The organism is Maribacter sp. BPC-D8, assembly GCF_035207705.1.
Classification (GTDB): domain Bacteria; phylum Bacteroidota; class Bacteroidia; order Flavobacteriales; family Flavobacteriaceae; genus Maribacter.
Genome location: NZ_CP128187.1, coordinates 4,325,114 through 4,382,784, shown reverse-complemented (window position 1 = coordinate 4,382,784; position 57,671 = coordinate 4,325,114). Strand labels below are relative to the sequence as shown.

Sequence of the window (57,671 nt, the reverse complement as noted above, 5' to 3'; positions counted from 1 at the left end):
AAACGGACTCAAAAATCTTACCCAAGCTATCAATGAAATAGCCGAAGGCAATACCTTTTTATCTCCTGAGGTGGCTAATGCCTTTAGCAGTGAAAATGAACTAGAGATAGATGATTACGATATTTCTCTTCTAGATCATTTAAGTAAAGGATTATCCCAAGATGAAATTAGTGCTTTATATAGAAAAGAAAATATAGCACCTGCCAGCTTAAGTTCTATTGAAAAACGTTTAAATAAATTGCGTATTCAATTCAATGCCAATAATGCCATACACCTAGTGGCTATTGTGAAAGATCTTGGTTTAATTTAAAAACTGAAAATTACATCACATTACGGAAAACCGTAAAGCTCTTTAATAGAATGGTATTAATTTTGCCGTACTTAAAAATAAGAATAAACACTAGTCAATATCTATAACATTAATGCTATGGCCATCCTACCGAAAAGGTATTTCGGGGGAACTAACCGATTTGGTGGGTATGGCCTATTTTTTTATTCAACCACTTATTAATAACTATGCGCAAATTAATTCTGCTTTTATTCATCCTTACTATTTTAATTCCTAATAAAAATCAAGCTCAAGATAATGGTGCAGCAGTTGCTGGTGCTGTTGGCGCATTGGCAGCAATAGGTGCAGGCGTAGCTGCTGTAGAGCAAATGAAAGAGCGTGCTGAATTAACTGCAACAGAATGGTTACTAGCGAATAACCCTAACATTACGAGCTTTTCATTAAAAACAATAGATTTTGATGGCAAAAAACTTAAGGATATGTCTTCTGCATCTGTCATCACCTTTAAAATTCAGGAATTTGTACCAACAGACAAACCAGAATTAGATGGAAAAAAGCAAGTTTTACTTGGTTTTACAAGTCATGGATGGATCAATGAATACGGTATTGATTTTAATAAAATAAAATGGTTCTTGATTGATCAATCGGAATGGACAAACATGATGGTCTCTTATGTAAAAGTAGCATCTGGCGAAACAAATAACTCAGAGGTTGAGTCAACTATCAAAAATGGAAGAATTGTCAATAAAGGTGTTAGACTTAAAAACAAGCTGACAATCCCCTTTTATCAGCTTTCTGGCGACATGTATGTTGTTACCGATTACTCGAATGAAATGAAATTTATTTATAACGAAAAATCATTAGGAATTTTTCTAAAAGATACCGGAGATTTAGTTCAAATTAAAAGAGGTAGTTTAATTGAACTACATGAATTCTTTTTTGAAGAATAATTAATCTACAGCAGCAATATCAACCGATACATGCAATTTACTCTGTCCACTACCATACACCACTCCTTTTAAAGGTGGTACATCATAATAATCTCTACCCCAACCTACTACAATATGCTGGTCTTTGGGTATTTGATTATTCGTAGGGTCAAAATCTACCCAACCAAAACCTGGTATAAAAATAGCAAACCATGCATGCGATGCATCGGCACCTACCAACTTCTTTTTACCTGGTGCAGGTAATGTTTCTATATACCCACTTATATATCTTGCTGGTAAACCAATAGAACGTATACAAGCAATAGCAATTTGAGCAAAATCTTGACAGACACCCTTCTTCTCTTTCATTACCTCTTCTATAGGAGTTGATATGGTCGAGAATTCTGAATCAAAATCAAAATCTGTATAAATACGTTGCATCAATTCGTAAGCGGCTTCAAATACAGACCTATCCCCTTTAAAAGAAACCTCGGCATAATCTCGTATCGCCTTGTCTGTTCTTCTTATAAATATAGATTCTAGTATATATTGCTTTGCCTCTAGAATTTCTGGGTGCATGCCATTTAATGCCGCAAGCGCATCGTTCATTGTTATGCTCTTACAGGCATCACTCTTGAACGATTCGTGAAACTTGGCATAAGCTCTTTTAATTTTACTTCGAGTAGTAACCTTTAAGGTTCTATGTTCTGTCTGTATAGAAAAACGGGTAATATAATTACCGAAAAAATCTATTCGCTCACTTATTTCTGCCGGTTCTGGCGAAATATCAATACTGTATTCTAATAACTCTTGCCCTTTAGATTCTCTCGGGCGCAGCGTGGCTATATTATGACAGTAGCTTACTGGAGCATTATAATCGTACTTAGTAATATGTGTAACGTTGAATATCATAATCAAATAGGAAAAGACTGTGTAAACAATTGGGTCTGCTTGTCTGTATGATTGAAATAGGTATTAGAGATGGACTGCGATGCCTTGTACAACAAATCTGAAAGCTCCTCTAAAAGCGTATCTAAATCTTCTCTTTTAAAATCTGTTTCTGACTTGGTCATTGCCAACTTTGTAGACTCTGCCAACCTCAACTTAGAGAATGCCTCGAAAATATACTTTTGATAATTATTTAATTGATGGTCATGCTTAGAATGTGGCAAACGTGCAATATCCTTTTGAATTCTATTGATCATAAAGGTCAAGGAACGTGCATAGTCTAAATCTAATACAACCAAATCTAGTACATGTGCCAACTCTATATGAGAACGGTAACTGTATCGGTATATATTTAAACTTTCATGACTGGTCAATAAATATTCCAACAGGTCATACTCTACTTGCTCATCATATTTTATGGTCAATAAGGCTCTGCATTTAGTAATATTCAAGGTGCTTTGCTCTAATTGCAAACCGATAAAGTATAACAACAAACCTTGTTGCACCATAATGCTTTCTTCAATCAATCCCATAAATGCAATTAAGCGGGTAATTAATTGATTCAACACTTTTAATATTTTATTGATTGAATGGTCTTTGCCATCTACCAAGCCATTCCATAGTTTCTGAATATTTTCAAATACACGCCACATATCTGATGACCACAGATTACGAATGGAATAATAAGAATTACTGAACATACTTATGGTATGAGCCAAACTACCTATTCTGTTTTTATCTAGAATGACGGACAACATCTCTTCATACGGATTGTCCATCGCCAGCTTACCGTTCTTATCCTTTTCTACAAAACCAGGATAAGTACCCGTTAACTGCGTAACTGCTTTAAACAATACTTTAAGCTTCTCAGAATCTGGCTTTTCATCTCTATTCTGAACTATTGCCATTTGGCGCATTACAGTACGTAAAAATCGTGCATTTACCAATGTACGACCAACATAACGACCTGCCCAATATAAATTCTCGGCTGTTAAACTTGGCAAATCATCAAGACCAGAAATGGCTATCGATGATTTCTTCTGCCAATGCCTGTTCTTATCTTCTTTTATTTCTGCATCATCTAATATCCAAAAATCTTTACTAGTACCACCTCTTTGGTTTGAAACCCTAACAGTTTCGCCATCGGGTGCAACTCGTACCAAACCACCAGGCATAACTGAATATTCACCTTTTGATGCTATACAAAATGATCTAGCGACCACATTTCTAGGTTCTAATTTATCTTTAGAAAGATTAGGTGCGGTTGAAAAATTTATACGCTCTTGGGCTACAAAACGATACGGTCGCTCTAGAATAACTTTTTTAAGCTCTTCTAATTCTTTAGCGCTCATTTGCTCGCAAAAGTATATACTCTCTCTATTGGTGCGATCTATTCTCTTTATTACCAATTCAGATATATGCTCTAGCACATAGTTTCTTTCTTTCTCTTGCCCACACCACCACGACGCTATTTGAGGTAGTTTTAATTCTTCCTTCAAAAAATATTTTGCAATTGCAGGCATAAACGGAATCAATCCCGGATTTTCAATTACTCCGCTACCAATAGGATTAATGACAGATACATTTTTTCTTCGTACTACATCTAGCAATCCGGCAACGCCCAAATGGGAATCTTCCCGCAATTCTAAAGGATCCGTAAAAGCATCGTCTACTCTACGTAAAACGACATCTATCTGCTTTAAACCTTGCAATGATTTCATCCAAAGAAAACCATCTCGCACTACTAAATCATTACCCTGAACTAACGGGTAGCCTAAGAACGAAGCCATATAGGCATGTTCAAAATAGGTTTCGTTGTGTGAACCGGGAGTTAGTATTACAATTGTCGGATTTTCTTTTTTACCTGGTGCCGCATCAATAAGCATTTGATTGAATTCTTGAAAGAAGCCAGACAATCGCTTTACCTTCATTTCAGCGTACATATCTGACAGAACTCTGCTTGTGGTAGATCTATTCTCTAACGCATACCCCATACCTGAAGGTGCTTCTGTGCGATCATTTACGACCCACAAACGCCCATCTGTACCACGACAAAGATCTGCTGCATAAATTGATAGATACTGTTCTAGTTTCAGTTCCATACCAGAACATTGCCTTAGAAAACCACGGTGACCATAAATAACTTCATAGGGCACAATGCCATTTTTAATCAGCTTTCGTTCGCCATAGACATCTTTAAGTACCAAATTAAGTAGTTCTGCTCTTTGCTTTAAGCCTGCCTCTACTTTTGTCCATTCATCTTGGTGCAACATAAAAGGAACCACGTTCAGGTTCCAAGGTCTGTGCAACCCTTTTGGGTCATTATATACATTATAAGTGACACCGTTTTCTGATAACAACCAGTCAATATCTTTTTGGCGGGCGGTTAATCCTGTTATTCCTAAAGTGTCAAATTCGGTTAATAATTTATTCCAATAGGGTTTCATACCATTGTTCAATGAATACATTTCATCATTGCCCTTTTGGGTATCATAATTATTAAACCATCGCGTTTCTGTTGTTGGCATTACCTCTTCAATTACTTCTTACGTAAATCTGTTACATGCGGATACTCGGGGTTAATCGGCATCTCTTTGTATACAAATGTATTTGAACCTGCCTTAGGTTCTACCATTCTACCCGTAAAATTTGTTGAAGCGACCAATTCTGTAGGTGTTACCTCATCTTGTGTTACCCCAATATCCCAAAATCTATTGATTCTGCGCGATTCTGCCTCTAAACTATTTACAGGGTATGTATCATAAGAACGCCCACCTGGGTGTGCTACAAAATAGGTACAACCACCAATTGACTTTTGGTTCCAATCATCAACGATATCAAATACTAGCGGAGTATCTACACCGATAGTCGGGTGTAATGCCGACCATGGTTCCCAAGCTTTAAAACGAACTCCCGCAACATATTCTCCTTTTGTGCCCGTCGAGCTGAGTTCTATTTTCACCCCATTACAGGTTAATATATATCGTTTGCTATTAAAATTATTCACTTTTACCTGTACACGCTCTAGTGACGAATCTACATAACGCGATGTGCCACCACCGGTCATTTCTTCACCAAGAACATTCCATGGTTCTATAGCCATTCGCAATTCCATTTGAATCGAATTTATTTCTACCATGCCGTATAGCGGAAAACGGAATTCAAAAAATGGATCGAACCAATCTAACTTAAACGGATAGCCCGCATCGTTCAATTGCTCCACAATATCTTTTATATCTTCTTTTACATAATGCTCTAGTAAAAACTTGTCATGCAACTCTGTACCCCAACGTACCAAATCGTGCTTGTACGGCTTTTTCCAAAACCAAGACACTAATGTACGCACCAGTAACATTTGCATTAAACTCATTTGTGCATGTGGCGGCATATCAAAAGCACGTAGCTCTAATATACCTAAGCGACCAGAAGAAGAATCTGGCGAGTATAATTTATCGATACAGAATTCTGCCCTGTGGGTATTCCCCGTAATATCTGTTAAAAGGTGACGGAATAATCGGTCGGTAATCCAAAAAGGGACTTCCTTATCATCAGGAATTTGAGAAAAAGCAATTTCAAGTTCATATAAATTCTCTAACCTAGCCTCATCTACACGTGGTGCCTGACTCGTAGGACCAATAAACGCTCCTGAAAACAGGTAAGATAAGCCTGGGTGATGTTGCCAAAAGGTCAATAAGCTTCGTAATAATTGAGGATTACGTAATAGCGGACTATCAGCCGGCGTTACTCCGCCCAAGGTTACATGGTTACCACCACCTGTACCAGTGTGCTTGCCATCTAACATAAATTTTTCTGTGCCTAAACGAGCTTGTTTTGCTTCGGCATATAGTGTTAGCGTATTATCGGTTAATTCTTGCCAGTTTTTCGCCGGATGTACATTTACTTCGATTACCCCAGGATCTGGGGTCACCTTCAACACCTCTAACCTATTATCTCTTGGCGGTTCGTAACCTTCTAAAATGACAGGTACTTTCAATTCTTTTGTCGTAGCTTCTATACATGCTACCAAATCTAAAAAGTCTTCTGCACTGTCTAATGGCGGCAGGTATAGAAATAACTTTTTCTCACGAACCTCGGCGCAAATAGCCGTGCGTACATAGGGGTGCTTTCGTGGATGCGAAGTAGATTTTAACTTCATTCGCTTTTGTAAAGCATCGCAAGTCGTTGGTAAATCTGGTGTATTTTCAAACAGCTCTACCTCTGCCGTTGGTTCTGACGGAATTGGTGGATCCTTTGGTAATGCCGCTAAAGGTAAACGCAAGCCAATTGCCGAATTACCGGGAGTAAGCAGTAAATTCTTATTTCTGAATTCCCATTTATTGGTAATCCATTTATCCTCTTTTTTAATTAACGGATATACATGACCTACCGTTTTGCCTAAACCTTGTTCTAAAATCTCGCCAAGCTTTCTACGTAAGTGGGTATCGTCTTTATTATATTTTTTCGGGTTTACATCTACAGGTAATTTTCCCTCTTCCCATAAAAAGTAAAAAGCATCTTCATAGGCAGGCATTATACTATTGGTTTTACAACCTAAATAGCCGCCCAAAGTCTTTAAAAATCGCTTGGTAATATTCCTGGGCATTTTATATTCCTCAGAAAATGATGCCAACAAACTCGGATCTTTCCAAATTGGTTTTCCATCTTTTCTCCAATGTATACCAATTAACCAACGAGGTAGCGCTTCACCCGGGTACCACTTACCTTGCGCATGATGCAACAACCCACCTTTACCAAAAACCTCTAATAATCGAATAGACAATTTACTTGCCAGTTCTCTTTTGTGTTCACCATCTGCAGCAGTATTCCACTCTTCAGATTCCATATCATCTATAGAAACGAACGTAGGTTCACCACCCATGGTCAAACGAACATCATTTGCCTGTAATTCTTCTTCTACCTTAAAACCAAGATTGTATATAGCATTCCATTGCTCATCGGTATATGGTTTTGTAACCCTCGGAGATTCGAATATTCTAGTAACCGAATTTTCAAATTCGAACGTTGTTTCTGCAAAATCGCTAAATCCGCTTACGGGAGCTGCACTCTCATAAGATGGTGTACAAGCCAAAGGTATATGACCTTCACCGGTAAAGAGTCCAGATGTGGCATCTAAACCGACCCACCCGGCGCCTGGTAAATATACTTCTGCCCATGCATGTAAATCTGTAAAATCTTCTTCAGGACCTGACGGACCATCCAATGATTTTTCATCTGATTTTAATTGTACTAAATACCCAGATACAAAACGTGCAGCCAGACCTAAATGGCGAAGTATCTGCACCAATAACCACGCAAAATCTCTACAAGAACCTAATTTAGCTTCTAGCGTTTCTTCGCATGTTTGCACACCAGGCTCCATACGCAAGGTATAGTTCAGGTAATTATACAAGTTGCTATTAAGGTTAATTAAGAAATCGATACTTCGTACCGGCGTTAAATCTATTTTAGAGAGGTATTCCTTTAAAAATGGACCACTTTCCACTTTTTCTAAATAAGGCAAAAGCTCCTTTTTAGCTTCTTCAGAATACTTGAAAGGAAATTCTTCACTCGCTTCTTCTACGAAAAAATCGAACGGATTAATGGTCTTTAAATCTGCTATGATTTCTACATCAACAGAAAGCTCTGTGGTCTTATCTGGGAAAACAATTCTCGCCATATAATTACCAAATGGATCTTGCTGCCAATTGAAAAAATGGTTCTCTGGTTTTATTTTTATTGAATACGCCTCTATAGGTGTTCTACTGTGTGGGGCAGGTCGTAATCTAAATATGTGTGGAGATAGATTTATACTTCTATCGTAGATATATTTCGTCTTGTGTTTAATTGCAACTTTTAATGCCATAATGTGGTGGGATTTCAGTACTACCTAATATAAGCACTAATATCAGCAATTATCGAACACAATGCCTTAATCGCCAAATTTTTATACATATTAGAGTTGCAGCGATTTTTATTGATAGATTCTTAATGTGATGATAGAATTGTTGTTTTTTCTTTGGATGGGATAATTGAGTAAGACCGATGATTTAAGATAGGCGCCTAAGAAACCTTTAAAATTTTGTACATTAATATTCTCAACCAAACTCAAAAAAAATGGACAAGGCACTACAAACCATGATTGATAATATGCCCGAGAAAACTGGCAAATCTCTAAGCGAATGGAAATCTGTCTTAAAGTCTAAATCGTTTGCCAAACATTCTGAAGGTGTCAATTTTCTAAAAAAAGAATACGGAGTTACCCACGGTTTTGCGAATACCATTGTCACTTTATCTAAAGAAGAAAACAACTCCCCAACCGATTTGGTTTTGCAACAGTATAAGGGAAAAGAAAGCTTAACCCCTATTTACGAAGCTCTTTTAAAAGTGGTAAAAACATTTGGTAACGATATTACTATTACCCCTAAAAAAACTACCGTAAGTATTATTCGAAAAAAGCAATTTGCACTAATAAAACCTGCAACCAAAACAAGAATTGACCTCGGACTCAAAATAAAAGACAAGCCTACCACTGACCGTCTAGAATCTTCAGGACCATTTGGTAGTATGTGTACACACCGAGTTCAACTTACTGAAGCTAATCAGGTGGATGATGAATTAATTACTTGGATGAAGGAAGCATATGAAAAGGCGGAATAATAGTTTCTAATCTTAAATTTGATTTCAAAAAGCGCACTTGATAATTTGAGTGTTTTACCTTTGCATTATGAGTATCGAACAGACGGCAATTAAGACCACGTATTTCAGCATTATAGGGAACATATGCCTCGCTTTGATTAAAGGTATTGCCGGTTTTTTTGGCAATTCTTATGCCCTTATCGCCGATGCTATTGAATCTACCACAGATATTTTTTCTTCTATCCTGGTTCTTTTAGGTTTTAAATATGCCGAAAGACCCGCAGATGAAAACCACCCATACGGACACGGAAAAATAGAACCTATCATCACTTTTCTTGTCGTTGCCTTTTTAGTCGTTTCTGCTACCGTTATCGCTTATGAAAGTATTGAGAACATACAGACTCCGCATAAGGTTCCGAAAGCATGGACATTGATTGTTCTGGGATTAATAATTGTATGGAAAGAAATATCGTACCGCGTTGTTATCAAAAAAAGTGAAGAGACACAAAGCACCTCTTTAAAAGCAGATGCTTGGCACCATAGAAGTGATGCTATTACCTCGATAATGGCATTTATTGGTATTTCTATTGCCGTAGTACTTGGCAAAGGTTATGAAACGGCTGATGATTGGGCTGCCCTTATGGCATCGGGCTTTATTCTTTATAACAGTTACTTAATTCTAAGACCTGCTTTAGGAGAAATAATGGACGAGCAACGTTATGACGACCTCTTGGAAGACATACGTATTAAATCATTAGAAGTACCGGGCATTACTGGTACCGAAAAATGTTTTATTCGTAAAGCGGGAATGAAGTTTCATGTAGACTTACATGCCATGGTAAATGGTGATATTTCTGTTACCGAAGGGCATGACATAGCACATCTCTTAAAAGACTACCTACACGAAAATATCCCTAATTTAGAGCATGTTTTAATTCATATTGAACCCGATAATCTTTAACCTATAGATGCAACAACGCTAAAGCATCTTCATTTTTACCCTCTGCTAACCACTGTTGCGCTAATTTGTGTATTTCTGAAACATCTTCAGCTCCATTTAAAATAGATTTCACCTCAGGGTGTTCTGTTATTTTAGCGATTGCTTCTTTCGTTGGCAATTCTTCTAAGTTCCCTAATCTGCCTAAATTATTACCTGTCAATACCGCACTATTCTGCACAGCTTCAGGTAGCATATCTACGCCTATACCTTGGGTACGTATTGGCTTAGGGATTTCGAATAGAGCATCGCCACTGGCTCTGCAATACCAATTTCCTCCCATACGTGCTACTAAATCTAATTTGGGAGTATCTAATTTTCCCTCGGCATCTAAAAAGGCTTTTTTTACATGAATCTGAACGACTTTAGCTAGCACCAAATTACCAGCTCCTGGTCCGTCACCCAATGCGATTACTTGATCTACCACACACTCAAATGCTACAGGTGCCTCGCCTACTCTTGGCGGTTTCACTTTATCACTTGCTACTTGTGTGAAACCTGCTTTTACAAATTCATTTACTCCATCACCATATTCGGTGCTTGACAATGACATTTGCTCTACCATGTCATAATTCACAATATTGATAACCGTTTCTTTTACCTCCAATACATTCTCTAACGTATGCTTCGTGGTATTATCTCGACCTCTTCTAGAAGGTGAAAATATCATCATTGGCGGATTTACACTGAATAGATTAAAATAGCTAAACGGACTCAAATTAACATTACCATCTTTATCAATCGTACTGGCAAAACATATAGGTCTTGGTGCTACGGCAGATAATAAATACCCATGTAATTCTTGTTGAGAAATACTGTTTGGATCTATAGAATTAATTTCTTCGTTATTTGACATGCTATAAACTTCTAATGTGAATTGTGTTGTTTTATTTACTTGGTAAAATGGTTCCGGTTACTTCACCGAACCCTACTCTTTTACCTTCTTTTTCTGCGAACCCTCGCATAGTTACTGTATCATTATCTTCTATAAAAGTACGTTCGCTTCCGTCTTTTAATTCGAATGGTTTTTTACCGCCCCACGAGATTTCTAACAATGAGCCGTACGAACTTTCATCTTTGCCTGATATCGTTCCAGACGCCATAACATCCCCAACATTCAAATTACAGCCGTTTACCGTATGATGCGCCAACTGCTGCATCATATTCCAATACATGAATTTGAAATTAGATTTGCTAATAGTGGTTTCTTCTGAAGTTGACGAAGACATGCCGACCTCTAACTGTATGTCATAATTCTTTTCTCCTTCGTACGCTAAATACGAAAGGACTTCTGGTGTTTGCTCCGGACCTTGAACTTTGAATGGTTCTAAGGCTTCTAACGTAACAATCCACGGTGACATAGATGATGCAAAGCTTTTTCCTAAAAACGGACCTAAAGGCACGTATTCCCACTTCTGAATATCTCTGGCAGACCAGTCATTGAATAGCACTAATCCGAAAATATGTTCAGCGGCATTTTTTGTAGAAACGCGTTCGCCCAATTCGGTACTTTTACCAACTACAAAGCCCATTTCCAATTCAAAATCTAGATTTCCTGAGGCTTTAAAAACCGGAACTTTCATGTCATTGGTTTTCACTTGACCCATTGGTCTGTGAATATTTGTACCACTCACGACTATCGACGAAGCACGACCATGATACCCTACTGGAATATGTTTCCAATTTGGCAACAGCGCATTCTCTGGATCACGGAACATTTTACCCACATTAGTAGCGTGTTCTATACTTGAATAGAAATCTGTATAATCACCTACATGAACAGGCAAATGCATTTTGGCATCTAGCTGCGATAAAAAAACTTCTGAATGATTTTTCAGCGGAGAATTCTCAGAAATCAATAAACTCTGAATATCTAAACGGACCTTATTTGTGATTTTCTTTCCTAATGCGATGAACTCATTTAAGGTTTTCTGTCGAAAATAAGAAGCGCTGACCTCTAATAAACCTAATTCTGATACTGCTGCCAAATCAACTATCTGCTCACCAATAGCAATACCTGCTTTTGGAGCTTCACCGTTTACAGCGAAGATTCCGAAAGGGAGATTATAGATAGAAAAATCTGAATTTTCGGGTACTGAAGCCCATGTATTTAGTGTTGTCAAGTGTGTATTTGTTTATTTATCCAACCACGATTTATAATAATCTCCGTCGTCTAATTTTAAGGCATTCTCAGTAACCATTAATGGCTTGAACGTATCTATCATAACCGCTAGTTCTTCTGAACCTTTTTGACCTATGCTGCGTTCTGCTGCCCCTGGGTGTGGACCATGAGGTATTCCTGCGGGATGCAGAGATATGTTACCTGGCTGCACTCCGTTTCTGCTCATAAAATCTCCGTCAACATAATACAGCATTTCATCAGAATCTATGTTAGAGTGATTGTATGGTGCTGGTATAGACAGTGGATGATAATCGTACAACCTCGGCACAAAAGAGCAAATTACAAAAGCATTCGTCTCAAATGTTTGGTGTACTGGTGGCGGTTGATGAACTCTACCTGTGATAGGTTCAAAATTGTGAATTGAGAATCCGTAAGGGAAATTATAACCATCCCAACCTACAACATCAAAAGGATGCCCAATGTAGACCATTTCATGCATGACCCCTTGCTTCTTCACTTTTATCAAGTGCTCATCGGTATCGGTATCGGTAAAGGTTTCTAAATTCTGTGGCAATTTATAATCGCGCTCACAAAACGGAGAATGCTCTAATAACTGTCCGAACCAATTGCGATATCTCTTTGGAGTGTAAATAGGAGAAAATGATTCTGCGTACAAAATGCGATTGTCTTCAGTATCAAAATCTATCTGATAAATCGTTCCTCTAGGAATTATTAAATAATCGCCATACTCAAACGGGATCTGTCCGAAAATGGTTCTCAAAATACCTGTCCCTTTATGAATGAACAACATTTCATCGGCATCGGTATTCTTATAAAAATATTCTCGTAACGATTTTCGTGGTGCTGCTACACCGATAATAATATCGCTATTCACCAAAAGTGGCTCTCTAGCTTCTAAAAAATCATCTTTTGCCGGAGCATTAAAACTGACCAACTTCAACGATCGTATATTTTTCTCTAAAGCAATTTTCGGAGAAACATCGGTACTCTTCAATATCTCCTTAACCATTGTTGGTCTATTGTGGTGATATAATAAAGAGGACATACCGTCAAACCCTATAGTACCGAACAATTGCTCAGAATATAATTCACCATTTGGTTTTCTAAACTGCGTGTGCCTTTTAGGTGGCACCGCTCCTTGTTTATGATATATAGGCATATGAGTTCGTTTTAGTTGATGATTGAGATTACATACTTTGAGATTTGCCTCGAAATATTAAAAATACTTAGTGAACTCATCTTGACTTTTTCTTTTACCTACGAATTATACATTTTGCACCCTAATTTTGTCAATTTTAAGTTCCGTAGCTATGGCTATGTAAATAAAAAATGACTTCATTACGGCACAAAAGCCATAATTCTCGGTTCCAAACAAAAAGTCAAGATGAGTTCAGTAATAAATACCTCGATAACTAGCCTCGAGGTATTTATGAATACTTCCTTTAAAAATAATCTATTTTAAGATTCTCAAGAAATTTGTTGAACCTATAAAGTTCCTCTTAATTCTTGCTCACGCTCAATAGCTTCAAATAAAGCTTTGAAATTTCCTTTTCCGAATGAAGTTGCTCCTTTACGTTGAATAATTTCAAAGAACATTGTTGGTCTTGCTTGTACCGTCTTCGTAAAAATCTGTAACAAATACCCTTCATCATCACGATCAACTAAAATACCTAGTTTTCTTAGCGATTCGATATCTTCATCAATTTCACCAACTCTTTCGGTCAATACATCATAATAGGTAGTTGGTATTGTCAAAAACTCAACACCTCTATTCTTTAAATCGGTTACTGTTTTTACAATATCATCTGTTGCAACGGCAATATGCTGAACACCTTCACCTTCGTAGAACTCCAAATACTCATCTACTTGAGATTTTTTCATACCTGGTGCCGGTTCGTTAATCGGGAACTTAATACGACCGTTACCATTACTCATTACCTTACTCATTAATGCCGTAAAATCTGTAGAGATATCTTTATCATCGAAAGACATAATTTGCTTGAAGCCCATAACATTAGCATAGAAATCTACCCAATAGTTCATTTGACCTTCATGTACATTACCTACCATATGATCAACAAATTTTAAACCTGTAGCTGTTGGCTGGTAATCACATTCCCATTTTTGGTAGCCTGGTAAAAATGTACCGTTGTAGTCTTTACGTTCTACAAAAACATGAACTACCTCACCATAAGAATAGATACCAGAAGTAACCACCTTACCATCGTCATCTTTTTCAGTTTTAGGTTCCATATAACTTTTGGCACCTCTTTTCATCGCTTCATTATACGCATAAGTAGCATCATCTACCCAAAGAGCAGTAACTTTTACGCCGTCACCATGCTTATCAATATGTCTACCTACATCAGTACCACTTCTTAATGGTGAAGTCAAAACCAATCTTATCTTATCTTGCTCTAATACATAAGACTCATATTCTCTACTACCAGTCTCTAAACCTTTATAGGCTAAAGATTTAAAGCCAAATGCAGTTTTGTAATAATGTGCTGCTTGTTTAGAATTACTTACGTACAGCTCTAAATAATCTGTACCGTTAATAGGCATAAAATCTTGTGCCTCTTTGTGTTTATTTTCTGCTTTTGTTGCTGTTGACATATTGTTGAGTTTTATATTTTTATTTCGTTTATTGTTGCTAATGCAACATATATGTTAAAAATTTTTATGCTGTTGTTGTTTGGGTTTTCATAAGTACTTCTAAAGCTGCTAAAAGTGCTTTGTTCGCCTCTCTTACGCCAAATGAAATTCTTACTTTCCCTGGTGCTCCAAAATTGCCGACCGGGCGTACCATAATACCACGTTGTTCTAAAAACGAAGTGAATTCCATATCATTGATTGGCGGATCTATTAGTACAAAATTACCCTGTGCAGGCCAGTATTTTATCTGCAAAGCATCAAGTCCGTTCAAAATAAACCTTCTTTCTTCTTTCACCAATGCTACCGTTTTGTTTACAAAATCTACATCTTCTAATGCTGCAATAGCACCTTCTAAAGCTAAAGAAGACAGTAAAAAAGGCTTACAAATTCTACGCATGTAATTACTGATTTCTAACGGAGCATAGCAATACCCTACGCGTAAACCAGCTAAACCATACGTTTTTGAAAAACTATTTATGGCAATTACATTTTTACCTTCTATCACAAACGGCAAACCTGATGTGTAATCTTCTGCTTCTGCAAAATGTCTGTATACCTCATCTAATACCAGAACAACATGCTCAGGTAATTTCTCTATAAAGCTTCGCAACTCTGCCATAGGAATATAATTTCCTGACGGATTATTAGGCGATGCTAGAAATACCAACTTCGTTCTATCTGTGATTGCGGCTAGAATACCTTCTAAATTATAATCATAATTCTCGGTCATGGGTACATTGATAGCCTTTGCTCCCATCCAACGGGTAAATGCTGTATATGGAAGAAAACATGGCTGACTCACAATTACCTCATCGTTTTCGTTCAAAAATGCCTTCGAAATCATATCAATAATTTCAGATCCACTATTTGCCGTAATGAAGTTATCTGCAGTCAACACTCCGTCAAAATCCTTTACCAATGCTTCTCGCAATCTGATGTCTGTATTATCTGGATAAAAACTTAAATCGTCTAGTGTTTTTGCTAATGCTTCTTTCACTTTTGGGGAATACCCTAGCGGATTCTCATTAGATGAAAGCTTGTGTACCGTAACACCATCGGGCATAACAATTTTCTTGCCACCACCTTTATAGGTACTATCTTCTAATATATATTTCTTGAAACCTAGTTGCATATTTCTTCTTCTTTTGACCAATTTATCCGAAGTAAATATACACTTTTTTTTAATTATTGTTGCACTAACAACAATATTAACGATAAACTCTATTACTTTTGGAGGAATAACATTTGGATTATGGACAGGACGGAAGGCTTCGGCGTATATATTGATCGCACATTAAAAAAAGTACAGAGTACCTTTCTACAGGTTTTTGCAGAGAACAATATTGATTTGACCATTGAGCAATGGGTGATTTTACAACGTGTACAACTAGAAGGTAAAGATGCTTCTCAAGCTGATATTGCCAAATCTAATTTTAGGAATAGAGCTACAACTTCTCGAGTTATTAGCGGATTATGCAAAAAAGGCTTCTTAAGAAAGTCTCGATTTAGAGATGATCAAAAAAGATACAAGCTTGTAATAACAGATGAAGGATCTGCACTTACAAAACAGGTTATGCCGTTTATTAAAGATTTAAGAAAAGTTAGTACACTGGGTATCACTGAAGAAGAGTTTGAAATATTCTACAAAGTTCTTGATCAACTGTGGGAAAATTTTGATCAATATGAAGGTCGTTCATAGCCGTAAATTGGCAGATAAAAGAAATAATTAAAATTTTGTTGATTTTGGTTTTACCAGTCTATAAAAATCACTAAGTTTGCACCCACATTTGAAAAAATGGTGTCGGTCGCATAGCTCAGCTGGATAGAGCATCTGCCTTCTAAGCAGACGGTCGGAGGTTCGAATCCTCCTGCGATCACTCAAAAGCCCCTTTTAGGGGCTTTTTTGTTTTTAAAAAGATTGCTACTTCGCACCAAATCATACTACTAAACGCAATTAGAGTATTTGTTTTGACATTTTTATTATTTTTGCCCATTAAGACCAATTTCATTTTAGATGTATACATTGACTTATGAATCTGTTGCTACCAATAAGATTAAGGGCGCAGAAATGGAAGAATTACTTGAAAAAGCACGTGAAAACAATCAACGTCAAGATATCACAGGTTGCCTAATCTATTATCAAGGCGGCTTTGTTCAATTATTGGAGGGAAACAAAAAGAAAATAGAGGCGCTTTACAAAAAGATTAAAATGGATCCTCGCCATAAGAATGTTACCCTTTTTTCTGATGATGAAATAAGCAAGAGAACATTCCCCAATTGGGGAATGGCTTACTACCCCATCGATGAGAATAATACTAATAGATATGAGTATGAGCAATTCAAGAGAAACTTGATTCTAATGGCTGATCTTATTGAACCTACAAATGTCACTTCAAAGCACTTTTGGAAGAAGATTAAAACCATGGTTTCAGAACCGCCAATATAACCGGTGAAACTTCTTGTACATTTTGACTCAAAATAGTAATATGTGCTCATATGCCAGCGTTATATTTTAGGTATTGAGCTATTTTTTAAACGAATCGCATTAGAGAATAGACTTCTTAAGTTTTACCTTGCTGTTGGATTTTGATTGAAATTTTTAATTGAAGTCTTTAAGAACAAACATTTTTTAGCGTTTTAAATTATTAATTGCCATGAGCAAAAATTTACTAAATGTCTTCCTAGCTGACGATGATAGTGATGACAGAACATTCTTTTCTGATGCATTAAGAGAGATACCGATACAAACTAAAATTTCTGAATTTAATAATGGCGTAGATCTGATGGCTAGTTTGCTATCAAATACCGCTGAAAAACCAGATGTTATATTTTTAGATTTGAAAATGCCAATGATGGACGGATTTGAGTGTCTTGCAGATATTCGTGATCTTGAGAAATATACAGATATTCCTGTAATTATCTACTCAACATCTTATCACCCTAAAGAGATTACCCGTTTAGATGAAATGGGCGCTTCTTTGTATTTACAAAAACCTTCTTCTTACAACCAGCTAAAAACACTTTTACACAAATGTTTACGCTATGTAAATGATGCTGAAAGAAATGAGAAAGAATTCGTCATTTCCATTTAAAATAACTTTTTAAGATACACTCAATACTATTATTTTAAATCTTCTAAGCTACCTAGCTTTTAGTTAACGGTATTTTCTTGTTTACCTTCTTTTCAATCTTTAAAACAGTTCTACCTTAAAATTATAAACAAAAAAAGCCAGCTCAATTGAGCCGGCCTTATCTTTTTCATATATGTTTTTCTATGCTGAAATCGACACGTTTCTAATATTCATTAGGTATGCTTTTGGTGTACATTTAAATTTATTTCTAAAGATTTTAGAAAAGTAACTTCTACTTGTAAACCCTATAGAATAAACTATCTCTGAAATATTCATATCAGATGTCTGTATTAATTCTTCAGCTAATATCAATCGCTCATTTCTAATGAAATTCGTTACCGTAGTACCTTCCATCACCTTAAAGCCTTCTTGTAATTTTGTTGGTGAAAGACCGTATTCTTTACTTAAATCGGTTACAGTGTAAGGAAACTCTGGTTTTCTCTTGATAGCATTTACTGCTTCTTCAATTCTTAAAAGCTCTTTCTTTGTTAGCATAGTCGAAACTTGACCGCTATTCTCAATATCTTGTTTACAGTGTAAAATCTCTAATGCCAACGTAAAGTTTACAATACCCTCAATAAGCAGTTTTCTTACCAAACCTACTTGGGTAATTGATCTAATCTGTAATAGTTGTTCTTTTATTTTGAGGTTGAAAGTACCAATATGAGCGCTACCATCTTCATTTAAGAATGAAGCAAACAATTGCTCGTATAATTCATTGTTGTTAACATTCTTACTTAATGACTCACCATCTTGTGTAACTTTAATAATAGACAAGTTAGACTTTGTTGCCTCTCTTAGTTTAATATTAATATTCTCATTAGAACCACCAATTACTACTGTTTGTAAAGCTTCAACTTTACTCGACTCTTTACCTTTTGAAAATCTAAAGCTACCTTCTAAGCAATAAATGAAGTACAAACTACGATTCTCATCCAACTTTAAATCGAAATTGAAATCATCGTTCAAATCCAAATCATATTCTGTGTAAGAGATTCCGGATCCTAAGGAAACAGTCTGTATTCTACCGCTACCTTTATCGTTATCATATTGAAGAATACGATCGCCTTGAAAACTAGAGATACTTCCTCCTAAAACATTATTAAAATGACTTAACTGATTATGAACTATTTGCATGAATTATTATTTAGATGGTTATTATTTAATGAAGCCTCTTGTGCTTGAAAGTTTTCGGAAAAACTAGGAGTACCACTTTGAACATTTAAAGTCTGGTCATAAGAATCTTTTCGTCTTACGTTACCTACTCTAGCATATTGAAGATTATTCATAAAGGCTTACATTTCTTGTTGATACAAAGATGCAGCCGATGCAACGTAAATCTGTTACATCATTTTTAGAAGCTGTTACACAATTTTAAGAAGGGTGTATTTTATGGCGATAAAACCAACTATAACAAGGTAGGAAGATAAACGGTGAACTCAGCGCCTTTGTCCAATTCACCTTTTGCCGTGATGGTGCCATTATGCGATTGAACAATTTTTTTACAGATAGATAAGCCTAACCCAGTACCTGAAAATTCTGTTTTGCCATGAAGACGTTGAAATATCTCAAAAATTTTCTCTTGATACTTTTTCTCGAATCCTATGCCATTGTCAATAAATTGTAGCTTCACATAATTAATGTTTGGCAATAAGCTTTCTACCGAACTTTTATCTCCACTAACGATATTACCTATAATTTTAATATCTGGTCGCACCTCTTCTTTTACATATTTAAGTGAATTACCTATAAGGTTGGCAAATAATTGTTCTAACTGAAATTGAATACCATTTACCACCGGTAAACTTACAGACGCTACCTTGGCATCTAAATCATTTATACGTTCCCCTAAATCTTCTAAAACATTATTTAAAACATCATTAAGATCTACACGCCTTGGTTGCTCGCCCACCTCATCTATTTTAGAATAAGACAGTAGATTGTTAATAAGGTTACGCATTCTATCTGAAGAGTACTTGATTTTAGATAAGTAGCCTTGTGACCGATTACTTAACCGACCCTCTTCTTCTTCATCTAATCGACTAACGAACATTTGAATTTTACGAAGGGGTTCTTGCAAATCGTGACTGGCTACTCGGTTAAAGGCTTCTAAATCGGCGTTCGTTCTTTTTAATTCTGTATTCTTAAGCTGTAGTACCGACTCTGCCTCTATTTGCTTTGTAACGTCTCTAATAACACCTACCATATACCAGTTACCTTCTTTCTGGTAACATTCACCTATGGTGTTCATATACCTTAACTCCTTCGACTTTGTATACACACGAAAAACTAAGTCAATTTTAGATTTATTTTTTCTAGCTACTTTAAAACTAGATTTCACTTTCTCAAAATCATTAGGATGCAAAAATGTAAGTAAGCGGTCATACTTATCATCAAACTCATTAGGATCATAACCAAACAACCGATAAACATTGTCTGAGTATTTTATTTGCTCTTTAGCTAAATTCCATCGGAAACTACCAATATTGGCAACATGCTCTGCTTCTGAAAGCAACCTGTTCTGTATAAATAATTGCGCCTCATATGACTTCTCTTGCGTTACATCTTTAGAGAACAATATTAGACCATCGTTCATTTTTACTGCCCTAGTGGTCAACCAAACTGATTCTTTGTCAAATATGAATTCTTTAGTATATTCTTTATTTTCCCCCGTTGTATAACTATCTGCTAGAATTTCTAAAACTCCGTTCTCTGAGTTCTTCGGATAATATTCAAGTATGGTCTGACCCTCTATAAATGCTGAATCGTCATTAGCAATCTCACCCATTCGATTATTTATATAATCGATACGAAAGTCTTCAACATCACCTTTCTTGTTGAATATGGGTTTTAAATAACAAATAATACTGTCGTTACTATCTAGAACTCGTATACCAAAAAGATTAGAAATTTCAAGTTCTCTCTTTCTTGACTCAAGACTAACTAAAGGATACTTAGATTCTTTATCTGTGATATACTTGGGCTTAATTAATGATAAGGCAAATAAAAGACCTTTGTTAAAAGATCTAATTCTAACATGATAATTAAGTATATTATCTGATTCTTTGACTATGATATTAAAATTCTCATTTTCATTTGTTTCCAGAACCTTATTAGCCAGAATAAGCAGTTCATCATATTTTACAATCTCTTCTAAAGATTGATTTTCATTACTCTCAGATGAGATAAAAAAGAAACTTTGAGCTTTTTGGTTGGCATACTTAACATGATATTCTTTTGCATTTAAAGAATTAGGTACAGAAGGCTCAGTGTATAATACAGCAGTGTCGGCATTATCGACCATTGTTCTAAAAATATCATCTGCTAAATTATTCTTCATACTATATCACTTTTCAAACCTTAGTTAAGGTACTGCGAATTAACCGATAATTATGCGACTTGCTTGGCGCTAAAACAAAAAAAGTTGTTCCGAATGAAACAACTTTTGCACTATAACTTTATTTGAAAACTTATATTTTCAATAAAAAATTCTCTTTCTTGAAATCATTTAAATGATAAGCCCAGTTCATTTTAACCACTTGTTTTAGTGATTTTTTAAGCTCATTGAAACTAGAAGGTTTTTTAATATAGATATTCGCCCCTTTTTCAAAAGTTTCTTCTATATCTCTTTCAGCAGAAGAGGTAGAATAAATAGCTACTAATAAATCTTTTAAATGTGGCGTACGTCTAATTGCTTCTAAACATTCAAACCCATTCATAATAGGCATATTCAAATCTAGAAACACCAAATCAGGAGTATTATATGTATCGGTCAGTAAATATTCCATACAGCTTTTTCCATTCTCTAATTGATGTAAATCGGTGTTCAATTCGATTCCCTCCAATGCATCGGCAAAAAATTGTCTGTCGTCTTCGTCATCGTCAACGAGTAGTATTCTTAATTTATCCATTTTCACTTTACATGTATTGAAAGAAGAACCGTTCTTCTTACTTTTTTCTAAACTTTATATATTGGGTTATTGTTAACCCGGTAACCTTTTTAAACTGATTCGACAAATGAGGAACACTGCTAAAATTTAAGTCATGAGCAATCTCGCCTAAACTTGTATTCTCTAACAACACTAAATCCTTCACTTTTTCAATGCGCACTAATATATAAAAATTCTCTATCGAGGTAAACGTTTTACTAGAAAATAGATTTGAAAGATATGGATAACTAAAACCCAATTGTTTAGAAAGTAATTCTGAAATTTTTACATTTCTTATATCGCCCTCATAAACCATTTTCTTTATATAAATCTTAATCTCTTCAACGATATCTCGATTCTCTTTTGTTTGAATCTTTATACCAAAACCCTCAAGCTCCATTGAAATAAATTTAAGCTTTTCATCACTTAAATCTTTAGGTAACTTGATGGTACCGTCTTGCAACATTTCAAAATCAACCTCAGCAGCGATCATTGTTTTTCGAAATACTTCATTAACCATTTTTTCAGGGCTATATATGAAACTATATTCCATTTAATAAACACAATTAATTCTCTGCATAAAAGTTTGTAAAATTATTATTTTAGAAAAACATTCTATAACAAAATACAATAAAATATTACCACTTTTGAAGCTCAGCTTAAAAAACATTTTAATTGTAGGTTTTAGATTACAAATAATTAGTTTTCTACAATGAATTACAGGTAAATTCTTAGGCTTTTGTAAAAATCAGTGCTCCATAAGCCGGAATATTTATTTTACCCGTCCAGTTTTTAGCGTCTGTGCTTTCTTCAACTACTTCAACACTATCTACTGGTAATTCTGAGAAATCTTTATCGTAGATTTTACTACCTGCATTTATTCTTAACTCAAAAGGCTCGTTTTCGTTTAGACCTATACCATAGTCTTCATACTCTTGATTACTAAAATTCAAAACTACAAGTACTGGTTCTGTGGGATCATTACCATCAAACCGTGTGTAAGCTAATATTTTCGTTTCGTGGTTGCTATGTAAGATTTCTATATGCTGACTTCTTAACCCTTTACCGCCTTCAGTTTCTCCTGTTCTCAACTTAATAATATCGCTGATTAAGTTTTCTATACCCTTGTGCTTTTCTTCTTTTTCCCAATCTAAGCCTTCAGTATCTTGAAAATACTCGTCTTCAATAAACTCTTGCCCTTGAAAAAGCATTGGTATACCTGGCGATGTTAATGTCAATACCATACCCAAAATGGCTCTTTTCTTGGCAAAATCACTTTCTGCATCTCCGGGTTGAATTTCTTCTGGCACCCTCGCTTTACCATTGGCAACCTCATCATGAGATTCGGTATACACTATACGACAAAATGCATCATTACTATACTTAAACTCAAGTGCATCTATAATTTTCTGTAAATCTCTGCTATCGTCGTGGGTGTCTTCAATGACCTCTCTTACTGGGTGTACAAAATTCATATCCCATTGAGAACCGTATGCCAATCCGTTATGATCAACAGGATCGGTAACGCTACTATCACCTTTTAAATCTTCTGCAATGGTTAATACATGAGGATATTTCTCTCTAATTTCTGAATTGATATCCCTTATTAAAACATTGCCTTCTTCAATTTCGGTGTCATAACCCAAACCACCACCTTCGTAACGTATGTATGAAGTAGCATCCATTCGTAAACCGTCACAATGATACTTTTCGATCCACATCATCGCATTGTCACGCAAGTATTGACGTACTTCTTCTCTACCATAATCTGGTCTGGTATCGCCCCATGGGGTTTCGCTTCTATGATCATTGTAGAAATAAATTCCGCCTTTATCATTTTCGCTCCAGCCATCGAACTGCCATAAATCTACATCTGACGGACCGAAATGATTATAAACAACATCCATTATTACCGCGATTCCCTTTTTATGTGCTTCATTGACCAGCTTTGCGAAAGCATCTGGACCACCATAATCTTGTTCTATTGCAAACGGGTGAGCAGGATTGTAACCCCAAGATATTCCACCTGCAAACTCAGCCACAGGTAATAATTCTATACAGTTTATGCCTAAGTTCTTAAGATAATCAAGTTTGGCAATTACATCTTCGAAAGTACCAACAGCATCTGGCGAAGAACGATTAAAAGTACCTACGTGAAGTTCATAAATTACAAGCTCGTTCCAGCTTGGCATTTTAAAATCTTCATCCTCCCAGTTGAAATCTAATGTTCTTATTATAGAATTACCGTTGCTATTTGTCACCTCATAGGCATACGGATCATTTCTCGATAAAAGCTTACCGTTATATGCTATAAAGAATTTATATTCATCACCTTCTGATGCTCGCTCCGTACTTACAGACCAATACCCATTATTCTCTGCTTCGAGAACAATCTCATTTTCAGACCAATTATTAAAGCTACCGCCAACGAAGACTTTCTCTGCATTCGGAGCCCATATTCTAAAGGTTACAGCACTATCATTTATGACAGCACCCATACCTGCCGATTTTGTTATTGTAGTATTCATGAGTCAAAAGTAGAATCGAATTCGCCCATATAATATCCTTAAAAGAATATGCTTTAACTCAATAAAGTTTTCTTTTAAATAAAATCAATAAAATCGATTTAAGTCATCTATTTATATGAATTGCAATGACATAACAATTTAACCTAATCATTATAGTTGAATAGATTTCTAGAACTTCGGATAAAAAGATGGGTTGTATTTACTGCTTTTTAGGAAGCACAATTGTAAAAACCGATCCTTTATTTAACTCACCTGCAGCACTAATGACCCCAGCGTGATTTTGTACAATTTTCTTTACAATAGCCAAACCTATACCTGTACCTACGTATTCTTGCTTAGAATGTAATCGCTGAAAAACCTCAAATATTTTCTCAGAAAATTGGTCTTCGAACCCAATACCATTATCGGTAATGGTTATTTGAACGTATTCTTTAGTATTCGACAGACTTGAATCAATAGATTTCGCTTTTTTAATTACCTCGGTTTCTATAGTAATTACAGGTGGTACATCTGCCTTCGAATATTTTATAGAGTTCGATAACAGGTTATATATTAATTGGCGGAATTGAAAATGAACTACTTCTAATTGACAAGAGTTTTTTAAGGTAATGGTACCTTCTTTTTTACTTAACTCTTCTCCTAAATCATTTTTAATATCTTCTACTAGGTCTTTTAAATCTATTGTTTCAAAAACCCTTTGCTCTGTATCTGTGCGAGAATATGATAGTAAATCGTTGATAAGCGACTGCATTCTATTGGCTGCAGATTGTATTTTTTCGAACTTAACTTTACCAGAAGTAGATAATTGATCGTACTCATTATCCATCAACACTTCGGCGAACATTTGTATTTTACGTAACGGTTCTTGTAAATCGTGACTAGAGATATATGCAAAAGATTGCAACTCTTTATTCATTTTTTCTAGCTTTAAATTACTAGAAGCCAGTTCTTTTGTACGGTGATTCACTTCGTTTTTTAAATTCTCTTCGTACGATTTCTGCTGCTCAATATTCATAGCTGTACCCAGAAAACCTTTTAAAACTCCATCTTCAAATTTAGGTACCGCAACTATTTTAAACCATTCATAATTATTGTTTTCTGCGTTTTTAACACGATACTCTAACGAAAGTCTTTCTTGTGTTTCTACAGCTCTAGCGAACCCTTCAAAAACAACATCAATATCATCTGGGTGTACAACGTTTTTCCATACCTGTCCTTCAAATTCAGAATAATGAGATAGACCTATAAAATTTAGAAGTTCTTTGTTGGCATATTCTACATTGATGTCAGCATCTGTAATCCATATCCACATTGGTGATAGATTTGCAATATCGCGAAAACGGCGCTCACTTTCTCTCAATCTTCTTTCTGCCATTACGGCTTCGGTAGTATCTGTTACAATCACTAATACTCCAGATACGTTGCCCTTTTCATCTTTAACGGGACTATAACTAAAGGTCCAATAAACATCTTCTATTCTACCGTTCCTATAAATAGGAATCATTAAATTTTCTCTCCAAATAGATTCTCCTTTTTTAGTAACTACACTAAGCATAGGGTAAATATCTTTCCATATTTCTGCCCAGGCTTCAGCTCCGTTTAAACCTAAAATTTTTGGATGCTTACCGTCTACACCTAAAATTGGTCTGTAGGCATCATTATAAAAACCCTTTAAGGTATCTCCCCAAAATAAAAACATCGGAAAAGGAGAATTCAAAATAATATTAACTGTGGTTCGCAAACTCTGCGGCCAGCCTTCTGGCGCACCAAGCGGAGTCAATGACCAATCTTTTTCGCGCATTAGCTTCCCCATCTCGCCACCATCATCAAGAAAATGAAATTCTTTTTTCATAAGAATGCAAATTGAAGTCTCTAAATTAAGGATTAAAACATTGAATACGCGTTTCTAAAATGCAATATCAGTTTAACTCAAATCTGAATTACATTTATAAACTAACGTCTACAAATTAAACAATTTAAAAGGGGGATTTTTAACTCAAAAAAAAAGAATTGCATTCTTATTAATTGCGTGGAGAATTTAAACACCCATCATCGTGTTTTTTAAACAACATCATCAAAATAAATATTTTCAAAAAAGACTCCTTTTCGCTCAAAAAAAAGCAAAAAACCCTTTAAATTAGTCAAACTTATCATAAAACGTCTTATTTTCTTGCATTTTAACGAAATTATAGTATGTTATATTAGAACTTAAAAATAATCTATGCGACAACTAAAGATCACCAAACAAATTACGAACAGAGATTCCATTTCATTAGAAAAATATTTCCAAGAAATCAGTAAAATAGATTTGATCACTGCAGACGAGGAAGTAGAATTGGCAAGAAAAATTCGTAAAGGTGATCAGAAAGCGCTAGACAAATTGGTGAGTGCCAATTTAAGGTTCGTAGTATCTGCCGCTAAGCAATATCAAAATAGAGGACTACGCTTGACCGACCTCATCAACGAAGGTAATTTAGGATTAGTAAAAGCAGCAAAACGTTTTGATGAAACTAGAGGTTTTAAATTTATCTCGTATGCCGTTTGGTGGATCCGCCAATCCATTCTACAGGCACTTTCTAATACTTCGCGTATGATCCGGATACCGCAGAACAAAATCGCGGTAAACAGCAAAATCTATCAGGTATATTCATCTTTAGAACAAGCAAACGAAAGACCACCGAGTGCCGACGAAATCGCATCAGAATTAGATATAAGCGTTTCGAAAGTAAAAACCTCTATTAAGAATTCGGGCAAGTCTATTTCTTTGGATGCTCCTTTTAAAGAAGGGGAATCTTCTTCATTATATAATGTGTTGGAGTCTACAAAACTAAATAGTCCTGATAAAAACATGATGGTAGAATCATTAGAAACGGACATCAATCAAGTGTTGAGAAAAATTCCGGAAAGACAAGGTGATGTTTTACGTCTTTTCTTTGGCTTAGGTAATCAGCCCGCAATGAGTCTTATTGAAATAGGTGAAGTATTTGATGTTACCAGAGAACGGGTACGACAAATAAAAGACAAAGGTATTAAATCTCTTAGACGTACTTCAAATACCGAATTATTACGCGCTTATCTATAATTATTAAATCATCATTTATCATCACTAGGAAAAACCTTTTCCATCATTCATTTTAACCACTTTGCGATAGTATAACATAAGCTTAACAGCTCTAATTAGGAGTTGGTAATGCATATATTATGTTACTGTTTGAAATACCATTACATGAAATTTATTTATATAAAAAGAGAAAGTAATACTAAAGAATTATACAGAACACGTAACGGACTTAAAAAGTCAAAGGTGACCTCAATTACAAAATACTTTATGGGCATACCTATAAAAACCCTGCACACTTACAGGCAAATTTATTACAGGCGTAAAAACAACGCCATTGAAAAAATGTTATTTATCTAATCATACATATTATCCAATAATTAAAATTTAATTAATGAAAATACTAGTAATAGGAGCCGGCAACATGGGATTGACTTATGCAGAAGGCATGTCGAAATCAAAATTACTTAAGAAGAGGAATATAATGGTGCTCGATACTTCTGAAGAAAAGTTAGAAGAACTACGCGAGAATCCGCAATTCGATGCTTTTGATGATTTAAAGAAATGTGCTCCAGAAGCAGATATTATTTTTATTGCAGTAAAACCATATCACGCCGAAAGTGTTTTCTTAAAATTGAATCCGCTTGTGAAACCTGGTCAAATTGTAATTTCGATTATGGCTGGTGTTACTATCGAAACTATTCAGAACCTAACAGGACTCACAAAAATAGTTCGTGCTATGCCAAATCTACCGGCATCTATTGGTAGAGGTTTAACATCGTTTGTTGCTTCTAAAGAAGTAACTAGAATTGAGCTGTTAACCATTGAAAGTTTGTTAGACACTACAGGTAAATCAATTCAAGTAAGTAACGAAAACTTTATTGATGCCTCTACCGGTATTTCTGGTAGCGGACCGGCTTATGTATTTTACTTTATGCAAAGTATGATGGAAGCTGCCCTTAAAATGGGCTTTACACCAAATGTATCTAAAGTTTTGGTTGCACAGACATTTACAGGAGCTATTGAACTTTTCAACCAAAATGAACTATCCCCAAATTCTTGGATGGACAAAGTAGCCAGTAAAGGCGGTACTACTCGTGCAGCTCTTGACTCTATGGAAAACAATAATGTAGGTGAACTTATAAAAGATGCTGCTTTCGCAGCATTTGAACGTGCAGTTGAACTCGGAAAAGAAAAGGTAAATTCAATAGAATAACACAGCATTAATACTACACATCTTAGCGTTGAAGAGGTATAAGAAATACATTTACAATTGCGCTAAATGCTACTTATTAGAATAAAAAATAGCATTTCGACTATTTCATTTTAGATAATTATAAATTTAATATGGAATAGTCAAATTCTATTGTCTCACTTTATGACAATAATTCTTTGATTACATGTTTTTTTGTGCTTTATTTGATAAAGACAACTGAAATTTATCAAATTCACTAATGAAAGGTATCAAAAATAAGAAATTCATTCCCAACCTTTCTTATGATTGTGTGATTTTTGGGTTCAATGGAGTAAATTTAAAAATTCTTATTTTAGAATACCACAACACTAGTTTATTTGCACTTCCGGGGGGATTTATCAAAAAAAATCAGAGTCTACAAGATGCTGTAAACAAAGGCGTAGAAGAACGTACAGGATTAAAAAATGTGTTCTTAGATCAATTTCAAATTTTCGGAAAACCAGAAAGATCTGATCCCGATGCCATGCGACGTATTTTAGTTGCAAATGATAAAAATTTGGAAAAAAATGAATGGATGATGGACCGCTTTATTACTGTGGGTCATTATGCATTAATCAACTACGAAGATGTTAACCCGAAACCTGATCAACTTTCAGATAGTATTGAATGGTACGACATTGATAACGTACCTAAATTAATGATGGATCATAACGAGATTGTAGACAAAGCTCTTGAAGTACTTCGCAATAACATTAGTGAGAAGATAATAGGTATGAATCTTCTACCTCCGAAATTTACCATGAAACAGTTACAACAAGTGTTCGAGGCTATTTTAGACCAAACACTAAGGCGCACTAGTTTTCAACGTAAAATGTTGTCTCTAGATATATTACAACGACATGAAAAGCTTTTTGAGGGTAAAGCCCATAAAGCTCCGTACCTATACAGTTTTAAATAAAATTACATACTTAAACTAACAACAACAATGAACAAATCAACACTTAACAACTTTTTAAAATGTACCGTTCTCGCTGCTTTTATGTTCGGCACATTAACAACCTACGCTCAAAAGAAATTTGGCGGTCTTGCACTTTACACTGTTAGAGACGATATGGGTACCGATGCGAAAGCAACTTTACAAGCCGTATCTGATGCAGGTTATAAAAATATTGAAGCTGCTGGGTACGAAGACGGCAAGTATTATGGTATGACTCCGGCAGATTTTAAAGACTTATTAAAATCTCTAAAATTAAAGCCGATTAGCACACACCAAAGCGCAGTAACTGTTGACAATGCCGATAAGATGATGGCTGATGCAAAGTCTGCAGGCTTCAAATATTTTGTAGTTCCGATTCCGCCAATGGGTATGTTCACCTTCAACCAAGAAGACAGAACAATGGGCATGACGGGTACTGTAGAAGATTTAGCTAAAATTCTAACCACGCTTGGTGAGAAAGCTAACAAAGCTGGATTGAAGTTATTATACCACAATCACGATTTTGAATTCAAAAAAAATGCTGACGGTATTGTGCCGATAGATTACTTGTTAGAAAATGTAGATCCTAAATTATTAAACTTTCAGATGGATTTATTTTGGGTAACCAAAGCAGGTGCCAACCCTATCGCCTATTTCAACAAATACCCAGGTCGATTTAAAATCTGGCATGTAAAAGATATGGATGAGCAAGGTAGATTTGCCCCAGTAGGTAAAGGATCAATTGGCTTTCAAAACATTCTAGCTAATAAAGAGCTTTCAGGCATGAAGTATTACATGGTTGAACAGGATATGACTTTCGACGGATTAAAACCATTAGATGCTATTAAAATTAGTCACGACGGACTAAAAGAAATAGGATTCAAATAATTACTAATACCAAACAACGGAGATAGCCCCGAAGAGATTTTTCTCTTTGGGGTTTTCTTTTTTAGTCCCTTTCTCATTAAACCTTTCATCCCAAACACTGTCTTAGTCACTTATAAAAATATGTACCTATTTTTGCGCAAGCAAAACCAAATTTAAAAAGTGACCACATGAAAATGACTACAAGTTTACGCATGAGAATTATTCACCGCTACCTAGGCTTCTTTTTAGCCGGTATTATGGCGATGTATTCTATTAGCGGCATCATTATGGTATTTAGAAATACAGATTTTCTAAAAAGTGAAAAAATCATAGAAAAACAACTCAAACCAAATTTAAAAGCCGCTGAACTTAGTGGAGCATTGAAAATTAAAGGGGGAGTAAAACCCGAAAAGACAGAAGGTGATGTTGTTTACTTTAAACAAGGCGAGTACAATACTGTAACCGGTATGGCTACCATAAAAAAGATGGAACTCCCTTTTGTCTTAGATAAAATGGAGCACCTGCACAAAGCAACAACAGATAGTCCCGTGTATTGGCTAAACATCTTTTTCGGACTCTCGCTACTCTTTTTCGTAGTGTCTTCTTTTTGGATGTTCATGCCTAAAACCACCATTTTTAAAAAAGGTCTCTATTTCTCACTTGGTGGTATCGTACTAACTATTATTTTGCTTTTCGTGTAATTATATTAAGATAAATTGATATCGAATCCGCTTTGAAGACATTTCTTTAAAGCGGATTTTGTTTTTGATAAACACTGTAACCATTAAAAACCCACCCCTAGCCCCTCCCGAGAGGGGAACGGATACTGACTAGAAATGAATTTTCTAGATTAATCAGACGAGGTAACTATTATGAAAACAAAACTCACAACAAACAACTAACCCGCAAACAAAACGAAATACTCCCCTCTCGGGAAGGGACCAAAGGGGTGGGTTCTCGAGTGCACTATGCAGAAATTAAAAACGCCACTCTCACTATATCTTCTTGAAACTAGTACAAGTTTTACAAATTCCAACTCACAAACAACCCACCCCTAGCCCCTCCCGAGAGGGGAACAGATTCTGACTAGTATTAAACTTTTGGGATAAAATAGATATAGTGACTCTTCTAGAAACTAAACTCCCAACAACTAACAAAACCCTCAACAAAAAGCGTAAACCCTCCCCTCTCGAGAGGGGACCAAAGGGGTGGGTTCTCAGGTGCACTATGCCAAATCTAAAAATACCACCATCACTATATCTTCTTGAAACTAGTACTGGCATTGCAATTTCTAACTCACAAACGACCCACCCCTAGCCCCTCCCTAGAGGGGGACGGATTGTGACTTGAAATAAACTTTTGAGATAAAATAGACGAGGTAACTTTTATTAAAACAAAAACCACAACAGCTAAAAAACTCGCAATCAAAAACGAAATCCTCCCCTCTCGGGAGGGGACCAAAGGGATGGGTACCGCGATAATATTACGCTACTTCTTCAATAAAAACAGCAACGTAAACAACTTATTTTCACTACTTTCATGTAAAATAATCTAACTCAAATAAAGACCATCAAAACCAAACAATTTCAAATGAAAAATCTATTACTACTTCTACTACTATTAACCACTACAACTTCCATTCATGCCCAATCTAAACTGATCAAAGCAGATTCGTACTTAGATGTCAGAACCGGTAAATTAATCTCTCCAGCTAATCTTCTTGTTGAAAACGGAATCATAAAATCTATTAATCCGAAGGCATTACCTGAAGGCACTGAAACTGTTGACCTTACAGGCAAGATATTACTACCCGGACTCATGGATATGCACGTTCATTTAGATGGTGATTTTAAAGGTAATTGGGATTATGTTTATAAAGAAAGTGCAAGCCAAGGTACTATTAGAGCTGTAGTTAATGCCGAAAAAACATTAATGGCTGGTTTTACTACTATTAGAAGTATTGGTCAATTACACATTACACCCGAGCTTATCGATGTTGCCGTTTCTGAGGCTTCTGACAAAGGCATGATTGCCGCACCTAGAATTATTCCATCAGGACATATGATTTCTATTAGTGGCGGTCACGGAGATATTTCTTTAGGATTAGCTGAAGGATTAGTTACTGTCGGTCCTAATGACGGAATTATAAACGGAAAATACGATGCTATTGAAGCGGTAAGATACCAAATAAAGCACGGCGCTAAATTCATTAAAATGCATGCTACTGCTGGTGTTCTTTCTATGGAAGATGCCATTGGCGCACAACAATTAAGCAATGAAGAAATGAAAACCATTGTTGATGAAGCTGCTAGACACCATATAAAAGTAGCTGCCCATGCACATGGCACCGAAGGTATTAAAGAAGCCATTAGAGCCGGTGTGTATTCTATTGAACATGGTTCTATAATAGACGACCAGAGCATACAATTAATGAAAGAAAAGGGAGTGTACTTAGTACCTACCAGAGGGCTCGCTACTATAATTGAACCTATGATAGACAAAATGGATCCTGTTATGGCTGGCAAAGCAAACTATGTAATGCCTATTGCCAAACAAAACCTAACGAAAGCTATTAAAGCAGGCGTCAAAATTGCTTTTGGTACAGATACCCCAATAATACCTCACGGAAAAAATGCCATTGAATTTGCAGCATTGATGGAATGTGGTATGAGCGCCAAAGAAGCTATAAAAACTGCTACTACCAATAGTGCAGAAATGCTCGGACTTACCGATCGAGGAGAACTAAAAGCAGGACTACTAGCTGATATTATTGCTGTAGACACAAACCCAATTAATGATATATCCACTTTAGAAGATGTAAAGTTTGTTATGAAAAACGGAGTCATTTATAAGAATGAAAAGTAAAAATAACGTTGCAGCAAAATAGCCAATCAGTAAAAAAACGAACATCATGAAATCATCACAACACATTTTAATTAGAACACTTCTTTTAGGCATTTTCGTAATATTATTTTCAGGCACTGTAACATATGGCCAAACGAAATCCGAACAGATAGATGAGCTTCTAAAAGAGTATCTAGCCTATACTAAATTCAATGGCTCTGCTCTAGTTGCCAAAGATGGCAAGGTCATTTTTAAAAAGGGATACGGTATGGCGAATATGGAATGGGATATCCCCAACAGCCCCAACACCAAACATCGCCTAGGCTCTGTTACCAAGCAATTTACTGCCATGCTTATTCTACAATTGGCAGCCGAAGGAAAACTAGACTTACAAGCGCCTATAACCACATACTTGCCAGAGTATTCAAAAGAAAATGGAGACAAAATCACCTCCCACCATTTATTAACTCATACTTCTGGAATACCCAACTACACGGCATTTCCTGATTTCTTCAAAAATGTAAGCAGAAACCCATATACTCCTGAAGAGTTTACGGAAACATTTCAAGACATGGAGCTGGAATTTATGCCTGGTGAAATGTTTAATTATAGTAATTCCGGTTATTTTTTATTAGGAGTGCTTATTGAAAAACTATCCGGTAAAACGTATGAAGAAATGCTAGACGAGAAGATATTTTCTCCAATAGGAATGAAGGAATCCGGATTCGATCATTATTCCGACATCCTAAAAAATAGAGCAACAGGTTATGAAAATAGTGGAAACGGATTTATTAATTCCCCTTACCTAGATATGTCTATTCCGTATGCTGCAGGATCGATATACTCCACCGTAGAAGATTTATATCTGTGGGATCAAGCATTATATACCAACAAATTATTATCTCAAAAATATATGGATATGTATTTTAAACCACACATACCTGCATTTGGCAGTTTTCACTATGCCTACGGATGGATGGTAGGTAACGAAGCTCTAGGTAACACAACCGATAGCATTGCGGTAATTACCCATGGTGGTGGTATTAACGGATTCAACACACAAATTTCAAGGCAGCTTTCAGACAAGTCATTGATTGTACTTTTAAATAATACAGGCGGCGCTCCGTTAGGTAAAATCACCCAATCAATACTTGGTATTATAAATGATAAAAGTTATGACCTTCCAAAAACTCCATTGGCATCTAAACTTTTAGAGGTTATAGAAACGAAAGGTATTGATGCAGGGGTTGCGTATTTTAAAAAGAATAAGGACAACAATGATTTCGATGTTAATGAAAATGAGATGAACCAAACAGGATATCAACTATTGGGATCTGACAAAACCAAAGAAGCTATTCAAGTATTTAAACTGATCGTAGAAACGTATCCAAAATCACCTAATGCATATGATAGTTATGCCGAAGCATTAATGATATCAGGTGATAACGAAGGTGCTATTGAGAATTACACTAAAACTGTAGAAATGAATCCTGGTAATCAAAATGCAATAGATATGCTTACAAAATTAGGTGTAGATACCAGTAACTTAACAAAAGAGTTCGAAGTACCAGAAGCCCTATTAGAAAGCTACATAGGTGTCTATGAATTAATGCCCACTTTTAAAATTACGATTACCAAAGAAGGTAATCAATTAAAAGCACAAGCAACAGGGCAGCCAATGTTGGATATTCTTGCCAAATCGAACGATACTTTTTACTTAAAAGAAGTTGCTGCTCAAATTCAATTCATAAAAGATAATAATGGAAATATCGAAAGCTTGACCCTATTTCAAAACGGACAAGAATTAAACGGTAAGAAGGTGGAGTAATATTAGATTATTTCTCCCAACCAATTACCCACCCCTAGCCCCTCCCAAGAGGGGAACAGTTTCTGACTTGTATTAAACTTTTTAGATAAAACAGACGAGGTAATTCTTATTAAAAATCAAAAACCAACAACCTAAAATTTCGCAAACAAAAACGAAATCCTCCCCTCTTGGGAGGGGACCAAAGGGGTGGGTTCTCGAGTGCACTATACTGAAATTAAAAACACCACCCTCACCAAATTCTTCAACCGGAATGTACATTCAACATTCTAACATACAAACAACCCACCCCTAGCCCCTCCCAAGAGGGGAACAGATACTGACTATAAATCAATTTTCTAGATTAATCAGACAAGTTAACTCTTATGGAAACGAAACTCACAACACCACCTAAACTCGCAATCATAAACGAAATCCTCCCCTCTTGGGAGGGGACCAAAGGGGTGGGTTCTCAGGTGCACTATGCAGAAATTAAAAACGCCACTTTTACCAAATTCTTAAATTGGAACATACACTCAACATTCTAACTAATAAACAACCCACCCCAAACCCCTCACGAGAGGGGAACATAAAGTGACTATGATTAAACTTTTTGGATAAAACAGACGAGGTAGTTCTTGTAGAAACGAAACTCACAACAAACAACTAACCCGCGAACAAAACGAAATCCTCCCCTCTTGGGAGGGGATAAAGGGGTGGGTGTCGAGATGATGAAAATTGCAACAAACTAACAATCAAGCTACCCACTCCTAGCTAGAACCTAACAGAAATAGAGTCTGCCTTTAATTAAACTCTAGTATCTTGCAGCAACAAACTAAAACTATGAAACTAAACTTATTGTCTTGTGATGCTCAACGACCAGACAGAAGAGCGATAACAAAATGTATAGCAGAATTATCGTCAAACGTTAGCGATTCGCTTGCTAATGAACTTACAGATATACTTTTAGAAGGTGATGCAGTAGATATTGAAGTAAGCGATAAAAATTCTGGATCAGCTTTAAGAGCTTTGAGAAAGTTAAGTATTGACTATGAAATTATAGAATAAAGAACCCACCCCTAGCCCCTCCCGAGAGGGGAACAGATAGTGACTGTGATTAAAATATATTCAATACCAAATTATTCTTATGAAAATAGAAGTTTCGACTAACTCTAATTTCGCAATCAAAAGCGTACATCTACCCACTTGGGAAGGGATAAAAGGGTGGATTCTACGATGAGAAAAATTATACCATACCACCCATATTTAGTAGACCTAGCTAAAAACTTAAGGAATAACATGACCCTTGGTGAAATTGCGCTTTGGCGAGAAATTAAAAGCAAAAAACTAGGACATAAGTTTAGTAGACAAATACCCATTGACCAATATATAGTTGATTTTTATTGCAAAGACCTCCAACTCGCCATAGAAGTAGATGGCAGTATTCACTTTGAAGAAGGGCATGAAGAAAAAGATAAGCGAAGGCAATCTAAATTAGAGTCATTAGGAGTAATAATGATTAGATTTTCTGATACTGATGTAAAAGATAATCTGACTTTTGTTTTAGAGGAAATTAAAGTAGAAATTAAGAAACTAGAACAATCAAATACCCACCCCTAGCCCCTCCCAAGAGGGGAATAGATTGTGACTTTTTTTAAACTTTTTAGATAAAACAGACGAAATAACTCTTGTAAAAACAAATCTCCCAAGCAGTAACAAACCCACAACCAAAAACGTATTCCTCCCCTTTTGGGAGGGGATTGAGGGGTGGGTGCTACGGTGTACTATGCTGAAATTAAAAACGCAACTCTCACCAAATTCTTCAACTGGAACATGCATTCAACATTCTAACTTACAAACTACCCACCCCTAGCCCCTCCCGAGAGGGGAATAGATTGTGACTTTTTTTAAACTTTTTAGATAAAACAGACGAAGCAACTATTCTAAAAACCAAACTCCCAACAACCCACAACCAAAACGAAAACCTATACTCTTATGAAAGGAATGGATTCTTTTGAGCTTTTCCAATTCAATTTGTATTTCTTAAATTAGTTGCAAACCAATAAACCAGCTATGAAACTATTTGCCATTACTACTATTTTACTATTTTCTTTCCTTTTTACATCTGCCCAAAACACCTTTGACAACTATATAAAAGAAGGAATACAATACCACGATAATGGAGAATATGATAATGCCATTACTGCCTACACTAAAGCACTTGAAATAGATCCAGTATCTACTATTGCCCATTACGAAATGTCGTTGAGCTACTTTTCTAAAGGAGATTATGAAGAAGCGGTTAAATACTCAGATTTCGTTCTAAAGCAAAAGGAAGACCACATGTTAGAAGCCACTCTCACAAAAGGCTCATCCTTAGACATGCTAGGTAAAACAAAAGAATCCATTAAACTTTTTGAAAAAGCAATAAAACAAAAACAAAGTCATTATCTACTTCATTTTAACTTAGGTATAAATTACTACAAGCAAAATGCCCTAGACAAAGCAGAAGAACATTTGATAAAGGCAATTGAATTAAATCCCAATCATTCAAGTAGCCATTTAATACTCTCTTATATTCATAATCAAAAAGGGAATAAAGTTCAAACTTTATTGGCATCTCACTACTTTCTATTCTTAGAACCGAATAGTGAAAGGTCTAAAGAAGCATTTAAGAATTTGCAAAATAATTTTAGTGGTAATGTTACTAAAGACTCTAAAAAACCTAACACTATTAATATTCTGTTGGATATGAATAATGACAAACAATTTGGTGCTGCAGAATTAATGATTTCTATGTTAGAAGCTTCAAAATCAATTGAAGAAAATAAAGACAAGACAGATGAAGAAATGTTCAAAGAAAATACCGAGTCATTCTTTAAAATATTAGGAGAACTCAAGGAGGATAGTAATAAAAATATTTGGTGGACATTCTATGTGCCTTTCTTTTACGATTTAGCAAAAAGCGACCATTTAGAAACCTATTGCCAATACATTAGTCAAATTAAAAATCAGGAATCTTTAAAATGGCTTGCAGTAAACGAAAACAAATTAAGAGAGTTTGACGCCTGGCTTAGAAGAGATTAAATAAACAAAATAATTTTTAAAGTTTTATTGGCTAAGCCCAATATAACCCTATGAAATTACTACAAACGAAGGATGGTCATATTTCTTTAATATTTTAAATCATTAGTTTCATTAAATATTACGTAGTTAAATTGATGATCTCCCTAGCTAATCTGCTTTAATTAGGCTAAATTTTATATCTCAAACTTGATATGAAAATTTTGCATTATGAATACACTGTTAAAGTTACGTTACGACTATCTTACTTTGCCATTCTTATGCATTCTATTGACAACATTCGCTTTCGCCCAAAACAGCGAACCCAATACCACACCATCTTTATTACTTGGTCAAGGAGATCAACTGCCACGAATAAAAAAAGAACTTGCAGCGGGTAATACTGATTTGGTGGCAGCTTTGAAAAAAATCGTTACAGATGCCGATGCCGCACTTGAGCAACCGATTGTCAACGTGGTAGCAGAAGGTGCCTTGCCACCGAGCAGCGATGCGCACGATTACTTTAGCTATAGCCCCTATTGGTGGCCAGATGCTGAAAATCCAAATGGTCCTTACATTTGGCGTGACGGAGTTACAAACCCTGATCGCCGCACCTCTGATGTCTCTAGGCTAGAAGCCATGAACAAGGCAGTAACTTCTCTTGTGCCTGCTTGGTATTTCACTGGCGATGAACGGTACGCAGAACGTGCAGTGCAGCAAATTCGTGCTTGGTATCTAAATCCTGAAACTAAGATGAACCCTAATTTCCGCTATGGTCAAAAACGCCGTGGTCACGACTATAATAGTAGTGGTGGTATTCTAGAATCTAATCGTATGGATTGGGTTGTAGATTGTGCTATTCTGCTTGAGGACTTTTCTGGTTGGACTGATAAAGACAAAACCGACCTGCGTAATTGGTTTGGTGAATTATCTACCTGGATGGTGAAAAGTCCCGAAGGTATCGAAGAAGCTATGCAACCTAACAACCACGGTGCTTGGTATAATCAGCATCTTATTCTCTTTTCTCTCTATGGTGAAAAACCTGAGATTGCACGAACTTATCTTGAGCTTATGCCTGCACGTATTTTTGGACAGGTATTCATCGATGGACGCCAACCCCAAGAACTTATTCGCACTAATGCATTGAGCTATAGTATTTACGGTGCACGTGCGCTAGTAGGTGTTGCCCGACTTGGTCGTCATCTCGATATTGACCTATTTGCCTATCGCAGTACCGAGGGTCGTAGTATTCGACTTGCTATTGATTATATCACTCCTTTTATTCTCGGTAAAAAAGAGTGGCCAGGAGATCAAGTTCGACCTTTAAGTTCTAGTAGGGCTAACGAGTTATACTGGAATGCCGCACTTGGATTTGATGAACATGAATTTGCCGATATTCTAAATAAACTTCCAGGAAACGCCCTGCCATCACCCATTGTGCAGTTACTTGACCCATTGCCTAAAGGCTGGTAAGTGAAGTAGTAGAAAGGGATTTCGTATTTTTAATTGAAGTAACTTCGATATTCATTCATCAATCAAAAAAAATCATCATGAAAAATCTCATTGTCATCACATTACTTCTATTAACTTCCTCTCCGCTTATAGCCCAACAAAACGAATTCATTGACGACTCCATAGAACGCTTAGAAAACTCCCGCAAATATTTATTACTGGTAGCTGATATGATGCCGGAAGAAAAGTATGATTATAAAGCGACGGAAGAGTCCTTGAGTTTTTCAGAAAATTTAATGCATATTGGTTTTGCACTTGACTGGCACAGTCAGTCTCTTATAGGCAACCGAGAAGCACGTGTGTACCAAACCGACACCATTTTTAAACCTGCCAACAAAACAAAAGAAGAAATGATGGCTCGTATAGACCAAACGTTTACCGAAGCCATTGCCCTTTTACAAGATGTTGTACCCGCAGAATTAAATATAGAGCTTGACTATTTTGGATCTACTAGAAGTAAGCGCCAAATTTATATGCTATTGGCAGACCATATTACGCACCACAGGGCACAAATGCTAGTATCTATGCGATTAAACGGATTGGTGCCGCCTAGGTATGTGTTGTATCAATAAATACGAGACATAGCAATACATTAAACCGCTTCACAGAAAAAAAAATCTTACACATGTCAATAACATCTACCCAACAACTGTTTTCTGATATTGCCAAAAGAATAAATAGTGACTATTACTACTTTGTAATTCTGGCTACCAATAACGCATTTACATCTGCCTTATATACCGTAGAAAACAACACTATAAATTACGCTAATAAGACTGTTGAATTGTTCAAAGAATTTTCTGATCGCATTCAGCAAGATCTAACTGGAACGGGAGTAACCATAATCTACCAAGAAAACTCATCTTCTTTTAGTATTAAATCTATACCCAAATACAATCCCGAACTTTTTGATAGTGATTTATTTGAACTTCTAATATTTCAAGAATTTGGTATTAAACCCGCTACTGAAGAACGCATTACTACTCTAGAAAGCTCCATCAAAAAAGAAAAGATTAAAAATACGTTAGTCTATGCCTGTTATATGAACGACACCGCTAACATTTTAGAAATAGCGAAAACTGCAAAGAAATCTCAATTAAACAAAGTACTTGAATATACTGGCACTCCGCTTGCATTTTGTACTGAGAACAATAACCTTGAAGGTTTTATTGCTGTTGCCGAAAAAGGGGCTGATATCAATAAAAAATCGCTAGGTTCTTCTCCGCTTCAAATTGCATTTAAACATTCGCCCGATATCGTTACCTATATCTACGAACACCATAAGGAAGCTTTTGATAAAGAGTTTGACAAAAAAGGTTTTTATCTCGCCGCCGATTGTACCAACCGAGAAACACTAGATTTTTTATTACGTATAGGCGGAGACCTCAACACATACGATGCATCGTTTCCGCACTTGCATAATTTTACAGACAGAAACAACCTGGTAGGCATAACCTTTTGTCTAGACAATAATGTTGACATTAACCTAAAAGACAAGCAGAAACGAACAGCTTTGAATAAAGCTATTACGAGAAATCATACAGCAGCAATTGAACTACTTAAAAGCAAAGGTGGAACGGAATAGCCTATGCTACTCCTCTTGCTCTTGCTTTTTCTTATCGTTCTTCATTAAATTCAGCACTATAAGTACAAGTCCTAAACATACGGCTGCAAAAATGGCAATAAGAATTACGCCATAGCTCCAATTAACAAGGGGTATCATCTGTGATATCATAGGTCGGTTATTTTAGAGCAACAAAAATATAATGAAGTTGCAAGGCATCATATGACAATTGTCAGTAAATCAAAATACTACGCTTGTTTCAAATTTTCATTTCATAAGAGTTCCTCCAAATATTGTAAGCTTGGTACGGGTTCTGTATTTTTATAGTTGAATTTGGTATGTTATAAATGATGGTAGATAAAATTAAGTGTCCCAATTGCGCGCATGAGTTTGATGTTGAAGAGGCGTTATCTGGTAAAATGCAGGCGCATTTTAAGGCTGAGTATGAGCGTAAAGTAGCGGAGCAGGCAGAAATTTTCAATAAAGAGCGTAATAAACTGGCTCTAGAAGTTGAAGAGTTCGAGAAGAAAAAGGAGAAGGAGAACGAGCTTTTTAAAGAAAAGCTAGCACAACGCCTTGCTAAAGAATCTGAAAAAATACAACTGCAAACCAACGAATCTTTTGAGCAGAAGTTAAAAGCCCTACAAGAAGAGAACGAGAAAAAGAAAGAGGAAAACAGGGCATTGCGTTCGCAAGAAATAGATTTGCTTAAACGTGAGAACGAGCTTAAAGAAAAAGCGGAGGATCTAAAGCTGAACGTGCAAAAAGAATTGCTAGAAAAGCAGACCGAAATAGAGGAAAAAGCCAAGGCCAAAGAGCGGGAATCTATGGCGATGAAAGAGAAGGAATATCAAAAGCAACTTGAAGATCAAAAGAAGCTTATTGATGAAATGAAGCGCAAGGCAGAGCAAGGTTCTATGCAAATGCAGGGAGAGGTACAAGAATTAGCCTTAGAAGAACTTTTACGTGCTACATACCCTTTTGATGATATAGATGAGGTGGGCAAAGGCGTACGTGGTGCAGATTGCGTGCAAACGGTTATAAATTCGTTACAGCAAACCTGTGGTTCTATCGTTTATGAGAGTAAGCGTACCAAAAACTTCTCTAACGACTGGATCAATAAATTAAAGCAGGATCAGATTAACTGCAAAGCTGATATTGCGGTGATTGTAACCGAAACTTTTCCGCCAGACATGGATCGTTTTGGGGAGAAAAATGGCGTGTGGATCTGCGGATTCAACGAGGTTAAAAGTGTATCACTTGTACTGCGTGAGCTGCTACTAAAAACCCAATCTATTAAATCTTCCGATGAGAACAAAGGCGATAAGATGGAGCTGCTCTATTCTTACCTTACCAGTAACGAGTTTGTACAGAACATTAATAGAATTATAGAGAACTACGATTCTATGATCAAGCAACTGAACTACGAGAAGAAAGCGGCGTTCAAGAATTTTGCGGTTCGTGAGAAACAAATTTGGGGCGTTCAAGAAAATATCAATGTACTCTTCGGTTCTATTAAAGGGATTGCGGGTAATGCATTATCTACAAGTACCATTTTAGAATTACCGGATGCTGAGATAGATGATTAGAGGCTAAGTTTGTTAGTGAGATAGTTTGCTTTTGAATTAGTGGTTTTGCGCTGCGGGCTTTTTATTTTGCGTGATGCGTTTGGCGCATTGTGAAATACACGTTACCCTAAGTGCTCCTTGTTTTTGAATTTAGCTGAGCGATCATTTTTTCGACTTTGAATGATATCCAAATTAGGTAAATACATCCTGCGGCACTGTAAATATTACTACTTGAAGCGTCTTTAAAATAAAAAACATTTAAAATAGTGGCAACCAAGCCTAAAACGCCAATAGTAAGTAAAAAATATTTTAAGAATTTCATAGTATATGATTTAATGTGTTTTTGCTAATGCCGTTCCAAATGTCTCGCCCAACTCAAAAAATTACCCGAACGGTAATAAGTTCATGATCAATAACATAACCATGTACCAATAATATGAAGTCTTTAATTTTTTCATCATAATGGGAATTATATATAGCAACTACTAATTGGTAGCTTATTGAACATATTTGTTACAGCATACGTTGAAATAAATTTTCAATCCCTCTAAAAACCTATATTAGCACATTACACAATTACGACTCAAGTTCACGAAAGCATAACACATGGATATTTTAGATTGGATACAAGATTGGTTTAAGGATAATTGTGATGGTGATTGGGAAAGTAGTGATGCTATTCAAATTAACACATTAGATAGACCGGGATGGGAAGTGGAAATTGATATCTCAAACACTTCAATAGCTAGTATGGAGCTCGATTGGATACTTAATGAAACCAGTAAACAAGATTGGTACGGGGTTAAAATTGCGGAACAAAAATTTACTGCCGCTGGTGACCCCGATAAACTGAAATTTTTATTGAACCTTTTTAAAGAGATGATTGATAAGATAGAAAACCAGTAGCGCGGGTTTCTTTTCTAGTAACGCTTGATCAAGAGCCTACCCAACTTTTAAAGTCCGATGCTTTTGCCTTGCTCACTACTATACGCTCGCTACACACAGGGTGAACATCTACCAACAACTTACTATTAAAATGGAACTTAATGGCGGTTATAGCTTCTCTACGTACTATAAATTGCCTGTTTGCCCTATAGAACACTTCGGGGTCCAAAGCCTCTTCTATATCTTCTAATTTGATATCGAGCACATACGAACGTTCTTGTACCGTTACCGCCTTTACAAGACCGGTATCTATAAAGAAATACGCAATATCAGCTGTTTTTACCGGTAACAATTGGTCGCCCAGCCCTACTAAGAATGTTTGTTTAAAATTTGTGGGCTTGTGCTGTATGAGCTGCATTAAACTTTGCATTTGTTGCTCATCGATACCCTTTTGCTGATTCTGGGCTTCGAAACGATCTAAAGCATCTGACAGTTCTTCTTGATCGATTGGCTTCAATAAATAATCGATACTATTTACCTTAAATGCCTTTAATGCATATTGATCATAAGCTGTAGTAAATATGATGGGAATGTTGATTTCTACCTGATCGAAAATCTCGAACGAAATGCCATCTGCCAAATGAATATCCATAAATACCAAAACACCTTCATGTGGCTTTGAAAAATACGCCACGGTCGCCTTGACGGTATCTAAAACGGCTACAACCTCAATATCAGGGTTAATTTTCGTTAGCAGATATGCTAGGTTATCGCTTGCAGCAAGCTCATCTTCTACTAGTATTACTTTCATACCGGTTGCTTTAAAGGTAATTCTACTTTAAAAATATCATTTTCGGTACTTACCAGTACTTCTTTTTTCAATAAAAGAGAATACCGCTTCTTCAAATTATAGAGTCCCGTGCCCATACCCTCTGCCAAGGTACTACGGTTACGAATGGGGTTTTCTACCACTAATGATTCTCCGTTAGAATATACTTTTACGGTCAATGGGTTGGTCGATGAAATTTCGTTATGTTTCACCGAATTTTCTACCAGAGACTGCAATGCCAATGGCGGAATTTTCATATCCATAAATTCTTCATCGATATTTACGTCTATCTCTATACGATCTCTATATCGGGTTTTCATCAAGAAGGTATAACAGTCTAAAAATTTCAACTCTTCTTTTGTTGACACCAAGTTAGTTTCGCCACTTTGCAAAATATAGCGATACATATACGATAGCTTATTTACGAATTTGGTGGCATTATCATTATCTCTAATTAAGGACGATAAAGAATTTAGCGAATTGAACAAAAAGTGAGGATCGATCTGGTTTTTTAAAGCTGCCAATTCATTCTCTAAATTCTGCTGTTTTAACTGCTCGTTCTCAATTCTACTCTCTTGCTTATCTGTACTTACACGAAGTAACCTAGCAATAAAAAATAGTACAATAGATAGGTTGATAAAAGTAAAGTTGATCCAGCTCTCTTGATTCGGTTTTAAATCCCTACCGTTTATTAATGGATAAAATGCCTTTATCACTTTTATAACAGCAAAAAGCAACACCACATTAATGATCAGTATTACAATCCATTTAAGAATAGGAGACCATTTAAGCCCATCATAATCTATATTGGCATTCAACTGAATGACCAACCAAGAGAAGCAATAAAAAAATAGGTAACGGTATAGAAAATCTGTTACCCAAGACATAGAGAAGTCTAAATTCCCCTCCATAATACCATTATATAAATAAATGGTTTTAGGTAATGATACAAGAATACCCAACAATAGCGCTGTTTTTATTACCTCGCCCTGTTTTACTTTTGTTAATGCCATGTAACTTCTTTTCTAATGGTATTTCTCAAATATACCGTAATAAACGTTTGTAACCCTAGTACACGAAAAGTTGGTCTTTACCTAAGTAAAGACCAACTTAATTTAAACAATACTACCTTTTTAAAGTGCATAGGCATTGAACTCATTTGGCAAATATGCCGCTGTATCAAAACCTAGTTCTACTATTTCTTCGTTTTCAAAAATCTCAAAATCTTCCGTTGTTAATTCCGCACCTGCATAGGCATCAAAATCTAACGGTAAATATTCAAAGGCATCGAAACCTAAGTTGATTTCTTCATTGATTTCTACCACTTCAATCTCACTGGCGTTTAATTCGTCCATCTTTAAAGATGCTTCTAGTTGTGCTTCTAAATCGATAACACAATCATCGAAAATCGCGGTGATTTCAGCCTTTTCGGTTTCTTTATTTTTTTCTATTCCTTTAAATGACATAAAGGTGACGGCCACGATGACCACTGCAGATAAAATTTTAATGTTTTTCATTATGTATGTTTTTAAGTTTTTAGAATTGTTTTTTTCTATGGTACAAAGGTATTGCGTAATATGACTAACGGATGGTATTACTAACCCAACCGTCTATAATGCCATTTAAAACAACCTTAGACTATTATGAAGTTTTTTTGTTGGATTTTAATAGGATGAAAAGTGGAAATATATTAGAATAAACAAAAAGCTACACACAGTAAATCAGACACATACAAACTGATTTTACCCTATTCAAAACTCGGATGCATTTTACTTTGTAAACCAATCGCGCACCGTTTCTTCTGCCAATTTATTATTGGGTGTAAAAGCACTGTTATGCTCGCCACGGTATTCGATGTAGCTAGGGAATTTCCACCACAGTATACCTTGGCACCAAGGTTCGTCTTGTATGCCTTCAAAAATGATTTCGTAAGATCTGCGCTGTGCTTCTTCGTTAATGGTATCGTCTGCCTCTGCATGCGGATTCTTCCATGGGATGTCAACACTTCTAAACCCTATTTCGGTAAATACGATGGGTTTTTTAAAGCGATCATAAACCTTTTTAATCTTTGTCTTTACCGTATCGAACTGCAGACTTAATTCTTCATTAGTAGGATCGTCTTTTTTACTCAATGGGTAATAAGAGTTTAAACCAATGAAGTCTAAATCGTCCCAAAATTCAATTTTCTCAAATTCGGCTCCCCAATTCGCAGCATAGGTCAATTGCCCAGAATATAATGCCCGCGTTTTCTTGATCATCGCACGCCATGCATCGGGTTGTGACAAGGTTGCTTTGGTAAACTCAACACCTATGCATAAGGCATCCATCTCATGAATTTCTGCTAAGAAGGCATAGTGGCGAATCCACCGGTAATAATAATCATGAAATTTGTCCCATTGTGCATCGGTAGGCATATCTATGCCACCTGGCCAGCTACCGCCCACATATATTTGAGGTTTCAACAAGGTATACATGCCCATATCGCTCGCCATCGCTACTGCGTGTACCACGGCGTCATCATTTTCACTACCCGCATTATTACTAAAATGAAGTGGCGTCGGTGTATTTATATCGTTGATTCCAGTATAAGGTACAATCGCCATGGCATTACTGCCCATGTTCTTTTGCTTCAATAAAGATTCTGTTGCTTTTTGAGAACCATAGCCGTTGTAAATGCTATAGCCTTCATGTGCAAAATTGAAACCTTTTAGGTAGGGTAATTTTTTCTTTTCCGTTTTTTTCTTCGGATGTGCTTTCGGCAAGCCTTTTAAATAATTCTGCCACTTTACCTCTAGACTTTTTATTTCTCGTTCAGAGATTGATGCTTTTTTGTATCGCTTTAAGTATGCATCTTTTCCCCATGTTGTAATTAAAAAATCGGTAAATGCGCCTGCCATACAATCTCTTATAAGTGAAGATTCCATCTCCATAAAAGAATTATCTAAGAGTTCGGTCACTGTAAACGTATTCTCAGATTCTACCAACCGTGCCGACCAATATTGGTAGCCTTTCATTTGCCAGGTTTCTGTAAAATAAATAGGCAGTCCTAATGTGATGATATTCTTATCACTCTTACCAATAAGGTTGTGCAGTAACAAGGCATTATCTCTACCAATGTTATTATTGGCATAGATTTTATTGACAATAGTATGTACCGAATTTGTAACCGTATCGAAAGTGGAGTGATCGGTATTGCCCGTCATCAAACCTTTTTCTTCTGTACAGGTGTAAAAGTTATATGTGATTTTTGGTACATTATTACCACCTACAAAATTGACAATAGTAGCTTTTGATGCCGAAATCTTTGCTTGCCAACTAGCAACATCTGCTAATTCAATAGCTTTTTGGTGGTCTATAAATTTAAATTCATCGGTATCTAATAGAACTCTGGTACCTGTCGCAAAATTGAAAAATGTAGAACCTTCAATTCCCCAACTGGTATTGAAATCGCCCATAACCAATCGCTCTTTATTCTCATACACCTCGTATTCTAAATTCTGACGGTAAAACGACTGACCTCGATCAGCTACTTTTTCTGCAAATAATGAAAATACTTCTTGTGCATCTGTACCGGTTAAAAAACTAAAAGGAATTTTAGGATCTGTAGGACTGGGATAGAAACTTACCCCAAGAATAGAGTTGTTATTAGGTACTTCCTTTGATCCTATTTTAATTTGTGAATGAGATACCTGAAAAGGAGTATCGCCCATGTATTTTTTAATCAGGGGATTCTCATCTACGGCACCTACCAAAAAAACAATTTTATTATTCAATGATTCCTCACCTACCTCATCAACATTTTGGTAACTGACCTTTACACTTCGCCAAGATTTGGTAACCTCCATTAAAGAAAGCTCATGAAGTACATTTTTATACTGCTGTTGCAATGCTGAATCTTTTGCACCGTAAACAACTAAAATCTCTCTTTTATCAAAGAAACTTCTACGAAGATCTCTACGTGTAGCCACAGAATCTATTGCCTCGGGTATTCTCTCATTTTCAGCTGTAGGGAAGTATTCTGTACCAGCAAAACCAACAATACCGACAACAACAAATAACACAACAAAGAGATATATCTTTTTCATAAAGGCAACAATGAGCAAAAGCTTGTTTAAGATAACAAAACAGCAAAACCTAAATCTACTTATAGTGTTATTTAACTTTTAAAAAGGAGTTTGTGTGGTAGCGTGTTCCAAAACTGTTCTCGATACATTTTTAAAAACCGCTACACTCCTTTCAAAAATACTCGAACTGACAATGCGTTTCCGATTCATCTATTCTTCTTTGTCTATCTCAAATGTTACTTCGAGTGAATTTCGAGGCACGCAGAAATTTGTATCGAGAAATTCGCGTGTTCCAGACCTGTTCTCGATACATTTTTAAAATACGCTATGCTCCTTTCAAAAACACTCGAACTGACCTTCCGTTTTGCTTGTACCTATATATTCTCAAAGTTGAATGATCTATCATCAATAAAAACCACTTCTGCCCTTTTGTGGTACAAACCTATTTGTGCCTTAACTTTACATCACCAAATAGCCAACGCTACATGAGATTAATTCTACTTTTTACTTGTATCTGCTTTTATACCTTGACCACTGTTGCACAAAGCGTCGCCACTATTCCTTTAGAAAAATATAGAGAGCTTCGTGTGTATGATAGAATTAGTGTTACCCTTGTAAAGGGCGAAGAGAATAAAATTGAAATAGCTGCAGAGAACAAAAAAGATTTGAGCATAACCGAAAACGACGGTCGTTTACGATTGAAAATGTGCTCGGGCGAATCTGTATTGAACTCCATATTAAACATTAAACTTTTCTATACTGAAGCACTTTCGGTTATTGATGCAAATAAGAACTCTCGTATTATTTCTACAGGATTAGTCATTGGTACAGACCTTGCTATTGAGGCACAAGATGCCAGTACCATCACCTTAAATATCGCTTACAATAATATTTCTGCGAAAAGCATAAGTGGTAGCGAAATAAAATTATCTGGCACTAGCGGCAATCAAGAAGTAATGATTAATACCGGAGGTAGACTTTTAAATAAAGGTCTAAAGACCAAAAGTAGTACTGTAATTGTACTATCTGGTGGTAGTGCTGAAGTTTATGCTAGTGAAGCTGTCATTGCTAAAGTAAAAGCGGGTGGGTCGATTACCGTGTACGGCAAACCAAAATCTGTAGATAAAGATGATACATTTGGTGGTAAAATTGCAATACCAGAATAATTACTGTTCTATACTCTGAACATCAAAACCGATAAGCTCATTTTCTTGAAACTGCGGAGTAACCTCTATCGGGTTACAACATACCTCGCAATCTTCAACATAGGTCTGTTGTGAAACGGAAGGATCAAGAAGCATAGATACTTCTTCCCAGCAATACGGACATTGAAAATAATGCTCGAACATGACTGTAATTTATGATTTTAATTCTTTTGCAAGCTCTTTTAAGGTTAGGCTCTGTATTAAATTACCACCATTAGAAGTAAATATAGTATCGTGACCCAATTTTAGCGAAAGTAAATCATGATCGCTATCTAAATGAATGTCTGAAGGATTCACCTTGATTTCCTCTAACTTCACATCAAAGCGTTTTTTTAAAGTAACCAATCCGTTAAGCTTACTTAATTCGAATCCGTAAAAATCAAACAAACGTTGTAATCCGCTGAAGAAACTTATCCCTATAAAAACTAAACTTGCCATTGCAAATTTATATGCCAAAGTAAATACGTCTAACTCATCACCATTTATAAACGTATACACCAAGTTTATACACCCATATATACCTAAAAAGAACACTAACAAACCAACAATAACAGCAAGCACATCGGTTAATAAAGCTTTGGTAGTTCTTGTAACCGTTAAGCCATCTGCCGTTTTGTTAGCTTGAAATCCGAAATCTTTTAAATACTCTAGATTATTTATTTGAGCTAGTTTATTCGCAATAGTAGTTTCTAAACCACTTAAATCTACAACAACAGTACGTTTCTGTAACTCATCTTGTAAATTTAACTGCGCTTCAAAAGTGAGTAATGAATGTTGATCCAGAATCTCTATAAGCTCGCTATTTGTTCTATCGCTATACATGTTATTCCCTAATTAATTTACTCGACAATCGAGATTAAAAACTCTAAACCCTTTTACAGTTCTATATTTAATAACTGACCTGTAAGCTGTAATAATTGAAGCTCTGCCAACTTTGCATCATACTTCGCCAAATTCTTATTGGTCTGGGCATTCAATAAATTGATCTGTGCCTGTCTAAACTCAATCGATGTAATACTCCCTAATTGAAACTGCTCTTTAGAACGTTCAAAATTGTTTTGGTTGGTAAATACATTCTGCTCCTGAATCTGATATATTTTTAAAAGATTCTCATACAATGCCATTGCATTCTGCATATCTCTGCTCACCTCTAGTTCTACCTGCTTGCGCAATAATTCTTGATTCGCATAGGTAATCTTCGCATTCTTTACACCTACTGTTGTGCTACCACCATCAAAAAGATTCCAAGAAAGACTTGCACCTAAAGATACACTACCGGCAATCGAATTCGTACCCGGAAAAATAGCACCCGTCAAGAAAGCAGATGGCGCATTTTGGTTTCTGTTCCAACCATAAGACCCTGTTAGATTTAAGGTCGGTAAATACCCCGACTTGCTCACCTTAATATCATAATCGTTGATAGTTAAGTTAGATTCTGTCTGCAACACAGCAACATTATTTGTTACTGCCTGATCCATAAACTCTACAATCTGAAACTTAGGTAAAAATACTATCGTCGTATCAACGGCATATTGCGAATTTAAATCTTGGTTCAATACCACATTTAAATCGCGTTTTGCATTTGCTAATTGTTGTTCGGTATTCAATAGATTAATACTATCATTGGTCATATCTACCTGAGCATTCAAAATATCTAACTTGGTATTTTGACCATACTCAAAAGAATATTCTGAACGTTGAATTCTATCTGTTGAAATTTCTAATGCCTGTTTTTGTACATTTTTATTTTCTGTCAATCGAGCGATTTCAAAATATACCGTAAACATTTGAATCATGGTGTTCTCTATGGTCTCACGTGCTTGTAACGTACTTAGATTGTATTGTTCCTTTAATCTTTTATAATTATAGAACCTACCCAAACCATCGAACAAGGTATAATTGAGATTCAACGCTGCATTATACCTTTGACTTTCGGCATCATTAACCTCTATATTTGCCCGCTCACTACCATCATCATTCAATTGACCCGGAAATTCAGTAGTAGTATCATTGGTATTATATGTGGCACCAGCAGTACCGGTTAACGTCGGTAAATATCCTGAATTAAGAATACTGGCATTATTATCGGCTATATCAACTTGGCTTTTCGCAATCTCAATTCCGAAATTATTTTCCAAAGCTTTTACGACCGCCTCTTGTTTTGAAAGTGTTTTCTCTTGCGCAAACATTACACAAACCGGGAGAAATACTAATAATATGATGAATTTTAATCTCATTATAACTTATCTATATTCTTATATGGGTGTGAACCACCTTCTATTTGCTCTTGATGTTCACTACCTTCAATTGCTTCTTGTGAATGACCCTCTAAATGGGCAGCTTCTTTTCGTTCTTTAATCGCTCTTTCTACTTCTTCTTTCGTAATCTTATGACCCGAAGCAAAAGAAAGATTCTGCGCTTTTAAGTTGTTACTAAACGACAAGAACAATGGCAACATCAATAAGGTTAGTACTGTAGCGATACCAATACCATAGGCAATAGAAATTGCCATTGGCTTTAAGAATTGTGCTTGTCTACTGGTCTCTAACATTAAAGGAGCTAAACCTGCGATAGTGGTAATCGATGTTAAGAAAATTGCTCTAAATCTCGATTTACCTGCTTCGAAAATGGCATTATCAAAAGTCATCCCTTCTCGTAAATTCGAATTGAACTTACCGATGAGTACCAAACCATCGTTCACCATAATACCAATCAATGCGATAATACCTAATATAGAAAGTACGTTTATTGGGAAATCGTGGATCCAGTGCCCCCATGCAACTGCCGTAAAGCTAAATGGCACTAATAACAATAGCATTAATGGCTGACTGAAACTTCTAAAAGTAAATGCGATAGTAATGTAGATTAACAATATTACCGTGAAACCTACCAACTTCAAAGAGCCTACCAATTTCTCTAGCTCCCTATTCTGACCTTCATAAGATGCACTTACCGTCGGATACTTAGATTGTATCTCTGGCATATGTACATTCTGTATATCGGCCATGATTTCTGTCGGGCTATCTTTTACATCTTTCATATCGGCAGAAACTTGAATTTCTCGCCTACCTTCTAAACGGTTGATAGCAACATCGCCACGTTCAATAGTATAGTCTGCAATCTCACTCAATGGTACGCGATCACCTGACGGAGTAACAATTCGCATATCATCTAAATTGGAGATTGATGAACGTTCATCTCTATCGTAACGAACCCAAACCCTGATCTCATCTTGAGAACGCTGAAAACGTTGTGCCTGTACCCCAAAGAAACCTGCACGAACTTGAGTCATTAACGCTTGAAGATCTAATCCTAATAAATAGGCGTTCTCCTTTAAGGTCAATCTAATTTCTTTTATACCAGCTGGATCATTATCTGCAATATCCTTTAATCTAGGATTCTTGGTCAATATGCCCTTTAATTCTGCTTTTGCTGCTTTTAACTGCTCTATGTTATTACCTAGTAATGATACCGAAACCGGTGACCCACCAAAGTTACCACCAGAACCATAAATTAAACTTTCTACACCTACAACTGGGCCAACTAATTCTTCTATTCTACTAGTAACCATATCAGCAGAAATCTCATTAGGTCTTTCTTCACCAGGCAATAGGTTAATAGTCAATACTGCTGAAGATGAACCAGACCCTAATTTTTTGATTACATTTTCAAAAACATCTTTATTTGAATTAACCATATATTCTTCTGTCAATTCTCTATTGACTATCATGGCTTTCTCTTCTATTAATGAGATAATAGAATCTGTAATTTTCTCATTGGTACCGTTTGGCATTTCTAACTCAATACCTACTTTATCACTAGCAATTCTTGGAAAGAAAGCCGTTCTAATAATACCCCCACCAACTGAACCTAATGTTAAAATGAAGGCTGATGCAAATACAGCGAACATGAATATTTTATGATTCATTGAAAAACGTAGTACAGGCGTATATAATTTATCACGCATACCTATCATTAGCCTATCTCCGAATTCATTGATAACCCTAAGTTTGGCAAATGCATTTGCTAATCCAGTTTTTGGCTTATTATCTACTGGTTGTAATGCTTTAGAATGCGCAAGGTGAGCAGGTAAAATAACTAATGCTTCAACTAACGATACCACTAATGTCAAAATAACAATAACCGATACCTCACTAAAAAACTCACCAATTCTACTATCCAAGAACAAGAATATAGAGAAGGCCAATATAGTTGTAATAATCGCTGAAATAATAGGAGGCAATACCTCCATAGTACCATCTACAGCTGCTTGAACAGGAGACTTTCCTTTCTCGTAATGCTGATAGATATTTTCGGCAATTACAATACCATCATCTACCAAAATACCGATAACGATAATCATACCGAACAATGAAAGTACATTAATGGTTACATCAAAGAAACCTGCAAAGACAAACATTCCCAAGAATGCAACCGGCAGACCAAAGGCAACCCAGAACGCTAATCTTGTATTCAAGAAAAGAGATAAAAATATTAAGACCAAGACCATACCCATAATGGCATTCTCAGTTAATAACTGTGTTCTTTGATTCAGCGTAACTGATTGATCAGAAACAACATCTAACTTAATGTTATTATACTTTTGATTAAACTCAACTATATATTCATTTACCTGATCAGCTGCAGCTACTAAATCTTCATTATTGGTACTGGTAATAGTTGTACTAACAGATAAATTCCCATTAAAATAAGTAGCATTCGGCGTTTCAGAAAAACGATCCCTTACTATAGCTACATCTTTTAAACGTATTACATTACCTGACTGATCTGCACGAACAACTAGATTACCTAACTCACTACCATAGTAAGAGCGGTTATTGGCGCGTATTAAATATTCTTCTGCATCAGTTTTAATATTACCACCCGTTACTAGAATATTCGCATTTGCTACTGAACTTGCTACTTCAGAAAATGATAAGCCATAAGCCAATAAGTCATTTTCATTGACGGCAATTTCAATTTCTTCATCAGGGAAACCTGAAATCGCTATTTGCGAAATTCCCTCCATTGCCCTAAGGTCATTTTCAATATCTCTACCAACACTCTTAAGGGTTGCTAAAGGAATATCTTCTCCACTAATAGCAAATGATATCGTTTGACGAACAGTTTCTAGAATAGAAACAATTAACGGCTCCATACCTGTTGGAAAAGTAGGTACTCTATCTACTGCATTCTTAACTTCTAAAAGCATGAAATCGATATTCTCTCCTTTTTCGATCTCTACATTAATAGTACCACTATTCTCTCTAGATGTAGAAGTTACACGATCAACACCTTCAAGTCCTTTTAAGTTATCTTCTATCTTAAGTACGATACCTTCTTCTACCTCTTGTGGCGATGCACCAGGGTATGTAATGGTTATAGCAATATTCTTAGAATCCGTCAACGGAAAGTAAGAAGACTTCAATGCCTTTGCCCCTACTATACCAAATAAGGCAAAAGAGATAACTACAACATTAACGGCAACATGATACCGAATAAAATATTCTATCAGTTTACGCATTATTCTTTTGTATTTTCTGGTTGTTCTGAGTAAATTTTCACAGCCATACCTGTAAAAGCTCCACTAATAGGCTTAGATACTATTGTAATGCCATCAGGTACGTTTTTGAGTACAACACTCTTATCTGAAAAATAAACCGGATTAACATCTATCTTATCAAGTACCGAGTCGCGTACAATAAATATCTTGTTACCTTCCAATAATAACCCTCTATCTACCTGAATAGCATTTTCTTCTTTCTTAGCATCTAAATCTGCCTCGAGGTACATACCTTCTCTTAAATTCTTATCGTCAACTTCTATATATGCATTTACCGTTTGGGTAAGCTGATCTATACTACCACTGATTCTAGTCACCTTACCTTTATAAGTAGTGTTATCATCTAAATTGGTAAGTTCAACAGACTCGCCTACTTTTAATAAATCGGTATATCGCTTGCTAATAGCAACTTCAAGTTCATATACTTCGGTGTTAATGAATTCTCCTAATTTCTGACCTGATCTCACTAAAGTACCTTCGGTTACCAAGGTCTCGGTTAGAACCCCTGAGAAGGGAGCCACGATACGATACTTAGATAAACGTTGCTCTAAATTTTTAACATTATAAAAGCTGGTTAAAATACCTCTACCTGATATGAAAAACTTTTCTTTCTCCGTAGCCAATTCTGGAAGCGGCGGCGTAGTTTTTGACATATCGAAGTTTGAAAGGTAATCTTGCCACTTAGAATAGATATCTGGATAGTCTAATCTTAAATCGGGCATTACTGCCGTTAACTGATTAAAAAGATTACTCTTTGCAGACTGCACACTTGCTGCATATTCATTTGCATCGATGCTTATAATAGTCTCGCCCTTACGAAAAGCTTGCCCTTCTTTAAATAACTTACTCCCTTTTTTAAATACACCCTGTACCTCTGCGTATAATTCTACACGTTGCTTCGCCGTAAGATTACCATTTGCAGATACTACAATTGGTACCGTGCCATTTTTTACTACCTCTGTAAAAACAGTTTTCACTACTTTCTCAGATTTCGGCTTGAAAGTTTTCTTACTATCAATAATAGCTCCTGCTAGAAAAAAGGATACTACAATTAGTAAAATACCTAGAACGGTAAAAATAATTTTTCGCATTTTATTATAATTTATAAGCGTATTTTAAAAAACACAGGATCAAAAATACTTTTTAATATCGGTTAGATTTTTGCTAATGAAATGAAACGACCAAATTTCGAAGTGAAACGACTTTGACACTATTTCAGCTCAATTCTTAATTATTCTTCCCGAACTTTATTTCCATAAAATATCAATACTAACGTCTTAAATTTTGCTTTTCATGTCTTTAAACAATCAAAGTATTGTTAAAATTGAACTGCAATTTTAAATAGACTTTAACTAGAAACTTTTGGAAATCAATTAATCATCGGCGAAACTACGAAAAAACACTTCTGGCAATGAAAGTCTTTATGGTTAAAGTAATCATAAAACTATCGCTACCTAAGATTATTACAAACAAAAAAAGGGATGCTTTCGCATCCCTTTTAATTTATATTTCAACTTCTTTAGTTTCGCTTTACATCTTCATATTTCGTGTCTACAATACGCGTTGCACTAGCTTCTGTAGTACCAAATTTCATATTTAAAAATTCATCGTCGCTATCAAAAACTGCAAGTTTTGAACTTTGCATTCTTAACAGTGAATTTAAAGATCTAAAATCGTTACCCTGTAATTGTACAAACTCTAAATTACTTAAGGTTGCCATACCGGTTGGTAAATCACCTTCGAACTGGTTATATGAAAGAATCAATTCTTTTAAATTCACCAAACGCCCTAAATCTACTTCTATAGCACCTGCAAGTTTATTGCCGAAAAGCTCTAACCTTTCTAACTTACCTAATTTTTCAATTGACTTAGGCAGGCTTCCTTCTAGATAGTTACTTGAAAGGTTTAAAGATTTTAAATTTGATATTTCTCCTATACCATTCGGAATTGTGCCCTGCAATAAATTATTAAACATTGACAGTTCTTCTAATTGTGTCATTTTTGAATAATCTTGAGGTAAATTACCTGTCAGTTTATTCATCTCTAAACGCATAGATTTCAACTTTTCTAATTTAAATATATCTTCTGGTAAATTACCTTCGATTACATTAAATGCAAGATTTAATGTTTGTAAATGTGATAGCGCTGAAATTCCTTCTGGAATAGCTCCTGTAAGATTATTACGATACAGCTTTAATGCTGTTACGTGACCATCATTGATCTCTACACCGTACCAGGTTGACGGATCTGCTTTCACATCCCATTTATTTTGCCATTGATCACCAATGGTACTTTTATTAAAATCTAATAGGTATTCTTTTTCGCTTTTAGGTATTTGTGCGTTGACCACAAAACTGCAGGTCAGCACAAAAATTAAGCAGGCATTGGTTAGAACATTTTTCATACTGAAAAAATTATATTATTTGGGGGAACTTCACTCATACTATTTACAGAACTACACTGGTATTAATTGTATTAGTGTAAAAAGT

General features: G+C 35.8%; 49 protein-coding genes and 1 tRNA gene (1 of these 50 cut by a window edge). 25 read left to right on the top strand and 25 right to left on the bottom strand.

The window, feature by feature from the left end; genetic code table 11:
* Nucleotides 1-310, top strand: partial view of a response regulator gene (locus tag QSV08_RS19255; protein ID WP_324025319.1) — the final stretch only. It extends 356 nt beyond the left edge of the window; 310 of the gene's 666 nt are visible here — the last part of the coding sequence; its start codon lies beyond the left edge, outside the window; it ends in the stop codon at nt 308-310.
* Nucleotides 311-516: 206 nt separating this feature from the next.
* Entirely contained in the window at nt 517-1,239 is a 723-nt protein-coding gene (locus tag QSV08_RS19250) for a hypothetical protein (RefSeq protein WP_324025318.1), read from the top strand.
* On the opposite strand, the gene QSV08_RS19245 is transcribed toward QSV08_RS19250, so the two are convergent.
* The 3 genes from QSV08_RS19245 to QSV08_RS19235 are packed head-to-tail and all read right to left on the bottom strand — an operon-like array spanning nt 1,240 to nt 8,029.
* Nucleotides 1,240-2,130 carry a transglutaminase family protein gene (locus QSV08_RS19245; protein ID WP_324025317.1) on the bottom strand — a complete coding sequence of 297 codons (891 nt, stop codon included), beginning with the start codon at nt 2,128-2,130 and terminating at the stop codon, nt 1,240-1,242.
* A 2-nt stretch (nt 2,131-2,132) separates the two neighbouring features.
* The gene (locus QSV08_RS19240) at nt 2,133-4,694 is read right to left on the bottom strand and encodes a circularly permuted type 2 ATP-grasp protein (RefSeq protein ID WP_324025316.1); all 2,562 of its coding nucleotides are present in this window, start codon (nt 4,692-4,694) and stop codon (nt 2,133-2,135) included.
* 11 nt (nt 4,695-4,705) lie between these two features.
* Nucleotides 4,706-8,029: a DUF2126 domain-containing protein gene (locus QSV08_RS19235; RefSeq protein ID WP_324025315.1), complete on the bottom strand. Its 3,324-nt coding sequence runs from the start codon at nt 8,027-8,029 to the stop codon at nt 4,706-4,708.
* Nucleotides 8,030-8,280: 251 nt separating this feature from the next.
* Between QSV08_RS19235 and QSV08_RS19230 the strand changes: the two genes are divergently transcribed.
* Together QSV08_RS19230 and QSV08_RS19225 are read left to right on the top strand one after the other, a co-directional pair.
* Nucleotides 8,281-8,823, top strand: a complete 543-nt coding sequence (locus QSV08_RS19230; protein WP_324025314.1) for a DUF4287 domain-containing protein — start codon at nt 8,281-8,283, stop codon at nt 8,821-8,823.
* Nucleotides 8,824-8,890: 67 nt separating this feature from the next.
* Nucleotides 8,891-9,763 carry a cation diffusion facilitator family transporter gene (locus QSV08_RS19225; RefSeq protein WP_324025313.1) on the top strand — a complete coding sequence of 291 codons (873 nt, stop codon included), beginning with the start codon at nt 8,891-8,893 and terminating at the stop codon, nt 9,761-9,763.
* 1 nt (nt 9,764) lies between these two features.
* On the opposite strand, the gene QSV08_RS19220 is transcribed toward QSV08_RS19225, so the two are convergent.
* The 5 genes from QSV08_RS19220 to QSV08_RS19200 all read right to left on the bottom strand — a co-directional run bounded on the left by QSV08_RS19220 (nt 9,765) and on the right by QSV08_RS19200 (nt 15,729).
* Nucleotides 9,765-10,655 carry a flavin reductase family protein gene (locus QSV08_RS19220; protein WP_324025312.1) on the bottom strand — a complete coding sequence of 297 codons (891 nt, stop codon included), beginning with the start codon at nt 10,653-10,655 and terminating at the stop codon, nt 9,765-9,767.
* A 31-nt stretch (nt 10,656-10,686) separates the two neighbouring features.
* Nucleotides 10,687-11,922 (bottom strand): fumarylacetoacetase, encoded by a 1,236-nt coding sequence (fahA, locus tag QSV08_RS19215; RefSeq protein WP_324025311.1) that lies wholly within the window; start codon nt 11,920-11,922, stop codon nt 10,687-10,689.
* A gap of 12 nt (nt 11,923-11,934) precedes the next feature.
* Entirely contained in the window at nt 11,935-13,101 is a 1,167-nt protein-coding gene (locus QSV08_RS19210; protein ID WP_324025310.1) for a homogentisate 1,2-dioxygenase, read from the bottom strand.
* Nucleotides 13,102-13,427: 326 nt separating this feature from the next.
* On the bottom strand, nt 13,428-14,558 hold the full coding sequence (hppD, locus tag QSV08_RS19205; protein WP_324025309.1) for a 4-hydroxyphenylpyruvate dioxygenase: 1,131 nt from the start codon (nt 14,556-14,558) through the stop codon (nt 13,428-13,430).
* A gap of 64 nt (nt 14,559-14,622) precedes the next feature.
* The gene (locus QSV08_RS19200) at nt 14,623-15,729 is read right to left on the bottom strand and encodes a pyridoxal phosphate-dependent aminotransferase (RefSeq protein ID WP_324025308.1); all 1,107 of its coding nucleotides are present in this window, start codon (nt 15,727-15,729) and stop codon (nt 14,623-14,625) included.
* A gap of 120 nt (nt 15,730-15,849) precedes the next feature.
* Between QSV08_RS19200 and QSV08_RS19195 the strand changes: the two genes are divergently transcribed.
* The 4 genes from QSV08_RS19195 (at nt 15,850) to QSV08_RS19180 (ending at nt 17,689) form a co-directional block, all read left to right on the top strand.
* Nucleotides 15,850-16,296 (top strand): MarR family winged helix-turn-helix transcriptional regulator, encoded by a 447-nt coding sequence (locus QSV08_RS19195; protein WP_324025307.1) that lies wholly within the window; start codon nt 15,850-15,852, stop codon nt 16,294-16,296.
* A gap of 104 nt (nt 16,297-16,400) precedes the next feature.
* A tRNA-Arg gene (locus tag QSV08_RS19190) sits at nt 16,401-16,474 on the top strand.
* Between the two features lie 137 nt (nt 16,475-16,611).
* Nucleotides 16,612-17,043: a BLUF domain-containing protein gene (locus QSV08_RS19185; protein ID WP_324025306.1), complete on the top strand. Its 432-nt coding sequence runs from the start codon at nt 16,612-16,614 to the stop codon at nt 17,041-17,043.
* Nucleotides 17,044-17,251: 208 nt separating this feature from the next.
* The gene (locus tag QSV08_RS19180; protein ID WP_324025305.1) at nt 17,252-17,689 is read left to right on the top strand and encodes a response regulator; all 438 of its coding nucleotides are present in this window, start codon (nt 17,252-17,254) and stop codon (nt 17,687-17,689) included.
* Nucleotides 17,690-17,869: 180 nt separating this feature from the next.
* On the opposite strand, the gene QSV08_RS19175 is transcribed toward QSV08_RS19180, so the two are convergent.
* From QSV08_RS19175 to QSV08_RS19150, 6 genes are all read right to left on the bottom strand, one after another.
* Nucleotides 17,870-18,865: a helix-turn-helix transcriptional regulator gene (locus QSV08_RS19175; RefSeq protein WP_324025304.1), complete on the bottom strand. Its 996-nt coding sequence runs from the start codon at nt 18,863-18,865 to the stop codon at nt 17,870-17,872.
* 271 nt (nt 18,866-19,136) lie between these two features.
* The gene (locus QSV08_RS19170; RefSeq protein WP_324025303.1) at nt 19,137-21,068 is read right to left on the bottom strand and encodes a sensor histidine kinase; all 1,932 of its coding nucleotides are present in this window, start codon (nt 21,066-21,068) and stop codon (nt 19,137-19,139) included.
* Between the two features lie 130 nt (nt 21,069-21,198).
* Complete coding sequence (locus tag QSV08_RS19165) at nt 21,199-21,639, bottom strand: response regulator (RefSeq protein WP_324025302.1); 441 nt, start codon at nt 21,637-21,639, stop codon at nt 21,199-21,201.
* Nucleotides 21,640-21,676: 37 nt separating this feature from the next.
* Nucleotides 21,677-22,210: a helix-turn-helix domain-containing protein gene (locus QSV08_RS19160; RefSeq protein WP_324025301.1), complete on the bottom strand. Its 534-nt coding sequence runs from the start codon at nt 22,208-22,210 to the stop codon at nt 21,677-21,679.
* 178 nt (nt 22,211-22,388) lie between these two features.
* Nucleotides 22,389-24,185, bottom strand: a complete 1,797-nt coding sequence (locus tag QSV08_RS19155; RefSeq protein ID WP_324025300.1) for an alpha-amylase family glycosyl hydrolase — start codon at nt 24,183-24,185, stop codon at nt 22,389-22,391.
* A gap of 199 nt (nt 24,186-24,384) precedes the next feature.
* Nucleotides 24,385-26,037, bottom strand: coding sequence for a sensor histidine kinase (locus tag QSV08_RS19150; RefSeq protein ID WP_324025299.1), 1,653 nt, complete (start codon nt 26,035-26,037; stop codon nt 24,385-24,387).
* Between the two features lie 369 nt (nt 26,038-26,406).
* Between QSV08_RS19150 and QSV08_RS19145 the strand changes: the two genes are divergently transcribed.
* The 14 genes from QSV08_RS19145 (at nt 26,407) to QSV08_RS19080 (ending at nt 41,089) form a co-directional block, all read left to right on the top strand.
* The gene (locus tag QSV08_RS19145) at nt 26,407-27,267 is read left to right on the top strand and encodes a sigma-70 family RNA polymerase sigma factor (RefSeq protein ID WP_324025298.1); all 861 of its coding nucleotides are present in this window, start codon (nt 26,407-26,409) and stop codon (nt 27,265-27,267) included.
* A 144-nt stretch (nt 27,268-27,411) separates the two neighbouring features.
* The gene (locus QSV08_RS19140) at nt 27,412-27,603 is read left to right on the top strand and encodes a hypothetical protein (protein WP_073240491.1); all 192 of its coding nucleotides are present in this window, start codon (nt 27,412-27,414) and stop codon (nt 27,601-27,603) included.
* A gap of 34 nt (nt 27,604-27,637) precedes the next feature.
* Nucleotides 27,638-28,459: a pyrroline-5-carboxylate reductase gene (gene proC, locus QSV08_RS19135; RefSeq protein ID WP_324025297.1), complete on the top strand. Its 822-nt coding sequence runs from the start codon at nt 27,638-27,640 to the stop codon at nt 28,457-28,459.
* 238 nt (nt 28,460-28,697) lie between these two features.
* A complete protein-coding gene (locus QSV08_RS19130) occupies nt 28,698-29,396 on the top strand; it encodes an NUDIX hydrolase (protein ID WP_324025296.1) in 699 nt (232 codons plus the stop codon).
* An 81-nt stretch (nt 29,397-29,477) separates the two neighbouring features.
* Complete coding sequence (locus QSV08_RS19125; protein WP_324028395.1) at nt 29,478-30,302, top strand: sugar phosphate isomerase/epimerase family protein; 825 nt, start codon at nt 29,478-29,480, stop codon at nt 30,300-30,302.
* Nucleotides 30,303-30,469: 167 nt separating this feature from the next.
* Nucleotides 30,470-30,982, top strand: a complete 513-nt coding sequence (locus QSV08_RS19120; RefSeq protein ID WP_324025295.1) for a hypothetical protein — start codon at nt 30,470-30,472, stop codon at nt 30,980-30,982.
* An 889-nt stretch (nt 30,983-31,871) separates the two neighbouring features.
* Nucleotides 31,872-33,146, top strand: a complete 1,275-nt coding sequence (locus QSV08_RS19115) for a metal-dependent hydrolase family protein (RefSeq protein WP_324025294.1) — start codon at nt 31,872-31,874, stop codon at nt 33,144-33,146.
* A 46-nt stretch (nt 33,147-33,192) separates the two neighbouring features.
* The gene (locus QSV08_RS19110) at nt 33,193-34,953 is read left to right on the top strand and encodes a serine hydrolase (protein WP_324025293.1); all 1,761 of its coding nucleotides are present in this window, start codon (nt 33,193-33,195) and stop codon (nt 34,951-34,953) included.
* An 819-nt stretch (nt 34,954-35,772) separates the two neighbouring features.
* Entirely contained in the window at nt 35,773-35,997 is a 225-nt protein-coding gene (locus tag QSV08_RS19105) for a hypothetical protein (RefSeq protein WP_324025292.1), read from the top strand.
* Nucleotides 35,998-36,165: 168 nt separating this feature from the next.
* The gene (locus QSV08_RS19100; RefSeq protein ID WP_324025291.1) at nt 36,166-36,549 is read left to right on the top strand and encodes an endonuclease domain-containing protein; all 384 of its coding nucleotides are present in this window, start codon (nt 36,166-36,168) and stop codon (nt 36,547-36,549) included.
* 453 nt (nt 36,550-37,002) lie between these two features.
* Nucleotides 37,003-38,016, top strand: coding sequence for a tetratricopeptide repeat protein (locus QSV08_RS19095; protein ID WP_324025290.1), 1,014 nt, complete (start codon nt 37,003-37,005; stop codon nt 38,014-38,016).
* 207 nt (nt 38,017-38,223) lie between these two features.
* Complete coding sequence (locus QSV08_RS19090) at nt 38,224-39,465, top strand: alginate lyase family protein (protein ID WP_324025289.1); 1,242 nt, start codon at nt 38,224-38,226, stop codon at nt 39,463-39,465.
* Nucleotides 39,466-39,542: 77 nt separating this feature from the next.
* Nucleotides 39,543-40,076, top strand: coding sequence for a DinB family protein (locus tag QSV08_RS19085; protein ID WP_324025288.1), 534 nt, complete (start codon nt 39,543-39,545; stop codon nt 40,074-40,076).
* 53 nt (nt 40,077-40,129) lie between these two features.
* Complete coding sequence (locus tag QSV08_RS19080; protein ID WP_324025287.1) at nt 40,130-41,089, top strand: ankyrin repeat domain-containing protein; 960 nt, start codon at nt 40,130-40,132, stop codon at nt 41,087-41,089.
* A 6-nt stretch (nt 41,090-41,095) separates the two neighbouring features.
* Here the strand turns inward: QSV08_RS19080 and QSV08_RS19075 are convergent, their stop codons facing one another.
* Nucleotides 41,096-41,239 carry a hypothetical protein gene (locus tag QSV08_RS19075; protein ID WP_324025286.1) on the bottom strand — a complete coding sequence of 48 codons (144 nt, stop codon included), beginning with the start codon at nt 41,237-41,239 and terminating at the stop codon, nt 41,096-41,098.
* A 176-nt stretch (nt 41,240-41,415) separates the two neighbouring features.
* Here QSV08_RS19075 and QSV08_RS19070 point away from each other — a divergent pair, with 176 nt between their 5' ends.
* The gene (locus QSV08_RS19070) at nt 41,416-42,657 is read left to right on the top strand and encodes a DUF2130 domain-containing protein (protein ID WP_324025285.1); all 1,242 of its coding nucleotides are present in this window, start codon (nt 41,416-41,418) and stop codon (nt 42,655-42,657) included.
* 585 nt (nt 42,658-43,242) lie between these two features.
* The gene (locus QSV08_RS19065; protein WP_324025284.1) at nt 43,243-43,542 is read left to right on the top strand and encodes an immunity 53 family protein; all 300 of its coding nucleotides are present in this window, start codon (nt 43,243-43,245) and stop codon (nt 43,540-43,542) included.
* A 28-nt stretch (nt 43,543-43,570) separates the two neighbouring features.
* Here QSV08_RS19065 and QSV08_RS19060 read toward each other — a convergent pair whose 3' ends face one another.
* The 4 genes from QSV08_RS19060 to QSV08_RS19045 form a co-directional block, all read right to left on the bottom strand.
* On the bottom strand, nt 43,571-44,332 hold the full coding sequence (locus QSV08_RS19060; protein WP_324025283.1) for a LytR/AlgR family response regulator transcription factor: 762 nt from the start codon (nt 44,330-44,332) through the stop codon (nt 43,571-43,573).
* On the bottom strand, nt 44,329-45,363 hold the full coding sequence (locus QSV08_RS19055) for a sensor histidine kinase (RefSeq protein WP_324025282.1): 1,035 nt from the start codon (nt 45,361-45,363) through the stop codon (nt 44,329-44,331). Before QSV08_RS19055 ends, QSV08_RS19060 begins: the two co-directional genes overlap by 4 nt.
* 120 nt (nt 45,364-45,483) lie before the next feature.
* Complete coding sequence (locus QSV08_RS19050; protein ID WP_324025281.1) at nt 45,484-45,867, bottom strand: hypothetical protein; 384 nt, start codon at nt 45,865-45,867, stop codon at nt 45,484-45,486.
* Between the two features lie 252 nt (nt 45,868-46,119).
* A complete protein-coding gene (locus QSV08_RS19045) occupies nt 46,120-48,435 on the bottom strand; it encodes a glycoside hydrolase family 113 (protein WP_324025280.1) in 2,316 nt (771 codons plus the stop codon).
* A gap of 464 nt (nt 48,436-48,899) precedes the next feature.
* Here QSV08_RS19045 and QSV08_RS19040 point away from each other — a divergent pair, with 464 nt between their 5' ends.
* Complete coding sequence (locus QSV08_RS19040) at nt 48,900-49,580, top strand: head GIN domain-containing protein (RefSeq protein ID WP_324025279.1); 681 nt, start codon at nt 48,900-48,902, stop codon at nt 49,578-49,580.
* Here the strand turns inward: QSV08_RS19040 and QSV08_RS19035 are convergent, their stop codons facing one another.
* From QSV08_RS19035 to QSV08_RS19010, 6 genes are all read right to left on the bottom strand, one after another.
* Entirely contained in the window at nt 49,581-49,763 is a 183-nt protein-coding gene (locus tag QSV08_RS19035) for a CPXCG motif-containing cysteine-rich protein (protein ID WP_324025278.1), read from the bottom strand.
* Between the two features lie 9 nt (nt 49,764-49,772).
* Nucleotides 49,773-50,441 (bottom strand): hypothetical protein, encoded by a 669-nt coding sequence (locus tag QSV08_RS19030; protein WP_324025277.1) that lies wholly within the window; start codon nt 50,439-50,441, stop codon nt 49,773-49,775.
* Nucleotides 50,442-50,494: 53 nt separating this feature from the next.
* The gene (locus QSV08_RS19025) at nt 50,495-51,856 is read right to left on the bottom strand and encodes a TolC family protein (protein ID WP_324025276.1); all 1,362 of its coding nucleotides are present in this window, start codon (nt 51,854-51,856) and stop codon (nt 50,495-50,497) included.
* Nucleotides 51,856-55,143, bottom strand: coding sequence for an efflux RND transporter permease subunit (locus QSV08_RS19020; protein ID WP_324025275.1), 3,288 nt, complete (start codon nt 55,141-55,143; stop codon nt 51,856-51,858). The genes QSV08_RS19025 and QSV08_RS19020 overlap by 1 nt, the downstream gene beginning before the upstream one ends.
* On the bottom strand, nt 55,143-56,273 hold the full coding sequence (locus tag QSV08_RS19015; protein ID WP_324025274.1) for an efflux RND transporter periplasmic adaptor subunit: 1,131 nt from the start codon (nt 56,271-56,273) through the stop codon (nt 55,143-55,145). Before QSV08_RS19015 ends, QSV08_RS19020 begins: the two co-directional genes overlap by 1 nt.
* Nucleotides 56,274-56,701: 428 nt before the next feature.
* Complete coding sequence (locus QSV08_RS19010; RefSeq protein WP_324025273.1) at nt 56,702-57,586, bottom strand: hypothetical protein; 885 nt, start codon at nt 57,584-57,586, stop codon at nt 56,702-56,704.
* Nucleotides 57,587-57,671 lie beyond the last annotated feature (85 nt).

What these genes read in the sequence shown, in the direction of transcription:
- QSV08_RS19250 (WP_324025318.1), top strand. Translation starts at nt 517, where the DNA reads ATGCGCAAATTAATTCTGCTTTTATTCATCCTTACTATTTTAATTCCT.
- QSV08_RS19245 (WP_324025317.1), bottom strand. Translation starts at nt 2,130, where the DNA reads ATGATATTCAACGTTACACATATTACTAAGTACGATTATAATGCTCCA.
- QSV08_RS19240 (WP_324025316.1), bottom strand. Translation starts at nt 4,694, where the DNA reads ATGCCAACAACAGAAACGCGATGGTTTAATAATTATGATACCCAAAAG.
- QSV08_RS19235 (WP_324025315.1), bottom strand. Translation starts at nt 8,029, where the DNA reads ATGGCATTAAAAGTTGCAATTAAACACAAGACGAAATATATCTACGAT.
- QSV08_RS19230 (WP_324025314.1), top strand. Translation starts at nt 8,281, where the DNA reads ATGGACAAGGCACTACAAACCATGATTGATAATATGCCCGAGAAAACT.
- QSV08_RS19225 (WP_324025313.1), top strand. Translation starts at nt 8,891, where the DNA reads ATGAGTATCGAACAGACGGCAATTAAGACCACGTATTTCAGCATTATA.
- QSV08_RS19220 (WP_324025312.1), bottom strand. Translation starts at nt 10,655, where the DNA reads ATGTCAAATAACGAAGAAATTAATTCTATAGATCCAAACAGTATTTCT.
- QSV08_RS19210 (WP_324025310.1), bottom strand. Translation starts at nt 13,101, where the DNA reads ATGCCTATATATCATAAACAAGGAGCGGTGCCACCTAAAAGGCACACG.
- hppD (WP_324025309.1), bottom strand. Translation starts at nt 14,558, where the DNA reads ATGTCAACAGCAACAAAAGCAGAAAATAAACACAAAGAGGCACAAGAT.
- QSV08_RS19200 (WP_324025308.1), bottom strand. Translation starts at nt 15,729, where the DNA reads ATGCAACTAGGTTTCAAGAAATATATATTAGAAGATAGTACCTATAAA.
- QSV08_RS19195 (WP_324025307.1), top strand. Translation starts at nt 15,850, where the DNA reads ATGGACAGGACGGAAGGCTTCGGCGTATATATTGATCGCACATTAAAA.
- QSV08_RS19185 (WP_324025306.1), top strand. Translation starts at nt 16,612, where the DNA reads ATGTATACATTGACTTATGAATCTGTTGCTACCAATAAGATTAAGGGC.
- QSV08_RS19180 (WP_324025305.1), top strand. Translation starts at nt 17,252, where the DNA reads ATGAGCAAAAATTTACTAAATGTCTTCCTAGCTGACGATGATAGTGAT.
- QSV08_RS19175 (WP_324025304.1), bottom strand. Translation starts at nt 18,865, where the DNA reads ATGCAAATAGTTCATAATCAGTTAAGTCATTTTAATAATGTTTTAGGA.
- QSV08_RS19170 (WP_324025303.1), bottom strand. Translation starts at nt 21,068, where the DNA reads ATGAAGAATAATTTAGCAGATGATATTTTTAGAACAATGGTCGATAAT.
- QSV08_RS19165 (WP_324025302.1), bottom strand. Translation starts at nt 21,639, where the DNA reads ATGGATAAATTAAGAATACTACTCGTTGACGATGACGAAGACGACAGA.
- QSV08_RS19160 (WP_324025301.1), bottom strand. Translation starts at nt 22,210, where the DNA reads ATGGAATATAGTTTCATATATAGCCCTGAAAAAATGGTTAATGAAGTA.
- QSV08_RS19155 (WP_324025300.1), bottom strand. Translation starts at nt 24,185, where the DNA reads ATGAATACTACAATAACAAAATCGGCAGGTATGGGTGCTGTCATAAAT.
- QSV08_RS19150 (WP_324025299.1), bottom strand. Translation starts at nt 26,037, where the DNA reads ATGAAAAAAGAATTTCATTTTCTTGATGATGGTGGCGAGATGGGGAAG.
- QSV08_RS19145 (WP_324025298.1), top strand. Translation starts at nt 26,407, where the DNA reads ATGCGACAACTAAAGATCACCAAACAAATTACGAACAGAGATTCCATT.
- QSV08_RS19140 (WP_073240491.1), top strand. Translation starts at nt 27,412, where the DNA reads ATGAAATTTATTTATATAAAAAGAGAAAGTAATACTAAAGAATTATAC.
- proC (WP_324025297.1), top strand. Translation starts at nt 27,638, where the DNA reads ATGAAAATACTAGTAATAGGAGCCGGCAACATGGGATTGACTTATGCA.
- QSV08_RS19130 (WP_324025296.1), top strand. Translation starts at nt 28,698, where the DNA reads ATGAAAGGTATCAAAAATAAGAAATTCATTCCCAACCTTTCTTATGAT.
- QSV08_RS19125 (WP_324028395.1), top strand. Translation starts at nt 29,478, where the DNA reads ATGTTCGGCACATTAACAACCTACGCTCAAAAGAAATTTGGCGGTCTT.
- QSV08_RS19120 (WP_324025295.1), top strand. Translation starts at nt 30,470, where the DNA reads ATGAAAATGACTACAAGTTTACGCATGAGAATTATTCACCGCTACCTA.
- QSV08_RS19115 (WP_324025294.1), top strand. Translation starts at nt 31,872, where the DNA reads ATGAAAAATCTATTACTACTTCTACTACTATTAACCACTACAACTTCC.
- QSV08_RS19110 (WP_324025293.1), top strand. Translation starts at nt 33,193, where the DNA reads ATGAAATCATCACAACACATTTTAATTAGAACACTTCTTTTAGGCATT.
- QSV08_RS19105 (WP_324025292.1), top strand. Translation starts at nt 35,773, where the DNA reads ATGAAACTAAACTTATTGTCTTGTGATGCTCAACGACCAGACAGAAGA.
- QSV08_RS19100 (WP_324025291.1), top strand. Translation starts at nt 36,166, where the DNA reads ATGAGAAAAATTATACCATACCACCCATATTTAGTAGACCTAGCTAAA.
- QSV08_RS19095 (WP_324025290.1), top strand. Translation starts at nt 37,003, where the DNA reads ATGAAACTATTTGCCATTACTACTATTTTACTATTTTCTTTCCTTTTT.
- QSV08_RS19090 (WP_324025289.1), top strand. Translation starts at nt 38,224, where the DNA reads ATGAATACACTGTTAAAGTTACGTTACGACTATCTTACTTTGCCATTC.
- QSV08_RS19085 (WP_324025288.1), top strand. Translation starts at nt 39,543, where the DNA reads ATGAAAAATCTCATTGTCATCACATTACTTCTATTAACTTCCTCTCCG.
- QSV08_RS19080 (WP_324025287.1), top strand. Translation starts at nt 40,130, where the DNA reads ATGTCAATAACATCTACCCAACAACTGTTTTCTGATATTGCCAAAAGA.
- QSV08_RS19075 (WP_324025286.1), bottom strand. Translation starts at nt 41,239, where the DNA reads ATGATATCACAGATGATACCCCTTGTTAATTGGAGCTATGGCGTAATT.
- QSV08_RS19070 (WP_324025285.1), top strand. Translation starts at nt 41,416, where the DNA reads ATGATGGTAGATAAAATTAAGTGTCCCAATTGCGCGCATGAGTTTGAT.
- QSV08_RS19065 (WP_324025284.1), top strand. Translation starts at nt 43,243, where the DNA reads ATGGATATTTTAGATTGGATACAAGATTGGTTTAAGGATAATTGTGAT.
- QSV08_RS19060 (WP_324025283.1), bottom strand. Translation starts at nt 44,332, where the DNA reads ATGAAAGTAATACTAGTAGAAGATGAGCTTGCTGCAAGCGATAACCTA.
- QSV08_RS19055 (WP_324025282.1), bottom strand. Translation starts at nt 45,363, where the DNA reads ATGGCATTAACAAAAGTAAAACAGGGCGAGGTAATAAAAACAGCGCTA.
- QSV08_RS19050 (WP_324025281.1), bottom strand. Translation starts at nt 45,867, where the DNA reads ATGAAAAACATTAAAATTTTATCTGCAGTGGTCATCGTGGCCGTCACC.
- QSV08_RS19045 (WP_324025280.1), bottom strand. Translation starts at nt 48,435, where the DNA reads ATGAAAAAGATATATCTCTTTGTTGTGTTATTTGTTGTTGTCGGTATT.
- QSV08_RS19040 (WP_324025279.1), top strand. Translation starts at nt 48,900, where the DNA reads ATGAGATTAATTCTACTTTTTACTTGTATCTGCTTTTATACCTTGACC.
- QSV08_RS19035 (WP_324025278.1), bottom strand. Translation starts at nt 49,763, where the DNA reads ATGTTCGAGCATTATTTTCAATGTCCGTATTGCTGGGAAGAAGTATCT.
- QSV08_RS19030 (WP_324025277.1), bottom strand. Translation starts at nt 50,441, where the DNA reads ATGTATAGCGATAGAACAAATAGCGAGCTTATAGAGATTCTGGATCAA.
- QSV08_RS19025 (WP_324025276.1), bottom strand. Translation starts at nt 51,856, where the DNA reads ATGAGATTAAAATTCATCATATTATTAGTATTTCTCCCGGTTTGTGTA.
- QSV08_RS19020 (WP_324025275.1), bottom strand. Translation starts at nt 55,143, where the DNA reads ATGCGTAAACTGATAGAATATTTTATTCGGTATCATGTTGCCGTTAAT.
- QSV08_RS19015 (WP_324025274.1), bottom strand. Translation starts at nt 56,273, where the DNA reads ATGCGAAAAATTATTTTTACCGTTCTAGGTATTTTACTAATTGTAGTA.
- QSV08_RS19010 (WP_324025273.1), bottom strand. Translation starts at nt 57,586, where the DNA reads ATGAAAAATGTTCTAACCAATGCCTGCTTAATTTTTGTGCTGACCTGC.